At 62.7% G+C, this 55,866-nt stretch carries 52 protein-coding genes and 1 pseudogene (1 of these 53 running past the window's edge); 26 read left to right on the top strand and 27 right to left on the bottom strand.

Annotated features, from left to right (window positions below):
- Positions 1 to 86 precede the first annotated feature (86 nt).
- Positions 87 to 917, top strand: a complete 831-nt coding sequence (locus tag ACZYHG_RS20415; RefSeq protein ID WP_464610106.1) for a helix-turn-helix domain-containing protein — start codon at positions 87 to 89, stop codon at positions 915 to 917.
- A gap of 72 nt (positions 918 to 989) precedes the next feature.
- Positions 990 to 1,406 (top strand): VOC family protein, encoded by a 417-nt coding sequence (locus ACZYHG_RS20410; RefSeq protein ID WP_464610105.1) that lies wholly within the window; start codon positions 990 to 992, stop codon positions 1,404 to 1,406.
- Positions 1,407 to 1,562: 156 nt separating this feature from the next.
- On the opposite strand, the gene ACZYHG_RS20405 is transcribed toward ACZYHG_RS20410, so the two are convergent.
- Together ACZYHG_RS20405 and ACZYHG_RS20400 are read right to left on the bottom strand one after the other, a co-directional pair.
- Positions 1,563 to 3,038 (bottom strand): cobyric acid synthase, encoded by a 1,476-nt coding sequence (locus tag ACZYHG_RS20405; RefSeq protein ID WP_464610104.1) that lies wholly within the window; start codon positions 3,036 to 3,038, stop codon positions 1,563 to 1,565.
- A 3-nt stretch (positions 3,039 to 3,041) separates the two neighbouring features.
- Complete coding sequence (locus tag ACZYHG_RS20400; protein WP_464610103.1) at positions 3,042 to 3,656, bottom strand: dimethylsulfonioproprionate lyase family protein; 615 nt, start codon at positions 3,654 to 3,656, stop codon at positions 3,042 to 3,044.
- Positions 3,657 to 3,806: 150 nt separating this feature from the next.
- Between ACZYHG_RS20400 and ACZYHG_RS20395 the strand changes: the two genes are divergently transcribed.
- Together ACZYHG_RS20395 and mmsB are read left to right on the top strand one after the other, a co-directional pair.
- Positions 3,807 to 4,973: an isobutyryl-CoA dehydrogenase gene (locus tag ACZYHG_RS20395; RefSeq protein ID WP_464610102.1), complete on the top strand. Its 1,167-nt coding sequence runs from the start codon at positions 3,807 to 3,809 to the stop codon at positions 4,971 to 4,973.
- Positions 4,974 to 4,999: 26 nt separating this feature from the next.
- Positions 5,000 to 5,884 (top strand): 3-hydroxyisobutyrate dehydrogenase, encoded by an 885-nt coding sequence (gene mmsB / locus ACZYHG_RS20390; RefSeq protein WP_464610101.1) that lies wholly within the window; start codon positions 5,000 to 5,002, stop codon positions 5,882 to 5,884.
- Positions 5,885 to 6,176: 292 nt separating this feature from the next.
- Here the strand turns inward: mmsB and ACZYHG_RS20385 are convergent, their stop codons facing one another.
- The 8 genes and pseudogenes from ACZYHG_RS20385 to ACZYHG_RS20350 all read right to left on the bottom strand — a co-directional run bounded on the left by ACZYHG_RS20385 (position 6,177) and on the right by ACZYHG_RS20350 (position 17,151).
- Entirely contained in the window at positions 6,177 to 7,499 is a 1,323-nt protein-coding gene (locus tag ACZYHG_RS20385; protein WP_464610100.1) for a glycine cleavage T C-terminal barrel domain-containing protein, read from the bottom strand.
- A gap of 104 nt (positions 7,500 to 7,603) precedes the next feature.
- Positions 7,604 to 8,611, bottom strand: a pseudogene (locus ACZYHG_RS20380) (NAD(P)/FAD-dependent oxidoreductase); the annotation flags it as partial.
- Positions 8,612 to 8,796: 185 nt separating this feature from the next.
- Complete coding sequence (locus tag ACZYHG_RS20375; protein WP_464610099.1) at positions 8,797 to 9,441, bottom strand: cytochrome c oxidase assembly factor Coa1 family protein; 645 nt, start codon at positions 9,439 to 9,441, stop codon at positions 8,797 to 8,799.
- Positions 9,442 to 9,556: 115 nt separating this feature from the next.
- Positions 9,557 to 9,922: a hypothetical protein gene (locus ACZYHG_RS20370; protein ID WP_464610098.1), complete on the bottom strand. Its 366-nt coding sequence runs from the start codon at positions 9,920 to 9,922 to the stop codon at positions 9,557 to 9,559.
- A gap of 136 nt (positions 9,923 to 10,058) precedes the next feature.
- Entirely contained in the window at positions 10,059 to 11,438 is a 1,380-nt protein-coding gene (locus tag ACZYHG_RS20365; protein ID WP_464610097.1) for an aspartate aminotransferase family protein, read from the bottom strand.
- A gap of 244 nt (positions 11,439 to 11,682) precedes the next feature.
- Entirely contained in the window at positions 11,683 to 13,746 is a 2,064-nt protein-coding gene (locus tag ACZYHG_RS20360; protein WP_464610096.1) for a prolyl oligopeptidase family serine peptidase, read from the bottom strand.
- 117 nt (positions 13,747 to 13,863) lie between these two features.
- On the bottom strand, positions 13,864 to 15,045 hold the full coding sequence (locus tag ACZYHG_RS20355) for an MFS transporter (RefSeq protein ID WP_464610095.1): 1,182 nt from the start codon (positions 15,043 to 15,045) through the stop codon (positions 13,864 to 13,866).
- 174 nt (positions 15,046 to 15,219) lie between these two features.
- A complete protein-coding gene (locus tag ACZYHG_RS20350) occupies positions 15,220 to 17,151 on the bottom strand; it encodes a phospholipase D-like domain-containing protein (RefSeq protein ID WP_464610094.1) in 1,932 nt (643 codons plus the stop codon).
- Positions 17,152 to 17,413: 262 nt separating this feature from the next.
- Between ACZYHG_RS20350 and ACZYHG_RS20345 the strand changes: the two genes are divergently transcribed.
- The 3 genes from ACZYHG_RS20345 (at position 17,414) to ACZYHG_RS20335 (ending at position 22,988) form a co-directional block, all read left to right on the top strand.
- Positions 17,414 to 18,991, top strand: a complete 1,578-nt coding sequence (locus ACZYHG_RS20345) for a trimethylamine methyltransferase family protein (protein WP_464610093.1) — start codon at positions 17,414 to 17,416, stop codon at positions 18,989 to 18,991.
- 70 nt (positions 18,992 to 19,061) lie between these two features.
- A complete protein-coding gene (locus ACZYHG_RS20340) occupies positions 19,062 to 21,632 on the top strand; it encodes a GcvT family protein (RefSeq protein WP_464610092.1) in 2,571 nt (856 codons plus the stop codon).
- 48 nt (positions 21,633 to 21,680) lie between these two features.
- The gene (locus ACZYHG_RS20335; RefSeq protein ID WP_464614748.1) at positions 21,681 to 22,988 is read left to right on the top strand and encodes a M24 family metallopeptidase; all 1,308 of its coding nucleotides are present in this window, start codon (positions 21,681 to 21,683) and stop codon (positions 22,986 to 22,988) included.
- Here ACZYHG_RS20335 and ACZYHG_RS20330 read toward each other — a convergent pair.
- Positions 22,953 to 23,780, bottom strand: coding sequence for a phosphate/phosphite/phosphonate ABC transporter substrate-binding protein (locus tag ACZYHG_RS20330; protein WP_464610091.1), 828 nt, complete (start codon positions 23,778 to 23,780; stop codon positions 22,953 to 22,955). The genes ACZYHG_RS20335 and ACZYHG_RS20330 overlap by 36 nt on opposite strands.
- Before the next feature lie 87 nt (positions 23,781 to 23,867).
- Positions 23,868 to 24,878, bottom strand: a complete 1,011-nt coding sequence (locus ACZYHG_RS20325) for a fatty acid desaturase (protein WP_464610090.1) — start codon at positions 24,876 to 24,878, stop codon at positions 23,868 to 23,870.
- Positions 24,879 to 25,109: 231 nt separating this feature from the next.
- Between ACZYHG_RS20325 and ACZYHG_RS20320 the strand changes: the two genes are divergently transcribed.
- The 3 genes from ACZYHG_RS20320 to bmt all read left to right on the top strand — a co-directional run bounded on the left by ACZYHG_RS20320 (position 25,110) and on the right by bmt (position 27,762).
- Positions 25,110 to 25,967: a helix-turn-helix domain-containing protein gene (locus ACZYHG_RS20320; RefSeq protein ID WP_027029454.1), complete on the top strand. Its 858-nt coding sequence runs from the start codon at positions 25,110 to 25,112 to the stop codon at positions 25,965 to 25,967.
- A 76-nt stretch (positions 25,968 to 26,043) separates the two neighbouring features.
- Entirely contained in the window at positions 26,044 to 26,646 is a 603-nt protein-coding gene (locus ACZYHG_RS20315) for a DUF1989 domain-containing protein (protein ID WP_464610089.1), read from the top strand.
- A 96-nt stretch (positions 26,647 to 26,742) separates the two neighbouring features.
- Entirely contained in the window at positions 26,743 to 27,762 is a 1,020-nt protein-coding gene (gene bmt, locus ACZYHG_RS20310) for a betaine--homocysteine S-methyltransferase (protein WP_464610088.1), read from the top strand.
- A gap of 10 nt (positions 27,763 to 27,772) precedes the next feature.
- Here the strand turns inward: bmt and ACZYHG_RS20305 are convergent, their stop codons facing one another.
- The 3 genes from ACZYHG_RS20305 to ACZYHG_RS20295 form a co-directional block, all read right to left on the bottom strand.
- Positions 27,773 to 27,919: a hypothetical protein gene (locus tag ACZYHG_RS20305; protein WP_464610087.1), complete on the bottom strand. Its 147-nt coding sequence runs from the start codon at positions 27,917 to 27,919 to the stop codon at positions 27,773 to 27,775.
- A 578-nt stretch (positions 27,920 to 28,497) separates the two neighbouring features.
- Positions 28,498 to 30,612: a vWA domain-containing protein gene (locus tag ACZYHG_RS20300; RefSeq protein WP_464610086.1), complete on the bottom strand. Its 2,115-nt coding sequence runs from the start codon at positions 30,610 to 30,612 to the stop codon at positions 28,498 to 28,500.
- A 2-nt stretch (positions 30,613 to 30,614) separates the two neighbouring features.
- Positions 30,615 to 31,175, bottom strand: a complete 561-nt coding sequence (locus ACZYHG_RS20295; protein WP_464610085.1) for an RNA polymerase sigma factor — start codon at positions 31,173 to 31,175, stop codon at positions 30,615 to 30,617.
- A gap of 43 nt (positions 31,176 to 31,218) precedes the next feature.
- On the opposite strand from ACZYHG_RS20295, the gene ACZYHG_RS20290 reads away from it, so the two are divergent.
- Entirely contained in the window at positions 31,219 to 31,962 is a 744-nt protein-coding gene (locus tag ACZYHG_RS20290) for a chromate transporter (RefSeq protein ID WP_464610084.1), read from the top strand.
- Positions 31,959 to 32,510 (top strand): chromate transporter, encoded by a 552-nt coding sequence (locus tag ACZYHG_RS20285; RefSeq protein WP_464610083.1) that lies wholly within the window; start codon positions 31,959 to 31,961, stop codon positions 32,508 to 32,510. The genes ACZYHG_RS20290 and ACZYHG_RS20285 overlap by 4 nt, the downstream gene beginning before the upstream one ends.
- Before the next feature lie 19 nt (positions 32,511 to 32,529).
- Here the strand turns inward: ACZYHG_RS20285 and ACZYHG_RS20280 are convergent, their stop codons facing one another.
- The 6 genes from ACZYHG_RS20280 to ACZYHG_RS20255 all read right to left on the bottom strand — a co-directional run bounded on the left by ACZYHG_RS20280 (position 32,530) and on the right by ACZYHG_RS20255 (position 39,093).
- Complete coding sequence (locus ACZYHG_RS20280) at positions 32,530 to 33,708, bottom strand: BaiN/RdsA family NAD(P)/FAD-dependent oxidoreductase (RefSeq protein ID WP_464614747.1); 1,179 nt, start codon at positions 33,706 to 33,708, stop codon at positions 32,530 to 32,532.
- A 105-nt stretch (positions 33,709 to 33,813) separates the two neighbouring features.
- A complete protein-coding gene (locus ACZYHG_RS20275) occupies positions 33,814 to 34,551 on the bottom strand; it encodes a dienelactone hydrolase family protein (RefSeq protein WP_464610082.1) in 738 nt (245 codons plus the stop codon).
- 105 nt (positions 34,552 to 34,656) lie between these two features.
- Entirely contained in the window at positions 34,657 to 35,958 is a 1,302-nt protein-coding gene (locus ACZYHG_RS20270; protein ID WP_464610081.1) for a CynX/NimT family MFS transporter, read from the bottom strand.
- On the bottom strand, positions 35,955 to 36,632 hold the full coding sequence (locus ACZYHG_RS20265) for a FadR/GntR family transcriptional regulator (RefSeq protein WP_464610080.1): 678 nt from the start codon (positions 36,630 to 36,632) through the stop codon (positions 35,955 to 35,957). Before ACZYHG_RS20265 ends, ACZYHG_RS20270 begins: the two co-directional genes overlap by 4 nt.
- Positions 36,633 to 36,733: 101 nt before the next feature.
- Positions 36,734 to 37,429 carry a hypothetical protein gene (locus tag ACZYHG_RS20260; protein WP_464610079.1) on the bottom strand — a complete coding sequence of 232 codons (696 nt, stop codon included), beginning with the start codon at positions 37,427 to 37,429 and terminating at the stop codon, positions 36,734 to 36,736.
- Between the two features lie 89 nt (positions 37,430 to 37,518).
- Entirely contained in the window at positions 37,519 to 39,093 is a 1,575-nt protein-coding gene (locus ACZYHG_RS20255; RefSeq protein WP_464610078.1) for a trimethylamine methyltransferase family protein, read from the bottom strand.
- Between the two features lie 289 nt (positions 39,094 to 39,382).
- On the opposite strand from ACZYHG_RS20255, the gene ACZYHG_RS20250 reads away from it, so the two are divergent.
- Together ACZYHG_RS20250 and ACZYHG_RS20245 are read left to right on the top strand one after the other, a co-directional pair.
- Positions 39,383 to 40,081 carry a corrinoid protein gene (locus tag ACZYHG_RS20250; RefSeq protein ID WP_027029468.1) on the top strand — a complete coding sequence of 233 codons (699 nt, stop codon included), beginning with the start codon at positions 39,383 to 39,385 and terminating at the stop codon, positions 40,079 to 40,081.
- A gap of 110 nt (positions 40,082 to 40,191) precedes the next feature.
- Positions 40,192 to 40,821 carry a DUF1638 domain-containing protein gene (locus ACZYHG_RS20245; RefSeq protein ID WP_464610077.1) on the top strand — a complete coding sequence of 210 codons (630 nt, stop codon included), beginning with the start codon at positions 40,192 to 40,194 and terminating at the stop codon, positions 40,819 to 40,821.
- Positions 40,822 to 40,833: 12 nt separating this feature from the next.
- On the opposite strand, the gene ACZYHG_RS20240 is transcribed toward ACZYHG_RS20245, so the two are convergent.
- Positions 40,834 to 41,757 carry an NAD-dependent epimerase/dehydratase family protein gene (locus ACZYHG_RS20240; RefSeq protein ID WP_464610076.1) on the bottom strand — a complete coding sequence of 308 codons (924 nt, stop codon included), beginning with the start codon at positions 41,755 to 41,757 and terminating at the stop codon, positions 40,834 to 40,836.
- A 136-nt stretch (positions 41,758 to 41,893) separates the two neighbouring features.
- On the opposite strand from ACZYHG_RS20240, the gene ACZYHG_RS20235 reads away from it, so the two are divergent.
- From ACZYHG_RS20235 to ACZYHG_RS20210, 6 genes are all read left to right on the top strand, one after another.
- Entirely contained in the window at positions 41,894 to 42,469 is a 576-nt protein-coding gene (locus ACZYHG_RS20235) for a DUF4893 domain-containing protein (RefSeq protein ID WP_464610075.1), read from the top strand.
- 95 nt (positions 42,470 to 42,564) lie between these two features.
- Positions 42,565 to 43,338: a formyl transferase gene (locus ACZYHG_RS20230; protein ID WP_464610074.1), complete on the top strand. Its 774-nt coding sequence runs from the start codon at positions 42,565 to 42,567 to the stop codon at positions 43,336 to 43,338.
- 204 nt (positions 43,339 to 43,542) lie between these two features.
- On the top strand, positions 43,543 to 43,845 hold the full coding sequence (locus ACZYHG_RS20225) for a virulence factor (protein WP_127258521.1): 303 nt from the start codon (positions 43,543 to 43,545) through the stop codon (positions 43,843 to 43,845).
- A complete protein-coding gene (locus ACZYHG_RS20220) occupies positions 43,838 to 44,434 on the top strand; it encodes a methylenetetrahydrofolate reductase C-terminal domain-containing protein (RefSeq protein WP_464610073.1) in 597 nt (198 codons plus the stop codon). Before ACZYHG_RS20225 ends, ACZYHG_RS20220 begins: the two co-directional genes overlap by 8 nt.
- Positions 44,431 to 45,522, top strand: coding sequence for a methylenetetrahydrofolate reductase (locus tag ACZYHG_RS20215; RefSeq protein ID WP_027029476.1), 1,092 nt, complete (start codon positions 44,431 to 44,433; stop codon positions 45,520 to 45,522). The genes ACZYHG_RS20220 and ACZYHG_RS20215 overlap by 4 nt, the downstream gene beginning before the upstream one ends.
- A 79-nt stretch (positions 45,523 to 45,601) precedes the next feature.
- Positions 45,602 to 46,573 carry a methyltetrahydrofolate cobalamin methyltransferase gene (locus ACZYHG_RS20210; RefSeq protein WP_027029477.1) on the top strand — a complete coding sequence of 324 codons (972 nt, stop codon included), beginning with the start codon at positions 45,602 to 45,604 and terminating at the stop codon, positions 46,571 to 46,573.
- A 79-nt stretch (positions 46,574 to 46,652) separates the two neighbouring features.
- Here ACZYHG_RS20210 and ACZYHG_RS20205 read toward each other — a convergent pair whose 3' ends face one another.
- Positions 46,653 to 46,895 carry a hypothetical protein gene (locus ACZYHG_RS20205; RefSeq protein ID WP_464610072.1) on the bottom strand — a complete coding sequence of 81 codons (243 nt, stop codon included), beginning with the start codon at positions 46,893 to 46,895 and terminating at the stop codon, positions 46,653 to 46,655.
- Between the two features lie 89 nt (positions 46,896 to 46,984).
- Between ACZYHG_RS20205 and ACZYHG_RS20200 the strand changes: the two genes are divergently transcribed.
- From ACZYHG_RS20200 to ACZYHG_RS20190, 3 genes are all read left to right on the top strand, one after another.
- A complete protein-coding gene (locus ACZYHG_RS20200; RefSeq protein WP_464610071.1) occupies positions 46,985 to 49,075 on the top strand; it encodes an ASKHA domain-containing protein in 2,091 nt (696 codons plus the stop codon).
- A 188-nt stretch (positions 49,076 to 49,263) separates the two neighbouring features.
- Complete coding sequence (locus ACZYHG_RS20195) at positions 49,264 to 49,449, top strand: hypothetical protein (RefSeq protein WP_464610070.1); 186 nt, start codon at positions 49,264 to 49,266, stop codon at positions 49,447 to 49,449.
- 231 nt (positions 49,450 to 49,680) lie between these two features.
- Positions 49,681 to 50,634, top strand: a complete 954-nt coding sequence (locus ACZYHG_RS20190) for an alpha/beta hydrolase (protein ID WP_464610069.1) — start codon at positions 49,681 to 49,683, stop codon at positions 50,632 to 50,634.
- A 10-nt stretch (positions 50,635 to 50,644) separates the two neighbouring features.
- Here the strand turns inward: ACZYHG_RS20190 and ACZYHG_RS20185 are convergent, their stop codons facing one another.
- Complete coding sequence (locus ACZYHG_RS20185) at positions 50,645 to 51,544, bottom strand: LysR substrate-binding domain-containing protein (protein WP_464610068.1); 900 nt, start codon at positions 51,542 to 51,544, stop codon at positions 50,645 to 50,647.
- 212 nt (positions 51,545 to 51,756) lie between these two features.
- Between ACZYHG_RS20185 and ACZYHG_RS20180 the strand changes: the two genes are divergently transcribed.
- From ACZYHG_RS20180 to ACZYHG_RS20170, 3 genes are all read left to right on the top strand, one after another.
- Positions 51,757 to 51,942, top strand: a complete 186-nt coding sequence (locus ACZYHG_RS20180; RefSeq protein ID WP_027029483.1) for a hypothetical protein — start codon at positions 51,757 to 51,759, stop codon at positions 51,940 to 51,942.
- Between the two features lie 364 nt (positions 51,943 to 52,306).
- Positions 52,307 to 52,441 carry a hypothetical protein gene (locus ACZYHG_RS20175; protein WP_013894968.1) on the top strand — a complete coding sequence of 45 codons (135 nt, stop codon included), beginning with the start codon at positions 52,307 to 52,309 and terminating at the stop codon, positions 52,439 to 52,441.
- 341 nt (positions 52,442 to 52,782) lie between these two features.
- On the top strand, positions 52,783 to 53,721 hold the full coding sequence (locus ACZYHG_RS20170) for a GlxA family transcriptional regulator (protein WP_348626915.1): 939 nt from the start codon (positions 52,783 to 52,785) through the stop codon (positions 53,719 to 53,721).
- Positions 53,722 to 53,747: 26 nt separating this feature from the next.
- Here ACZYHG_RS20170 and ACZYHG_RS20165 read toward each other — a convergent pair whose 3' ends face one another.
- The 3 genes from ACZYHG_RS20165 to ACZYHG_RS20155 form a co-directional block, all read right to left on the bottom strand.
- Positions 53,748 to 54,545: an ABC transporter ATP-binding protein gene (locus ACZYHG_RS20165; protein WP_464610067.1), complete on the bottom strand. Its 798-nt coding sequence runs from the start codon at positions 54,543 to 54,545 to the stop codon at positions 53,748 to 53,750.
- Positions 54,542 to 55,315 (bottom strand): ABC transporter permease, encoded by a 774-nt coding sequence (locus ACZYHG_RS20160; protein WP_464610066.1) that lies wholly within the window; start codon positions 55,313 to 55,315, stop codon positions 54,542 to 54,544. Before ACZYHG_RS20160 ends, ACZYHG_RS20165 begins: the two co-directional genes overlap by 4 nt.
- Before the next feature lie 67 nt (positions 55,316 to 55,382).
- Positions 55,383 to 55,866, bottom strand: the 3' portion of a protein-coding gene (locus tag ACZYHG_RS20155) for an ABC transporter substrate-binding protein (RefSeq protein ID WP_464610065.1). Its footprint extends 467 nt past the window's final position; 484 of the gene's 951 nt are visible here — the last part of the coding sequence; its start codon lies beyond the right edge, outside the window; it ends in the stop codon at positions 55,383 to 55,385.

Here is a 55,866-nt window from a genome sequence, read left to right as displayed (position 1 = left end):
GGGGACGGAGAGCGCCCGGCCAAAAGCCGGGCGCTTTTGATTCTGGTCAGCGGTCTGCTAGATTTATCTCGGCGGAAGGATGATCAATGCCGATCGAGATGCAGCGCCGGAAGGAACAGGACCGCTCGATAGCAGGGCGGTTCGAGATGCGCCGGCGCCTTCCTGATCCTGGACTTGAGGGCATCGTGTCAGACATTTGCGGCTATCGCGAAACGGCACCTGGCCATTTCCGTAATGTCGAATACGCATCGCTGACCGTGCCGCTGGTGATCAGCTTCGCCGAACCCTTCGCCATCGGCCTCGGCAAGGCGCCCGGCGACAATGACCGCTTCGCCAGTTTCGCCGCCGGCCTCTTTGCCGGGCCGGTGATGATAGAATCCTTCGGCGCCGCCTGCTGCGTGCAGATCAACTTCACGCCGCTTGGCGCGCGCCGCTTCTTCCGCTTGCCGATGAGCGAATTGACCGACAGCATGGTCGTGCTCGATGACGTGCTGGGCACTGAAGGCGTGGCGCTGCGCGAACAGCTTGGCAACGCGCCGGACTGGACGGCGCGTTTCGACCTTGCCGAAGCTTTCGTCGCTGCCCGTCTTGCGAGCGCCGTCGAAACGCCGCTGGAAATCGCCTGGGCCTATGACCGCATCATTACCTCAGGTGGCCGCACCCGCATTGCATCGATCGCCGAGAGGCTGGGCTGGAGCCGCAAACATCTCGCCGAAAAATTCACTGACGCGACCGGCATCGGCCCCAAGACGCTGTCGCGCATCGTCCGCTTCAACCGGGCGCTCGGTCTGTCGCGGCAGCCGACGGTCGACTGGGCCGATATCGCCGCCGATTGCGGTTATGCCGACCAAGCGCATCTGGTGCGCGACTTCCGCGACTTGGCCGGAGAGACGCCAACGGCACTTGTCAGCAGGTAACATTTCTTCAAGACGCCGGCATGGCCTTCGAACAGATTGGGTTATCGACCAACCCAGATGAAGGAGTTTCTTATGCCCACCACTGAAGCCCCCCGCCTCTACCCTGCTTTGCGTTACAAGAACGCGGCGAAAATGATCGACTGGCTCTGCGAAGCTTTCGGCTTCAGCGTTCGTGCTCGCTATGGCGAAGTCGATGTCGTGCACCATGCCGAACTGGTCTTCGGCTCCTCGATGATCATGCTGGGCACGGTGCGCGATGACGATTATGGCAAGATGGTTGGTGAGCCCGGCACAGGCGGCGGCAAATCGATCTATATCGCCGTCGAAGATGCCGATGCGGCGTATGCCAAGGCCAGGCAAGCCGGCGCCACGATCATCCAGGAACTGACCAACCGCGACTATGGCAGCCGCGAATTCATCTGCCGCGATCCGGAAGGCGGTGTCTGGTCGTTCGGGACGTATTGGCCGAAGGCGGGCGAAAGCGCATGACACCGGCCTGAGGCGTGTTGAGATTCAGGTCAGGCCGAGCCGAAAACGGTGGTTTCCGAGAACCAAAGCGGAGCGTACTTTCCGTACGTGAGCACCGGAAGCGCAGGAAGCCGCCGTTTGCAGGCCGGCCTCACCTCACCTGAATATCAGCGCGCCTCAACGCGCCAGCCCAAAAATCGCGTTACAGTCGAGGTGGCTCTCCAGCTCGTCGGCGATCTCGTCGAGCGCCCGCTCGACCTCGGCGCGATAGTCGATGCCGCCGCCTTTGATGCCGAGGCTTTCGAGGAATTTCCCGCGAAAGGCGTCGGCGCCGAACAGGCCGTGCATATAGGTGCCGATCACCTTGCCATCGGCCGAGATCGCGCCGTCATCGATGCCATTGATGACGGCGGATGGCCGCAGCGTATCCGGTCCGGTGGTGCGGCCGAGATGGATTTCGTAGCCCACGAGCGGCAGGTCGAACGGCACCGAGCGCGCGCTGACATTGCGCACCGTCTTCTCCGGCTCCATCACCGTTTCGATATCGAGCAGCCCGAGGCCCTCAGCCTCGGTGACACTGCCTTCGATCCCGTCGGGATCGCGCACGCTACGGCCAAGCATCTGAAAACCGCCGCAAATGCCGACGACATGGCCGCCCCGCTTGCGATGCGCGGCAAGGTCCCGGTCCCAGCCATTCTCGCGGAATTTCAGGAGATCGCCGATCGTCGACTTGGAGCCGGGGATAACCACCAGCCCGGCATCCAATGGCAGCGGCTTGCCGGGCGGCACGAACACCACTTCAACCTGCGGTTCGGCCTTGAGCGGGTCGAGATCATCGAAATTGGCGATGCGGCCAAGCATCGGCACCGCCACCTTCAGTGCGCGCGCCTCGCCGGATGCCAGCCGTTCCAGCACCACCGAATCCTCCGAAGGCAGCCGCGCCGCCGCCTTCAGCCACGGAACGACACCGAAACAGCGCCATCCCGTGAATCTCTCGATCGCCTTCAGGCCGTCATCGAACAGCGAGACATCGCCCCGGAACTTGTTGATGAGATAGCCGACGATCATGCGCCGGTCCTCTTCCGGCAGGATCAGATGCGTGCCGGCGACAGAGGCGATGACGCCACCTCGATCGATGTCGCCGACCAGCACCACCGGCACATTGGCGCGCGTGGCAAAACCCATATTGGCGATGTCACGGCTTCTGAGGTTGATTTCAGCCGGCGAACCGGCGCCTTCGACAATGACGAGATCCGCGCCCTCCCCAACCTTAGCCCAGGAGTCCAGCACGGCATCCATCAGCCGGCCCTTCAGCGCCTGGTAATCGCGTGCTCGCGCCTCGCCGAACACTTTGCCCTGGACGATGACCTGCGCACCGACATCGGTCTGAGGCTTGAGCAACACCGGGTTCATGTGGACCGACGGCGCAACGCCACAAGCGATGGCCTGCAGCCACTGCGCGCGGCCGATCTCGCCGCCGCCATGATGGTTGTCACCGGGAATATCGGCGACGGCGGCGTTGTTCGACATGTTCTGCGGCTTGAACGGCCGCACCTTCAGTCCACGGTTCCTGGCCGCCCTGCACAGCCCCGCGACCAGCACCGTCTTGCCGACATCCGAACCCGTGCCTTGCAGCATGATCGCCCTGGCCATGGCTCAGCCCCTGCCCTGCGTCGCGCTTCCGGTGATGGTGGATTTCGCCGCCAGCGGGCCGCCGCGCCAGATGTAAAGTGCCAAAAGCGGTTCCTTGCCTGTGCGCATGGCATGGTTGACGTTGGAAGCGTGGTGGACGACCTCGCCGGCCTCCCGCTTGCGAAAATCGCCCTCGCCCATCCGCCATTCCGTGCCGCCGGTCAGCGGAATATAGATCTCCTCGGCGACATGGTGGTGATCGGGATAGACGATCTCGGGTCCAAGGATCAGCAAGCCGGCTGCCACTTCGTCATTGGCAAAGTGGCCGCGCGACCCAAACACTTCCAGCCAGCCGTAATTGTCGATGAATGCCTTGCCGAAATCCGCCTCGGTGTAGGTCTGCCCCCAGCGCAATCCATTGCGATTCTCCGCCAGCCATTGCACCACTGGTTTCGCATCCGCTGGCGCCAGCTCGGCTGCACGATCAAGATGGCGCAGGCAGCCTAGCGGATACGGCCCCAGTGCACGGGCAGTCATCTCCCAGCCGATCCGCGCCACGGCGTCGCGCACCAGGGCGTTGTCCACGCAAGCGAGATAGGCGTGGAACAGTCCCAGTAGTTCATTGAATTTTGTCGTCACGTCTCGCTCCGGACATACATTGATGCACAGCCGCTCTGCGGAGGGTCGGGTTGCGCAGCGGCATCATTGGTCTAGATTGGTGCGCGCGCAAAGCCAAAAACAACAGGCCAGCAAGCCAACCCCCAGCCGGGGAAACACAGGGAGCACGCCATGGACGCCGCGGTCGATGCGAGCACCAACCAGTTCGAACTCAATGAGGAACAGCGCGCCATCCAGGAGATGGCGCAGGCCTTCGCCGCCGACCGTGTCGCGCCAAATGCGCTCGACTGGGACCGCAGAAAGCATTTCCCCGCCGACGTGATCCGCGAAACCGGCCCGCTCGGTCTCGGCGGCATCTATATCAGGGACGATGTCGGCGGCTCAGCGCTTGGGCGCCTTGATGCCGTGCTGATCTTCGAGGCCCTGTCGCATGCCGATCCGGCCTTTTCGTCCTTCATCTCGATCCACAACATGGTGGCGTCGATGATCGACCGTTTCGGCAATGACGAGCAGCGCCAACGCTTCCTGCCGAAGCTCACCTCGATGGAATGGCTGGCGAGTTATTGCCTGACCGAGCCGGGCTCCGGCTCCGATGCGGCGGCCCTGAAAACCCGCGCGGTTAAGAGCGGTGGCGACTATGTCCTCAACGGCGCCAAGCAATTCATCTCCGGCGCCGGCGACAGCGATGTCTATGCCGTCATGGTGCGCACCGGTGCCGACGGGCCAAAAGGCATTTCCACCATCGTCGTGCCGAAAGATGCTCCCGGCCTCTCGTTTGGCGCCAACGAGCACAAGATGGGCTGGCACATGCAGTCGACCCGCCAGGTCATCTTCGAGGACTGCAAGGTGCCGGCGGAAAATCTCTTGTCCGGCGAAGGCGCCGGCTTCGGCATCGCCATGGCCGGGCTCGATGGCGGCCGGCTGAACATTGCCGCCTGTTCGCTGGGCGGCGCCCAGTCGGCGCTCGACAAGGCATTGTCCTACACCGCCGAGCGCAAGGCCTTCGGCTCGAAGATCAATCAGTTCCAGGCGCTGCAGTTCAGGCTGGCCGACATGGAGACCGAGCTGCAGGCGGCGCGCATCTTCCTCTATGCCGCCGCATCCAAGCTCGACCGCAAGGCACCGGACGCCGGCAAATGGTCGGCGATGGCCAAGCGCTTCGTCACCGACACCGGCTTCACCGTCGCCAACGATGCGCTGCAGCTGCTTGGCGGCTACGGCTATCTGCACGATTACGGCATCGAGAAACTGGTGCGCGACCTCAGGGTGCATCAGATCCTCGAAGGCACCAACGAGATCATGCGCGTCATCATTGCGCGTGCGTTGATCGGCCGCTGAAGCCAGCAAACTTCGGGAGAGAGACAGTGACAACGATCGCCTTCATCGGCCTCGGCAATATGGGCAATCCGATGGCTGCCAATCTGGTTAAAGCCGGGCATCAAGTGCACGGTTTCGATCTAATTCCAGAGAATTTGACGATCGCTCGCGAGCATGGCGTCGTCATCATGGCCAATGCGCCTGCTGCGGTGAAGGACGCTGATGTCGTCATCACCATGTTGCCGGCAGGTAAGCATGTCGTGTCGGTCTATGAAGATATCGCGCCCAAGGCAAAGACAGGGGCACTGTTCATCGATTCCTCGACGATCGACGTGGAGTCCGCGCGCAAGGCGCATGCGACAGCAGCCAAACATGGCCTCAAGTCGGTCGATGCGCCGGTTTCGGGCGGTACCGGTGGCGCCACCGCCGGCACGCTGACCTTCATGGCGGGCGGTTCCGACGATGCTTTCGCGGCCGCCGAGCCGATCCTGAAGCCGATGGCAGGGCGCATTGTCCATTGCGGCGGCGACGGCGCCGGCCAGGCGGCCAAGATCTGCAACAACATGATCCTTGGCATTTCCATGATCGGCGTCGCCGAGGCCTTCGTGCTGGCGGAAAAGCTTGGCCTGTCGCATCAGGCGCTGTTCGACGTCGCCTCGACCTCGTCGGGCCAATGCTGGTCGCTGACCACCTATTGCCCGGTGCCCGGCCCGGTGCCGACTTCGCCCGCCAACCGCGACTACAAGCCCGGCTTTGCCGCCGCGCTGATGCTGAAGGATTTGAAACTGGCGCAGGAAGCAGCCCAGGGTTCTGGCGCGGTAACACCGCTGGGCGCCGAGGCGGCTCAACTCTATGCCTTGTTCAACGCGCAGGGCCATGCCGGGGCCGATTTTTCCGGGATCATCAATTTTCTGCGCGGCGCCAATCCATAAGTTGCTAATATAATTGGATTTTTTGCGCCTATCTTGCGAGAAAATCGCCAAATTTAGATTTGCTTAAGCTCTCGATAACCCGGCGGTAACGATGTCCCTATAAAACGGACTGCGAGGCGGACATATCGCATCCGCCCGGCGCTCCGGATCAGGTCTCGCGTACCGGAGCCCGTTAGTTTCGCAAAGTGTTCGAGTAGCGAAGCGCCTGCGTATCTGGCAAAGCCGCGTTCCCGATGGAGCGCGGTTTTTGCATTTTCGCCCCGCCGCACGTTTAACCCGCTCCGGGATGTTCTTACATGCGCCCGCGCGCACCTTCCGGATCATAGGGCGAGTCGGCGATCACCTTTGCCGCACGGCGCTCGCCGAGGATCGAAACCTCGAGCTCGGTGCCTGGCGATACAAGGTCAAGCGGCAGCAGCGCGAGTGCGATGTCGTGACCAAAAGTATAGGAGTAGCCCGCCGACGCGATGTGGCCGACGAGCTTGCCTTGGCGGTAGACGCCCTCGAAGGCGAACGCGCTCGCACCATCCGTATCGATCGACAGCGTGGCGATCCGGCGTGCCCCTTGCTTCTGTTTCGCGACCAGTGCCGGCCGGCCGATGAAGTCGCCCTTGTCCAGGCTGATGAAGCGGTCGAGACCGCTTTCCCAGGCTGATATCTCGATATTCATGTCGCGATACATCGCCCGGTAGGATTTATCGAGACGCAGCGATTCCAGCGCTTGAAGTCCGACCAGCCTCAGCCCGTGCGCTTCTCCCGATGCCAGCAGTGCGTCCAGCAGATGCCGCTGATAGCAGAGCGGGTGATAGAGTTCCCATCCGAGTTCGCCGGAGTAGTTGACGCGCAGCAACCGGACGTCGCTGGCCATGCCGACGGTGCCGGTCTGCACGCTGAACCATGGGAACGCTTCGTTGGAGAGGTCGATCTCCGTCAGCGGCTGCAATATGTCGCGCGCTTTCGGCCCAACGATTGTGAAGCTGCCGCGATCCTCCGTGACATTACGCAGTTGCACACTGCCGTCCTTCGGCAGCAGCCGGCTCAGATCGTCAAGATTCCAGCGCTCGGCGCGCGGCGTCGATATGAGATAGAGCAGGTCGTTCTGCAGCCGTGCCACCACATACTCTGCCTGCACGCCGCCGGTCGGCGTCAAATGATGGGCAAGGGCGACGCGACCGGGACGCGGCAGTTTGTTAGCCAGGATCCCGTCGAGCCAATCCCCGGCGCCCGGCCCGCTGACCTCGAACTTGGTCATTGGCGTCATCTCGACCAGCCCAGCGGCATGGCGGACAGCCTGGACCTCCTCGCCGACGTAATTCCCTTTGGCAGTCCAGCGCCAGCTATAGACGTTGCGCGCCTCGACACCTTTGGGCGCGAACCAGCTCGGCATCTCCCAGCCGTTCAACACGTCCCACACCGCGCCGAGCTGGCTCAGGCGGTCATAGGACGGAGCCGTCTTCTGCGGTCGCGCCGCCGGCATGTCCTGGCCTGGATAGTGCTGTGCGGCATGAGTGCCCCAGGCTTCCCTGACCTTTGCCCGGGTCCAGTTCTTGTTGGCATACTCACCGAACCGGCGGGGATCGAGCTCCGCCGTGTCGATGCTGTTGCCGCCCTCCACAATCCTCTCGGAGAGGTAATAGCCAATCGCTCCGCCCCAAAGGATGCCCCCGGCACCCCTTCGGCGAGCCAGACATTCTCCACGCCCCAGGCCTGCCCCATCAACGGCAGCTCGTCGGCCGTCATCTGGAAAGGTCCCCGCACATTACGCTTGATGCCGGCGCGCCCGAGTGCCGGGACCAGTTCGGTCGCACGCTCCCAATTCCAGGACACGGCATCGAAATCTTCCTCGAGCAGATCGGCGCCGAACCATTCCGGGACGCCGTTTTCGGCGAACAGCTTCAGCTGTTCGGTCCGCTCATAGGGACCGAACATCAGCCCGTCGCCTTCTTCGCGCAGATAGCCCTCGTAACCCTCGTCCCGGAGGATCGGCATCTCCGGAAGACCAAGCCGCTTGCGTGCCACAACCTCCGGAACCGCCTCGGTGATCCAGTACTGATGCAGGATCGGGATCGCCGGAATGTCCAGACCCAGCATGGCGCCTGTCTGGCGTGCGTAGTTGCCGGTTGCAAGGATGACGTGCTCGCAGACGAAGTCGCCGCGGGTGGTCTTGACCTTCCACTCGCCGCTAGCCATCCGCTCGAAACCCACGACTTCAGTGCCAAGATGGACCTTCGCGCCGAGGTCGCGCGCGCCCTTGGCCATGGCCTGGGTAACGTCCGCCGGTGCAATGTGGCCGTCATCGGGATGATAGAGGGCGCCCAGCATGCTGTTGTTGTCGAGCAGCGGCCAGATCTGGCGCGCCTCAGCGGGCGATACGATCCGGGCGCGCACACCCTGGGCCTCGGCGACGTCCATATAGCTTCGGTACTCGTCGAGCCGGTCGCGCGTGTTGGCAATGCGCAATTGGCCGCATTTGTGCCAGCCGACCTTCTGGCCCGTCTCGGCTTCCAGGCCCTCGTAGATTTCGATCGACCGGGCGATCATGCGGCCGACATTGCGGCTGCGCGCGTAAGAGGGAATGAGCCCCGCGGCATGCCATGTCGAGCCGGCCGTAAGCTGCGTCCGCTCCAGCAACGCCACATCGGTCCAGCCACGCTTTGCCAGGCCGTAGAGAATGCCGGCACCCACGCAACCGCCACCGACCACGACCGCACGGACGGAACTCACCATATGCGCATGCCCTCGTTTGAAATGTCCCGGATTCAACTGGACGCGTGTGTATAGTGCCAGACAGCGCCTGGCTTTTCAGCACATTTCCTTGGCTGGAGCGCGGCAGCGGTCATTTGGTCGTTGGGCCACCCGGCTCGCCAGGCAGCAACGCTCACCCGGCCTGTCGGCCCACGCGTCTTGCCCTGCTATATCCCGATCGCCGCATTCGGGATCGGAACGTGATCCTCGTTGAGCAAAACAATCGGTGCGTCGACCCCATCCACCTTGACGACAAGCATGCGCAGGCTCCACGTCCCCGCCGTCCTGATCGCGGTCGAGTACGCGGTGCCCTTGGCCTTGGCACCGTGAACCGGGATGCTGAACTGCGCGCTACCCGCTCCATTGGCATTGACGTTGAGACTGCCACCGACCCAGAAACCGTCGGTTACGTCATCGCCGAGAGCAGCCTTGATACGATCGTCGGCGCGCAGCTTGTCCATCGTCATGTGGTAGGCATCGCTGCCTTTCAGGACATAAGGTATGCTGCCGACTGTCGCCGCACAGCCGCCGATCCCGACCACCCAGACGACCAGCCCGGCGATCGCCCAATTGCGTTGCGTCTTGCGAAAATGTTCCGCATCGCGCCAGGCACGGTTCTGCCAGGCCCAGCGGCTGCCGCGCGCGCCCAGCACGAAGATCATGATGAGGTTGACGACGGGGATCAGCGCCAGCAACGCGATGAAGGTGCTGTTGCCGATGCCCCAGATCCAGTTGAGGAAAAAGGCGCCCCAGTTCCAGCGGTCGAGTTCGGCTGGAATTTCAGCCGGTTGGTTGAGCGGTTGTCCGGCCATGATGTCCCCCATCGGTGCGCATACCGATCGGTTCTAGCGTATGAATTCGACAATACGCAAAATCAAAATTCCGCCGCGTTCCTGCATCGGCACAATGCAGTGCCTGCAAACCTCATCAGGCCTTGTTTGAAAGCCGGCGAAAATTCGCCTTCACCGCGCGGCTGGCAGGCTTCAGCGCGGCGCTGACCGACCGTTCCGCCGCAACGCCGTTGAACAGCGACGGTGTGCGGCCGGAGAGAACCTCCGGCCAGAAGCGCGACGCCGATTGCAGCAGCGACATCTGCGCCGCAAATGCCCCTTCCGCCATGGCCGCGGTCTTCTCGTTGACCGCGCGCGCCGTCTCCGTCCCCCAAGGCTCTCCGCTGCCGGCATCCATCGCCATCAACGGCAGGCGCATCATCGCCACCAGCGGCGCCAGCATCAAATCCGCGCCGATGCTGGCCGCGTCTTGCACGCGTCGGCTCTTGACGATCTTTTTCATGGAAACAAACCCCTTGTGGCGGCCGACGCGGCCGCTGCCTGACACACTACGCGCCGTGAGTGGAATTCGTTCCCCATAAGGACAGCATCTTTCCCAAGCTGGGCGTTTCCGCAGAGGAAACGCCCAGCCGAGGTTCTTACCGCTTGCGCAGATCGGCCTGTGCCAGATCCAGCGCTTTGCCGATGCGCTCGCAGGCCATGTCGATCGTGTCGCGGGTCCAGATCAGCGGCGGCGACAGGATCATCGTGTCACCGGTGGCGCGCAGCATCATGCCATTGGCGATCGCATGGTCGCGCACAACAACCGCCGCACTTCCCGACGGCAGGAACCGCTCCTTGGTCGCCTTGTCCTTGACGATCTCGATCGCGCCCATCAAGCCGATCGAACGCACCTCGCCAACCAGATCATGCCCGGCGATGCGCTCCTGCAGGGCCTTGGCGAAATAAGGCCCGGTGTCATTCCTGACGCGGTCGACCAGACCCTCCTGCTCGATGATCTCCAGGTTCTTCAACGCCACGGCGCAGGCGACCGGATGGCCGGAATAGGTGTAGCCATGGTTGAACTCGCCGCCCTTCTCGACCAGCGTCGAGGCGATACGGTCGCCGACCAGCAAGGCAGACAGGGGCTGATAACCCGAGGTCAGCGCCTTGGCCGTGGTGATCGTGTCCGGCTCGATGCCGAGCGTCTGCGCGGCGAACCACTCGCCGGTTCGGCCATAGCCGGTGATGACCTCGTCGAGCATCAGAAGCACATCATATTTGCGGCAGATGCGCTGTACCTCCGGCCAATAGCTGGCCGGCGGTATCTTCACCCCGCCCGCCCCCATCACCGGTTCGCCGATGAAGGCCGCAACCTTGTCGGCACCGGCTTCGAGGATGGCATCCTCGACAGCCTTGGCCGCGCGCAGGCCGAAATCGTGATCGCTTTCGCCGGGCAGCGCCAGCTCATAGGCATAGGGCATCATCACATGGACGATGTTGGGCACCGCGCCGTTGAGCTGCTTGTGCATGCCATCCATGCCGCCGAGCGATGTGCCGGCGATGGTCGAGCCGTGATAGGCCATCTTCCGCGAGATGATGCGGTTCTTCTCCGGCTTGCCTTCCAGCACCCAGTAATGCCGTACCAGGCGCAGCGCCGTGTCGTTGGCTTCCGAACCGGAGGAGCCATAGAACACCTGGTTGACGTGCTTCGGCGCGATCTCGGCCAGCTTCTTGGACAGCAGCACAGGCGTCGGCGTCGAGCATTTGAAGAAGGAATTGTAGTAAGGCAGTTCCTTCATCTGGGCGTAAGCGGCCTCGGCCAGTTCGTCGCGGCCATAGCCGATGTTGACGCACCACAGCCCGGCCATGCCGTCTAGGATTTCAGCCCCTTCGGAATCGTAGATGAACGGGCCGTTGGCGTGGGTGATGATGCGCGAACCGGCCTCGCGCAGTTCCTTGTGGTCGGTGAAAGGATGGAGATGGTGCGCGGCGTCGATCTGCTGAAGCTGCTTCAGCGAATAATTCTGATAGGTCATTTCTCTGATCTTTCCTCTGAAATCATTCCGGCGATGCCGGGGCGAATTCGTCAGAGGCAGGCAGGTGGCGAATAGCCAATGCGGGCGCACAGCCGCAAAAGCTCCGCGCGCAGCGTACGCGGTGACGGTGTCACCGCGACCCCGAACGTGCAGACAAAGGTCATAGCAGGAGCCATGGCCGGCACCTTAGAGCAAAGGCTGGCCAAGGTGAACCACCCTTTGCTTGGCACATGACGGAATAGGTCTATGCCTTGGCGGCCAGCGCCCGCTGCAGGAACACATACTTCATCGCCGTCTGCGCCGCTTGCGGGCGGCGGTCGCCGCGGCCGCCATGTCCGCCTTCCGTCTCCTCGAAGAACAGCGTCTTTTCATGCCCTGCCTCCTGCAGGCGTGCCGCCATCTTGCGCGCGTGGCCGGGATGAACCCGGTCATCGGCGGTCGACGTTGTCAGCAGCACCGATGGATAGGCGACATCGGCCTCGACATGCTGATAGGGCGAATAAGCGGAAAGCCATTTGGCGTCTTCCGGCTTTGAAGGGTCGCCATATTCGGCCATCCAGGAGGCGCCGGGCGGCAATTGCGTGTAGCGCAGCATGTCGAGCAGCGGCACCTCGATGATGGCGGCGCCGAAAAGCTCCGGATGCTGCGTCAGCGAAACGCCGGTCAGCAACCCGCCATTCGAGCCGCCCTGGATGCCGAGCGATTGAGCCGTTGCAATGCCGCGCCTGACGACGTCCTCAGCCACCGCGGCAAAATCGTCAAAACCGTTCTGGCGATTATCCTTCAACGCCGCCTGATGCCAAGCCGGGCCGAACTCGCCGCCGCCGCGGATACAGGCCTGCACATAGGCATTGCCCTTCTCCAGCCACAGCCTGCCGCGCACGCCGGCATAGCCGGGCAGCAGCGGCACTTCGAAGCCGCCATAGCCATAAAGCAGCGTCGGCACCGGCCCTTTCTGGTCGCGCCGCCTGACAACGAAATAAGGGATCATCGTGCCGTCCTTCGAGCGTGCCTCGAACTGCTCGGAGATCAGCGGCGCGGCATCGAAACGCGCCGGCTGCGACTTCACGGTGGCGAGTGTCTCGCCATCATCATCCGACCAGATGATCGAGCTCGGCGTCAGGAAATCTGTGAAGGAGAACGACACGCTGGAACCAAAGTGCTCGGCATGGCTGATGCCGACAGTGCCGTTTTCAGGCAACGCTACCGGTTTCATCGACCAGGCGCCGTCCTTGCGCTCGCAGACAATGACCTTGCCGCGCACATTGTCCATCAGGCTGATGAACAGCCGGTCCTGCGTACGGGCCAGTCCTGCGATCGAGACGCGATACGCCGGCGCGAACAGGGTTTCGACGGTACCGAAACTGCCTGTTTCGATCCAGTGCGCGAAATCGAGCGAATAGAGCCCGTCCGGCTGGCACGCCGTACCGTCCGGCGCTGTCCAGGGCGTGCGCACCCCGAACACCAGCTGGTCCTTGAAAAGCGCCGTATCGGTGACGTCGTCTGGCAAGGGAATGCGCCTGTTTTCACCCGACGCGAGATGCAGGAAACTATGCGATGCGAAGAAATTGAGCGTTCGCGCCAGGAACAGATGGCGTTTGTCGCCGTCGAACTCGACGCCCGCTCCGACAGCGAGATCCTGCTTTTCGGCCTCGAAGATCGGCGTCGCCTCTTCCAGCTTCGTGCCACGCTTCCACAGCTTGATCACGCGAGGATAACCGGACTCGGTCTTGTCAGCGTCCTCGAAGGCCGCCGAGACGATGACGGTGTCCTTGTCCAGCCAGCTAAAACCCGACTTCGAGGCCGGTGCACGGAACCCGCCCTCGATAAATGATTTGGTTTCGATGTCGAATTCCCGCATTTCGCTGGCATCGCCGCCATCGGGCGACATCGACAGCAGGCAGCGGCTGAAATCCGGATAGAGCCGGCTGGCGCCGCTGAACACCCATTTTATCCCCTCCTTCGCCGCTAACTGGTCGAAGTCGATGATCGTTTCCCACACCGGCTTCTCGGTCTTGTAGGAAGCGACCGTCGTGCGGCGCCACAGGCCGAGCGCATTGGTCTTGTCCTGCCAGAAATTATAGACGTGTCCGCCAATGGCATTCCCGACGGCGATGTTGTCCTCGGCCGTCATCAAATCGAGCGCGGTCTGGAACGACGCCTGATAGGACGGATCGCCCTGCAATTGCCCAACCGTGATTTCGTTCTGACCATGCACCCAGTCGAGCGACTGTTTGCTGGTCCGGTCTTCCAGCCACAGGAACGGGTCTTCAGAGCTGGATTCTGGCTTGGCGATGGGCTTGGTCATGGAATCTCCGATAGGCAACACTTCGGCATGCAACATCGACATGCCGCGTCCGATATTCAATAGGGAGGAACTCAGGCCAGGGATTCAGGGCTTCCCCAACAACCGAACCGGCCACAGTCATGCCTTGCTGCTCCGGCGGACCGACGAGCGATAGAGCGCGAAGATCACCAGCAAGGCGTCGAGGCCGATGATCACGATCGGCAGGCCCAGTGGACCAATCCCCTGCATGAGCAGGCCGGCACCCGGTGGGCCGACAATGCCGCCAACACCCCAAAGCAAGGCGAACGCCGCATTGCCGGTGACGAGCAGCGTGCCCTTGAACCGGCTGCCGAGTTCGACCAGCGCCATCGTATAGACGCCGTAGCCGACCGCGCCCATCACCAGCAGCACGCCCCAGATCAGCGGTGTCATGATCAGCAACGGCAGCAGAACAGCGCAGACGGCCGTCGCTCTCGCGCAGGCCAGCATCATGGGGCGGGCACCGAACCGCTCCGCCAGCAGGCCGAGCGGGATCTGCAGCAGGATGTTGCCCAGGGAAAGCGACATCACCAGCGCTGCGAGGATCGCTTCCGGCAAGCCATAGCCGGCGCCGAAGACCGGAACCAGCGCATAGGTGCTCAGCTGGACGGCGCCCGAGACCAGCACGGCCAGCAGCAGCGCCGGCGCCAGCCTGGCAAAACCGACAAAGCTGCCGGCTGGCTGGCCGTCATCCTCGAAACCGGTGAGTTTTGAAGAAACAAGATGCAAAATAACCGCACATAGCAAGAAACCGCCGACACCGACGCTGAACGGAGCCCAGCCCGACGTGCCGACCAGCGTCAGGGTAAAGGGGCCGGCCGAATAGCCGGCACCCATCAGCGTGTTGAAAACGCCCATCACCCGGCCGCGCCGCGAGGGTGACGCCAGCGACAGTGCCCAGACCTCGCCAAGGATGTAGAGCGGGTTGATGACGACGCCGACGATGAAGCGGATGAGGTACCAGGCCACCCAGTTCTGCAAATAGCCAATGCCCAGGAAGCACAGTGCACCGATCAGCGAACAACCGATAGCCAGGTTGCGCGCGCCGACCAGCCGCACCGCCGCCGGCACGAAGGATGCCGACAGGATCAGCCCGAGCGGCATCATCGCCGCCGACAGGCCGATCAGCCCGGGCGATATGCCTTGCTTCTGCATCAGAAGCGTGAACAGCGGGGAGCTCAGCCCTTGCGCGGCGCCGAACATGGCAAGGGCAGCAGTGACGCCGGCAAGCGCCGCCCACTGCGTTCCCGCTTCGCCTTCGCTCGAGCCGGTCGCGACCATGCTGTCATCCATGTGAGGTGCTGGCCATCAGGCCAGCAGGCCGCCTAGCTACTGGCTCGCTTGCGGGAATGGAAGGGCTGGTGGGGAAATCCGCTTGCACCAACAACCCTACCGATCGGCTGATGCCGACCGGTCCGGGGTTGGATGAAGGTTTGGCGCGGTGACCGCTTGCGCTTAAGGAAAATACCGGGCGATCGCGCCTTTCTTGCCATCCGCGTAGGGCTTCAGCCACTTGTCGTCGATGGAAATCCCGTCGTCGTCCGATGGTCCCTTGCCGATCGTTCGGCGCCAGGCGCGGAATTTGTAGTGGTCGTAGACGTCGAGCATGTGCACGGCGTAGGCTGCGGCAAACGTCTTGTCGCCTTCCACGATCACCAGATTCTCGTCGTTTTCGTAGGACGCCTTGTAACCGAGATTGTGGCTGCCGGTGATGACGGTGGCGTTGTCCTCCATCGGATCGATGATGACGATCTTGTCGTGCACGATCGCGTGGCCGACGGTCAGCACCTCGGCCTGGAAGTCGCGCGCGATGGTGGCGCCGGTCAGGTTCGCTGCCCGCACAATGGAGACGTTCGGCGCCTCCCAGACCTTTTCCGGATAGACGAAGGGCGACTTGCCGTCCTTGTTCGACTTGTGGGTGACCGGATCCTTGGTCGGCGCGACATAGTTGGGCATAGCGGTCTCGTCGCTGATGGCGCCCTGCACGATCAGATTTGGATCGGCCTTTGCGGCGGCGACGGCCTGATCGACGATCGAGTTGTCGCCGAGCAATGAAGGGTTGAACACGAGGAACAGAACGGCGCGCTTGGCCGCCTTGATGCGCGCGAAGACATCCTCGAGGTCCACCGGTCGCACAGAAATGTCTTTCTTGCTGCGGTTCGGGTCGTTCGGGGAGAACCAGACCGTCATACCGTCCAGCACCGAGGTCGCGCCGTTCAGCGGATTGGGCAAATGGTTGTCCCTGCGGAACGGCACACCTTGCGTCTGTGCGACGTGCCCGGCAGCGGTTTCGCTCACTGGTGGCGGAAACACGTCTGCCTTCATGCGTTGCCAATAGTCATTGAAGACCTCGGCCATCGCGGGATCGTCACGGACAAAGGCATTGTTGGACTGTCCGCAAATGCCCGTCGAGGTCCAGTTGGTGCTGCCGGTCATCACCGCCAGCGGCTTGCCCTGGGGATCGCGGTAGACAGCGAATTTGTTGTGGCCAATATGGTTGTTGTTGAACAGCCGGTCCGTCACCACCACGCCCGCATCGCGCAGGCGCTGCCTGTAGCGAACGTTGCCGGCATCCCAAACCTCGGTCTTGTCGTCTTCGGCCGCGTCTGCAAGCTTGCCCTTGCCAGAATTGGAAAGGATGACCTCGACGACATCCTTCGCGGCGATGATAGCGTCGCACAATTCGTCATCACCAAGCTCATAGAGCGCAAGCCTGACCGTGCCGCCCTCGGTCTTGGCCCGTTTCAGGAGACTGGTCAGCACATCGGGCACATCGCCATGCAGATAGGCGCGTATCTTGCTGGTCGGGTTCTGCAGGATCGCAGCAATCTTCTCGCGCTGCCCAACCTTGATGCCGGCCTCCTGCAACGCGTGCGACATCCATTGCGTCGACAGCACGCCATTGGTGAAGGCGACGCGCGCCTTGCCGAACATCTGTCCTAGGAAGATCGGCGGGCTGACGGCACCCTGGCCGAGATAGCCGAGCGGCCGCGCCGGCCCGGTATAGGCGGGCTTGCCGTCGACGACCTGGTCGGGGCGTACCGGCACGGGATCGAGGCCTGGCTTCATGTCGCCGACCGGACGCACCCGGTAGGCGATCATCTCGCCGTCCGGCCTGACGTCGATGCTGTCGCGCCGGCGCCGCACGGTCAGATCGCGCCAGAATGTCTTCTGCACTGGCCACACGCCGGTGTCCTGGGGAATCCACCTCGGATTGCGCTGCCCCTTGAACGGCACCCAGGACGCCAGGCAGCGTTCCTCGCCAGTAGCGGGATAGAGGCGAACGATCTCGAAACCGAGGCAGTCAGGGATCATCCCGTCAATATCCCAGGCAAGGAAGGCGACTTCGTTATTTGTCGCGGCACGCACTTTGATGACATCAGGCATGGCTGTCCCTCCAGAAAAGTTCAATGAGCAAGTATGTCAGAAGTAAAAGACAGTACTATAACGCACTTCAAATTGGCATCCAACTGACCGGCTGCACTCCGGCCCCTGCCGATGCACCGGTGCGGCCAGGACGAATGTCGCGGCCACACAGCTGCCGTGCCGGCATGTCGCTTCCCTCGCCCTAGTGGTCGCCGCCTCCGCAATGGCCGGCGGGCCGCCGGTCCATTATGCCGGCCGCTATCGCCATCGTACGAGGACCATCATGACCGCCGCCCTACAACCCCTAGAACCGGCCCAGGCACCTGACCGTGCCCGCCGTGGCGGTCGCGCCGGAAAGCGCGCCGGAGGCTCGGCCGCGTTCGAGCAGCCGGCTTACCGTCAGCTGAGAAATCCGCTCACGCCGACCAAGCTGGTCTCCGATGACGAGCTCGAATCGATCCACCTCGCCTCCTTGCGCGTGCTCAGGGAAATCGGCGTCGACGTTCTGCACGACGAAGCCCGCCGCATCATGAAGGCGCATGGCGCCGACGTTCGCGAAGGCTCGGAGCGGGTGCGCTTCGACAGCGACATGATCCTCGACCTGGTTTCGAACTGCCCGTCCGAATTCACCATCCATTCCCGCAATCCGGCGCACAATGTGCGCTTCGGCGGCGACAATCTGATCATCTCGATGATGGCCTCGGCGCCCAATTGCTCCGACATCGATCGCGGCCGCCGGCCGGGCAACCAGGCCGACTACCGCAACTTCCTGCGTCTGGCACAGATGCACAACATCCTGAACTGCACCGGCGGCTACCCGGTCGAGCCGACCGACATCCATCCGTCGATCCGCCACCTCGAATGCGTCCGCGACCTCGCCACGCTGACCGACAAGGTGTTCCACATCTATTCGCTCGGCAAGGAGCGCAATGTCGACGGCATCGAGATCACCCGCATCGCCCGCGGCATCAGCCACGAGCAGTTGCTGGAAGAGCCGTCCGTCTTCACCATCATCAACACCAATTCGCCGCTCAAGCTCGACGTGCCGATGATGGAAGGCATCATCCAGATGTCGAGCAAGGGTCAGGTCGTCATCGTCACCCCGTTCACTTTGTCGGGCGCCATGGCGCCGGTGACCATCGCAGGCGCGCTGGTGCAGCAGAATGCCGAGGCGCTGTCCGGCATCGCCTTTGCCCAGATGGTGCGCAAGGGCGCGCCGGTCGGCTATGGTGGCTTCACCTCCAATGTCGACATGAAGTCCGGTTCACCGGCCTTCGGAACGCCGGAATACATGAAGGCGCAGCTTGTCGGCGGCCAGCTTGCCCGCCGCTACAAGATCCCCTACCGCACCTCCAACACCTGCGCCGCCAACACGGTCGACGCGCAGGCGGCTTACGAGAGTGTGTTCTCGCTGTGGGGCGCCGTGCAAGGCGGCGGCAATCTGATGATGCATGCCGCCGGCTGGCTCGAGGGGGGCCTGCGCTGCTCCTATGAGAAGACCATTCTGGACATCGACCTGCTGCAGATGGTGGCCGAATTCCTCACCCCACTCGACATGTCCGACGAGGCGCTCGGCTTCGACGCCATCCAGTCGGTCGGCCCCGGCGGCCATTTCTTCGGCACCCAGCACACTCAGGACCGCTACAAGAACGCCTTCTATTCACCGATCCTGTCCGACTGGCGCAATTTCGAGACCTGGGCGGAAGCCGGCTCGCCGACGGCGATGGAAAAGGCCAACCGGGTGTGGAAGGAACGGCTGGCGTCCTACGAAGAACCCTACATGGACCCGGCCATCCGCGAGGAACTCAACGCCTTCGTCGAAAAGCGCATAGCCGAAGGCGGCGCTCCGACCGATTTCTGAGCGGCAAGCCCCGTCGCCACGCCCGCTCACCAAAACCTGATTCAATTTACGCAAAAACGGACCTATCTTCATGAAATCCCACGTTAAAGCGGTTGTCATTGGCGGCGGCGTCGTCGGCTGCTCGGTTCTCTACCATCTGGCCAAGGCCGGCTGGACCGACATCATGCTGATCGAGCGCTCGGAACTGACCTCCGGCTCGTCCTGGCACGCGGCCGGCGGCTTCCACACACTCAACGGCGATCCCAACGTCGCCAAGCTGCAGGCCTATACGGTGCAGCTCTACAAGGAGATCGAGGAAATCTCCGGCCAGTCCTGCTCGCTGCATCTGACCGGCGGCGTGATGATGGCCGATACGCCCGAACGCATGGACTTTCTGCGGCTGGCCCACGCCAAGGGCCGCTATCTCGGCATGGACACCGAGCTGATCACGCCTTCGGAAGCCAAGGCGATGTTCCCGCTGATGGATGAGACCAATTTCGTCGGCGCCATGTGGGACCCGGTCGAAGGCCATCTCGATCCCTCCGGCACCACCATCGCCTACTCCAAGGCGGCCAAGAAACTCGGCGCCGAGATCGTGCTGCGCAACCGCGTCGTCGACCTGACGCAGCAGCCGGACGGCACCTGGAACGTCGTCACCGAACAAGGCACGGTCCACGCCGAGCATGTCGTCAATTGCGGTGGCCTGTGGGCGCGCGAGATTGGTCGCATGGTCGGCGTCGAGCTGCCGGTGCTGGCCATGGAACACATGTACCTGCTCACCGAGCCGATGCCGGAGGTCGAGGAGTTCAACAAGTCGACCGGCCGCGAGATGATCGGTGTGCTCGACTTCAAGGGCGAGATCTACACCCGCCAGGAGCGCAACGGCATCCTGCTGGGCACTTATGAAAAGGCCTGCAAGCCGTGGTCACCGGTCAACACCCCTTGGGATTTCGGCCACGAATTGCTGCCGCCCGATCTCGACCGCATCGCGCCGTCGCTGGAAATCGGCTTCAAGCATTTCCCCGGCATCGAGAAGGCCGGCATCAAGCAGATCATCAACGGCCCGTTCACCTTCGCGCTCGACGGCAACCCGCTGGTCGGCCCGGTGCAGGGCCTGACCAATTTCTGGTGCGCCTGCGCCGTCATGGCCGGCTTCAGCCAGGGCGGTGGCGTCGGCCTCGCTTTGTCGAACTGGATGGTGCATGGCGATCCGGGCTTCGACGTCTGGGGCATGGATGTCGCCCGCTTCGGCGAATGGGCCGGTCTGCGCTACACCAACGCCAAGGTGCGCGAAAACTATTCGCGCCGCTTCTCCATCCGCTTCCCCAATGAAGAACTGCCGGCGGCACGCCCGGCGCAGACGACGCCGCTCTACGACACCATGCTCGCCAACAATGCCGTCATGGGCGACAGCTGGGGTCTGGAAACCCCGCTGTGGTTCGCGCCAAAGGGCAAAGAACCCAAGGACATCGTCTCCTTCCACCGCTCCAACGATTTCGGCCCGATCGGCGAGGAAGTGCGCGCCACGCGCGAGCGTGTCGGCGTCACCGAGATCGCCAACTTCGCCAAATACGAAGTGTCAGGCCCCGGCGCGGAAGAGTTCCTCAACCGGCTGATGACCAACCGCATGCCGAAGACCGGCCGCATCGTGCTGACGCCGATGATCAACGAATTCGGCAAGCTGATCGGCGACTTTACCATCGCCAAGGCCGGCGAAGACCGCTTCATGATCTGGGGTTCTTCCGCCGCGCAGAAATACCATATGCGCTGGTTCGAAAAGCATCTGCCGAAGGATGGATCGGTGCGCATCCACCGCTTCGACCAGACGCTTGTTGGCCTGTCGATCGCCGGGCCGAAATCGCGTGACCTCTTGCAGAAGCTCGTCGACGTCGACATCTCGACGAAAGCCTTCCGCTTCATGGACTTCCGCGAGATGGCGGTCGGTGGAGCGCCCTGTCTGGTCAACCGCATCACCTACACCGGCGATCTCGGCTATGAGATCTGGATGGCGCCGGCCTATGAGCGGCTGGTGTACAAGGCGATCAAGGACGCCGGCGAGGAGTTCGGCCTGGTCGATTTCGGCATGCGCGCTTTGCTGTCGATGCGCCTGGAAAAAAACTTCCCGACCTGGTTCCGCGAGCTCAGGCCGATCTATGGACCGTTCGAAGGTTCGATGGACCGCTTCATCAAGCTCGAGAAGAACGACTTTATTGGCCGCGAGGCGGCTGCCAAGGAACAGGCGGAAGGCCCGAAACTGCGCCGCGTCTCCTTCATCGTCGACGCTGCCGATGCCGATGTGATGGGCGACGAGCCGATCTGGGCCAAGGTCAGCAAGGATTACGGCACGGTGGAAAAGCCGCATGGCTACGGCGCGCCGCGTTTCGATACATCCGGCAAGGAAATCCGCGGTTCCAAGGCTGCTGAAGGCGCGTCCGCCGTGCGCGGAATCGTCGATGGCGACTGGCGCGTGGTCGGCTGGGTCACATCGGGCGGTTATGCCCACTACGTCCAGAAGTCGATGGCGCAAGGCTATGTGCCGGCGGCACTCGCCGAGGACGAAAGTGCTGGCCTGTTCGAGATCGAAATTCTCGGACACCGGCGCCCGGCGCGCATCAATGTCGAGGCGCCGTTCGACCCGAGCGGCGAGAAGATGCGGACCTGAGGTTACGGTGTGAGCCAGACATCGGGCTTTGGCCGCCATCGCAAGATCATGCCGTTTGTATCAGGCTCGATCGAGGCTTTGCGCGACGCCTCCCGCCAGAAGGCGGCGTCGCTCAACCAGCATGTGCTGGGCTATGGCGTTCAGGCTGAGACAGAATGGGCAGCGGCGGGCATTGCCGCTCCCGATCTGCCAGCGATGCGCAAATACCGGCTTGAGCGCATCCGCGCCGAGCTGAAGCGCCGCGGCTATGCCGGCGCCCTGCTCTACGACCCCGTCAACATCCGCTATGCCACCGACAGCACCAACATGCAGTTATGGGTGGCGCACAACCCGACGCGGCATTGTTTCGTCGCCACCGAAGGTCCGGTGGTCCTGTTCGACTATTTCTCCTGCGAGCACCTATCCGACCATTCCGGCGTCGTCGACGAGGTCCGGCCGGCCGTGTCATGGATGTATCTCTATGGCGGCGAGTTGACCGAGCAGAAGGTCCGCCGCTGGGCCGCCGGTATTGCCGATCTGGTCAGGGAACATGGCGCCGGCAACAGCCGCATCGCCGTCGACCATCTCAATCCGGAAGGTGTCGAGGAACTCGCCCGCCTCGGCATCTCGATCGGCAACGGCGAAGCGGTGATGGAAAATGCACGGCTGATCAAATCGCCTGACGAAATCCTCGCAATGCGCCGCGCCATCGTCGCCTGCGAGGCGGCAATGGGCGAGATGGAACAGGCGCTGAAGCCGGGCATCTCCGAAAACGAACTGTGGGCGGAGCTACACCGCGGCAACATCGCGCGCGGCGGTGAGTGGATCGAGACGCGACTGCTGGCCTCAGGGCCGCGCACCAATCCATGGTTCCAGGAATGCTCCTCGCGCATCATCGAGGCAGGCGACCTTGTCGCCTTCGACACCGACCTGATCGGTCCCTATGGCTTCTGCGCCGACCTCTCGCGCACCTGGCTGTGCGGTGACACAAAGCCGACCAACGAGCAGCGCGACCTGTTCCGCATCGCCGCCGACCAGATCGTGCACAACACTGAAATGATGCAGCCCGGCATCTCGTTCCGCGACCTTGTCGAGCGCTCGGTGGTGCCACCTGGAGACTGCTTCCCGACCCGCTACGGCGTGCTCTATCATGGCGTCGGCCTGGCCGACGAATACCCGACCTTGCCACATGCCAGCGACTGGACGTCAGATACGCCGGACGGCGTGCTCGAACCCGGCATGGTGCTGTGCGTGGAAAGCTATATCGGCAGGCTTGGCGGCCGCGAGGGCGTCAAGATCGAGGAGCAGATCCTGATCACAGGGACCGGCAACGAGCAGCTTTCAACCTACCCGCTGGATGCGAGGCTGCTCGGATAACCCGGCAAGGGCCTCGCGCATGGCCCGGACTGTCTTTTCCGGCGTCGTTGCGGCGGTGATGAAGGGCAGGCCCTTGCGCCGTGCCGTCCAGCCGACAACAGCCACTTTCCGCGCCGCCGGCTCGAAACGCTGGGCCAGCGCCCAGCTTTCGCAGTCGATCGCCGCAACATCCGCCCTGCCTTCGGCAACGGCGACGATCGAGGCGCGATGGCCACCGCTTGCGCTGCGCGAGGAAAAGATGTCGAGGCTTTCGCCGGCCGCCTGCAAATCGCGCGTCAGCCCGATGATGCCCGACATCGAATCGGTGCCATTGAAAGTGAAGCGTTTGCCGCGGATGAGATCGAACGGCAGCAACACCTTGCCGTCGGCGGGTGAGCGGAGCTCCGGCCCCTCGCCCGTCCGCATGACCAGCGCGCTGGAATAGAGTTCGCCCCGCCCGCCTTCATAGGCGTCGTAGCTCGGTTGGCCAACCACTTGCACATGGCTCGACAAACCAAGTTCCATAGGCCCCCAGCAGGTCTGTGCAAACAACAGCGCCGGGTGCAGCCAAAGCTTGTGATAATCGATTTCGTCCGGGGGCAATGTGGCCGGATCGGGTGCGATCAGCTTGCCCTCGGCATCGCTGACACCGCCCGGCACCGGCGGCAGATCGCCATTGCGGCGCACGATTGCCTGCGGCGCATCAATCCCTTTTTGCCGGAACGCGTCGCGCAACAGTGCCCATTGGGCGTCGACCTCGCCGCGCACTTCAGGCCAATCATACATCGGCAGTGCCGCAATCAATTCGCTCATGCCGATATCAAATCATCATGTCCGGAGAAGTGATCGCAAAAACGCGGCGCCGAAGCAGAATTCGACGACACGGGTTCGGGCTTGGCGTTATTCCTTTGGCGGCTCGGCAGGAACCGGTGCACTGCCAAGCCCATTGATGCTGCGCGCCCGGATGCGTGGCTTGAACGCCCGGCCATGCTCAGCCGCACGCCGCAGCACCGGATGCACGATCGGCTCCTTCGCCTTGAAGGCATAGGCTTTGATCAGTGCGAAATAGTTCGGATAGGCATAGCCATTGTTCATCCGCAGCCACTCGTCGCGGCGGTCGCGAAACAGCTTGGGCAGCTTGTACCAGGCCACAGTAGGCGTCTTGTGGTGCACGAAGTGCAGATTGTTGTTGAGGAACAGGAACGACAGCGGCGAGCGCTCGATGATCACCGTGCGGCCTTCCGGATGCTCCGACCATTGATGCTCGGCAAAGGTGCGGATCGCAATCAGCGACTGGCCGAGCCAGACCGGCGCCAGAATGTAGAGCCACAGCGGAATGCCGAAGCCGAACTGCACGATCGGGGCCACGACGGCGAGGCCGATCGCATGCAGCAGCCAGGCTTTGCGGATCGCCTTGTCGCCGGCCATGATCTGCTTGGCGTCGTCGATGAAGAAGCCGATGCAGGACAGCCAGGGGCCGAGGAAGAAACGACCGGCCATGGTGTTGTTGATCTTGAGCAGGAATTTCATCGTCGGCGGCAGATCGTCGTGATGCCACAGCGCCTTGTAATAGCTCTCGGGATCGTCGAGGGGATCGGTCAGCCGCTCATCGGCATGGTGGCGCAAGTGCAGCGTCTTGAAGCGGCGGAACGGCCAGACGAGGCCGATCGGCAGGAAGACGAAGGCTTCGTTGATCAACGCGCTGCGCGTCGGATGGCCATGCAGCACTTCGTGCATGATCGACGACTGCAGTGCCAGTACAAAGCCGAGAATGAGGAGAGCCAGGATCGGGTAGGACGGCCAGAGCAGGAAACCGGCGGCGAGCCACGTTCCGTAACAGAAGACTGCGAGGACCACGGTCGGCCACTCGATGGCCGCTGCGCTGCGTCGCTTGATGCTCTTGCCTGCCATGCTATCGACCACTGTCCCTCAGTCGCCGGAACCCCAATTGGTTCCTGACAGCATAGTGTCAGGAGAAATGATTCCACTCAACGCGACAAAGTGCACAAAATGTTGCCATTGCGCATTTTTGGCTGCATATGTTGCACATTGTAAACAACCTTAGGGATTCATTTACGCCTGGGGAGCCTGATCGGCGGACCTCGGCGCAAATTTTTCCTAAGAGCAGGTGGAGAACGAACGGTGGACAAACGAGACCTGTCAGCAATCTTTAGGGAGCGTCTGAAGCTTCTCCTGACACGATCCGATCTCAACCAGTCGGCATTCGCGTCGGCAGTGGGCATAGATCGGTCGGCGCTGTCGCAGCTGATGTCCGGTGCCTCGACGCGCCTGCCACGCGCCGAAACGCTGCTCAACATCGCCGCTGAATTCAAGGTGTCGCTGGACTGGCTGCTTGGCCTCAGCCAGGACGAAGGCGTCACCGGTGAAATCCGCGAAAGCCTGGAGATCGAGGAAGCACGCGACGGTTTCGACCGCACGCTGCTCGCCAAATGGTTCGCCGAAGCGGCGGGCACCAAGATCCGCTATGTACCGGCCGGCATCCCCGATCTTCTGCGAACGCACGCGCTCGTCGACTACGAAGCCAACATCACCAACCGGAGCCGTCTGACGCAAGCTAACGAAACCCAATACCGCATCGAATACAACCGGCGTCCGGAGACCGACATGGAGGTCTGCATGCCGCGCCACACGCTGGAGATTTTTGCGCGCGGCCTCGGCGTCTGGGACCGCTTTCCGGAGGCTGATCGCCGGCAGCAGCTCGCCCATATGGCAACGCTGCTTGATGATCTCTACCCGACCTTCCGCCTGTTTCTCTATGACGGCCGCATGCGCTATTCGATCCCGCTTACCATCTTCGGACCCTACCGGGCCGCCATCTATGTCGGAGACATGTATGTGGTGCTGAACGCCACGCAGCCGGTCCAGGCGCTGACCCAGCATTTCGACAATCTGATCCGCGTTGCCGACATCAACCCGCACGAGGCCGCAGCTTTCGCGCGCAATCTGGCCGGCATGTCGTTCCCATCAGGCTCTGTCTGATCGACCGCAATGGTGGTTATTGGAGTCCCCGCCCCCTACATGGTCGGGGCCAGAAACCATTGCCGAATGACAATCCATGCCAGAGCCGCGCCGTATCGTCGTCCCTCCCCAGTCGGGTCGCTCCATCCGTGTCAAACGGGGCGATCTCGTGCGCATCATCGACCCGCAGGGTCAGCAGGTCGCCGATCTCTGGGCGTTTGCAACCGGGGATCAGCTCGACTGGCTGAGCACGTCGCAGACCCGCGACATCACCGAGCGCCTTTTCCCCGGCATCGGCGACCATTTCTACAGTGCCGCCGCCAAGCCGATGCTGACACTGGTCGAGAACGCATCGCCCGGCCCGCATGACATGCTCTACCCCGCCTGCAACTCGGCCCTCTACGAACGCGCCGGCTTTCCCAACCACCCCAATTGCCGGGACAATCTGATGCAGGCGTTGGCCACCGAGGGCATATTGCTGCCCTTTGCCCCCGATCCCGTCGACCTCTTCCAGAATTCCTTGCCGCAGCCGGACGGACGGCTGGTGGTCGAGGCCTCGATCAATCCGCCTGGCGGCAATGTGACGTTGCGCGCCGAACAGGATTTGCTGCTGGTGGTTACCGCCTGTTCGGTCGATTATTACCCGACCAATGGCGGGGTCTGCACCGAAATCGCCGTCGAGATCACATCCGGATCGTGAGCAACGGCTTCAGCCGGAAGGTTGCGACAAAACATTGACTAGACATAAAGACTTCTTTATATCCTTATTCGAATTCGAAACACGAAAGCCAATCCGATGACGACGACCAACCCGATCGATGCTCTGCTGGCTGAAAAGGGTGTGCTGCTGGCCGATGGCGCCACCGGCACCAATCTGTTCGCCATGGGCCTGGAGGCCGGCGAGGCGCCGGAGCTGCTCAACGAAACCGCGCCCGACACCATCACCAGCCTGCATCAGAATTTCGTCGATGCCGGCGCCGACATTATCTTGACCAACTCCTTCGGCGGCACCAGTCACCGGCTGAAGCTCCACCATGCGCAAGACCGTGTGCATGCGCTGAACAAGCGCGCCGCCGAGATTGCGCGCGCCGTTGCCGACAAGGCCGGCCGCAAGGTGATCGTTGCCGGCTCGGTCGGCCCGACCGGCGAATTGCTGGTGCCGCTCGGCGCCATGACCTATGACGAGGCGGTCGACGCCTTTGCCGAACAGATCGAGGGGCTCAAGGAAGGCGGTGCCGAAGTCGCCTGGATCGAGACAATGTCGGCTCCGGATGAAATCCGCGCCGCCGCCGAAGCCGCGATCCGTGTCGGCCTGCCCTACACCTATACCGGGTCGTTCGACACGGCTGGCCGCACCATGATGGGCCTATTGCCGAAAGATATTCACGGTGTTGTCGATGGGCTGTCGCAAGCGCCGCTGGGCGTTGGCGCCAATTGCGGCGTCGGCGCCTCGGACATCCTGGCCTCGCTGCTCGACATGACCGAGGCGAAGCCGGAGGCGACCGTGATCGTCAAGGGCAATTGCGGCATTCCCGAATTCCGCGGCACCGAGATCCACTATTCCGGCACGCCCGAGTTGATGGCCGACTATGTCCGCCTTGCGGTCGATAGCGGCGCGAAAATCATCGGCGGCTGCTGCGGCACCTCGTTCCAGCATCTTGCTGCCATGCGCACGGCGCTCGACGGCCACACCAAGGCGGATCGTCCGACTGTTGCGGCAATTGTCGAGCGCATTGGCCCGATGCGCAACAAGGTGGCGACGGAAAACACCGCCGAGACCAGCGAAGCCCGCCGCGAACGGCGCCGCCGGGCCTGAAGCTTTTTTATTATTCGCTGTTGTCGGCGTAGCTCGACTGCGCCGACTTGAAATCGACGACGTTGTCGCCGCGCATCGTCACCAGCGCGCCCGAGGCGCCTGGATCGGTGATCTGTTCCAGCATGGCGCGGAAGCGGTCGTTGGTTAGCGCCGACATGGCGGTGTGGCGCGCCTGCGCGACGTCGTCGCTGATACGCCTGGATTCTAATGATTGGGCTGGTGAAACCGCCGAAGCGTCCCGTGCCGGTGGTATCGAGCTGGCTATAGTCCTGATCTGCAATTCCGGCTCCCTCAAGCCCCGTAGACATGTCCGGTGTAACAAGAGGACATTGCGATCCGGTACCGGAAATGCCGCGCAATTTAACGATCATGCGGGTAATCGCTGCCCTGAGGATCCGTTGAGATTCAGGTAAGGCCGGTCTGAAAACGGCAGGTTCCGAGAACCGGCCTTCGCAGGCCGCAGCCTTCATAGAGCGGAGGCATTTCTGAGGGCTTCGGCCGGCGAAGGCCGGAGCGGAGCGTACTTTTCGTATGTGAGCTCAGTTCTATTGCGACGCAGTAGAACGGGGAAGCACAGGAAGCCGTCGTTTGCAGGCCGGCCTCACCTGAATATCAACGGATCCGAAAAAAAGGCCGGCAAGGGAATGAACCCCTCGCCGGCCTGCCTCACCCGCCCGTAGGCCGGTTTCCCGTATCAGAACGATCCCATCTGAAAGAAACCGGCCGTCATCGCCACTACCGGTTACCGCCCAGCGCCGAGGCAAGGCGCACGAGTGAGAGGAACTCTGACCTGTACCCAAACGGGTCGGCTCCTCGGGCGGCAGTGGCAATCTCCATGATCTTGTCGTAACCGAATTTGGCGGTCGCATCCTCGTCGCGCAGCTTCTGGCCGAAGGCGGCAACCGCGACGGAGAAACGCTGGTCGGTGCTGGCCTGGTCGAAGGACGCCACCTCGTTGGCTGATGTCACCGGCGTGGTGATCAGCTTCGAGATGTCCTCATTCGGCAGCTTGTAGCGGATCTTGACGAAGGCATATTCGTCCGCATTGGCAACGCCGCCATTGTTCACCGTCGCCTGGCCATAGCGCAGCGGATCGATCTGCTCGCCACCGCTGCCTTTCGGCGTGATCTCGTAGATCGCGGTGACGGAATGGCCCGAGCCGATATCGCCGGCATCGACACGGTCATTGTTGAAATCCTCGCGGTTCAGCGCCCGGGTCTCGTAGCCGATCAGCCGGTATTCGGAGACCTTGTTCGGGTTGAACTCGACCTGGATCTTCACGTCCTTGGCGATCGGGAACAGCGTCGAGGAGGCATCCTCGACCAGCACCTTCTCCGCCTCGGCCAGCGTGTCGATATAGGCCGCAGTGCCGTTGCCGTTCTGGGCGATGGTCTGCATCATCTGGTCGTTCAGATTGTCGTGGCCGAAGCCGAACACCGACAGGAAGACGCCGGACTTGCGCTCCTGTTCGATCAGGCGCTTCAGATCATCATCGTCGCTCTGGCCGACATTGAAGTCGCCATCGGTGGCCAGCATCACCCGGTTGACACCGTCCTTGATGAAGGATTGCTGGGCAAGCTTGTAGGCTTCCTTGATGCCGGCCTCACCGGCCGTCGAACCGCCGGGCGTCAGATTGTCGATGGCATTGAGAATCTTGTCCTTTTCGGCAGCCTTGGTCGGCATCAGCACGGTGCCGGCCTCTCCGGCATAGGTGACGATGGAGATCGTGTCGTCAGCCTTCAGCTTGCTGACCAGCAGGCGGAATGCCGATTTGAGCAGCGGCAGCTTGTCCGGCTCGTCCATCGAACCCGAGACATCGATCAGGAACACCAGATTGGCCTTCGGCTGCTCGGTCGGCTTGATGTCGAAGCCCTTGATGGCGACATGCATCAGCTTGGTGTGCTCGTTCCACGGCGTCGGCATGACGCTGACGGTCGAGTTGAACGGCGTTGACGCCGAGTCCGGCCCCTTCCAGTCATAGGGGAAGTAATTGATCATCTCCTCGACACGCACCGTGTCGGCCTGCGGCACGGACCCTTCCTTCAGCGAACGGCGCACGAAGGAATAGGACGCGGTGTCGACATCGATCGAGAAGGTCGAGACCGGGTCTGCGAGTGCGGCATGCACCGGATTGGTCTTGAAGTCCTCGACGCGGTTGCGATTTTCCTCTTGCGGCGCGATCTGGTCCGCGGGTGCGGTAGGCTGCGGCGCCATCAGTTTGGATTCAGCAGCCGGCATGCGGGCAACCCGCGACGTGCTGGGCGCGCTTGCTGCTCCATCCAATGCGAATTCACCAGTCGGCGCCGGCGGTGCCGGCTCGGCAACTATGCCACGCTCCGCGGCAGTCTGCTGAGCGGTGCCACCGGCCTGGGGCGCTTCCGGTTTTGCCGGGTCTGACGGCGCAACCAGAACCTCGCGGACATCGCGGCTTTCCACATCCGCGTCGGCCTTCTTGTCCTTCGCCAGTTCCGTCGGAGCCTGCTTCGGCTCGGCGGCGATCGGCTTCAAGGTCGCCGGCTTGTCGGCCAGCGTCTCGGTGATCTTCTGGTCGCCGCCGAATTTGGGCGGCTGCTCCCTCAGCAGATGGAAGGTGGCGTATCCGGCGATCGGCAGGGCGACAAGCCCGGCAAGCGCCGGCGTGGCAATGAGTTTCTTTTGCATGATCTCGCTCCAGAGCTTTTGTGCTCGCTCTGTGAGACGAAGGCCGCCGACCGATCCTTGGGTGACGGCGGAAATATTTTCCTGATCATATGCGCGCAGGGCGGCTTCGAAGGCGCGCGCCTTCGCGCTCTCGCCCGGTGCCGGTACGGCTGCGTCGCGCAGCCTGTTGAGTTCGTTGTCGTCGACCATGGTCACACTTCCCCGGCCGAGCGCATCAGCGTCTTCAGCCGTTTCTTCGCTTCATGGATGTGCCAGGAAACCGTCGTCTCCGAGATCGCCATCGCCTCGGCGGCAGCCGCGTGGCTCCAGCCTTCGCCATAGACCAGCAGCACCGCGTCGCGCTGCTTGTCCGGCAATTGCCGCACCGCCGCCCATAGTGCCTCGACCGGATCCTCGCTCTCGGCCGGCGTCTCTCCTGAAATCAGGGCGTGGACGCCGTAAGCCTCGGTCTTGACCGTCTCGCGCGCGGTCTTGCGCATCATGTCGCGCGCGGCGTTCATCGTCACGGAATAGAGCCATGTCGTGAACGCGCCGCCGCCGCGATAGTCGCGGATAGCCTTGCCAAGCCGGACGCAGACTTCCTGGGCGATGTCTTCGGCATCGGCCTTCTTGCCGCACCAGCGATAGGCGGCGCGATAGACGAAGTCGTAGTGACGCTCCAGCAATTTGCCGAAGGCCCCTCTGTCTCCGCCCTTCGCCCGCCCGATCAGTTCGGCGTCGGAGGCTTCGCTCTCATCCAGCATCATCGCCATCATTTGTCAGTTGGACGAAGGCTAATGGCCAATCCTTGGGGTTATGGAAAGATTTTTTTCTGGCCAGTGCCTTGACGCGAGATCGCCCGTTGGGGCGGCTTCACATCAGGCGCAAGAAAGCGTGACCTGTCGTCATCGGCCATGGCGCTGGCAATTCCATCTCGACTCGGGTCTCTGGTTCTCTTGCTCATGCTCCAACAAAGAGATGGCTGCCGCCAGAACGTTGAACATGTCGAACCCAGAAACACCATCCAGCCCCAGTTGCTCGCAGCTGTTCTGGATTTTCACCCGCATCGCCTTGACGAGTTTCGGCGGTGGACTGAGCGGCTGGCTGCTGCGGGAGTTTGTTCAAAACCGCAAGTGGATGACGCAGGAAGAATTTCTCAACGGCCTGTCGATTTCCCAGGCGCTGCCGGGCGTGAACGTGAAGAACATGGCGGTCTGGATCGGCTACCGGCTGCTTGGCTGGCGCGGCGCAATCATTGGTTTTGTCGGCATCATCGTCCCGCCTGCCATCGTCATCGTCCTGTTGGGAACGCTGTTCTCCTCGCTGTCGCGCTATCCGCTGACGCATGTGGCGTTGACGGGAGCCGCGGCGGCCGCTGTCGGTCTTTCGCTGTCGATGGGCATCACAGCCGCGCGCGCGGTGCCTCGAAACGCGTTTCCCATTGCGATCATGGCCGCCACATTCGTTGCCGTCGCACTTCTGCACTGGCCGCTTTTCTGGGTTGTCCTCGCCGCCGGTTTCGTCAGCGTGGCCTATGCCTACACCAGGGCAGGTCGATGAGCGACAACCCACACACTTCGTTGTTGCTTAGCCTGCTGGCGGTATTTGCTCCGCTTTCCGTGGTTACGATCGGCGGCGGACAGAGCGCCATTGCCGACATCAATCGGCAGGTCGTTGATGTCCATCAATGGATGACCCAGGCCCAGTTCGTCGACGCCTTCGCCATCTCGCGCATGGCCCCGGGGCCGGGGTCCCTGCTGGTGACGCTGATTGGCTGGCAAGTCGCGGGGTTCTGGGGTGCTGTCGTTTCAACGGTGGCGATTTTCGGCCCGACCACCTTTCTTATCTACGCGGTCGCTCATATGTGGTCTCGCAACAGCGGCGCGCGCTGGAAGCGAGCGCTGGAGACGGGGCTCCGGCCCGTCGCCGCGGGCATGATCCTTGCCGCGACCTATGTGTTGCTGCAAGCCATCGATGGCGGCTGGTTCGCACGCGCCGTGGCATTTGCATCGACGGGCACCCTGCTTTGGACCAGGGTCAATCCGCTTCTCCTGATCGGCGCCGGCGTGGCTATCTTCATCGCACTTCATACGATGAGCCTGGTCTAGGCAAGCTGTGGCACATAGCCTATGCAGCCTGCCCCGCCGCCCAGCCCGATGACCATGCCCATTGGAAATTGTAACCGCCAAGCCAGCCGGTGACATCGACGACTTCGCCGATGAAGAACAGTCCAGGCACCGATTTCGCCTGCATCGTCTTCTGGTCGAGCGCGCTGGTGTCGACCCCGCCCAGCGTCACTTCGGCGGTACGGTACCCCTCCGAACCCGCCGGCTTGATGCGCCAGTCATTGACCGCAGCGGTAACGGTTTTGATCTGCGCGTCCGACAGGTCGGCGAGGTTGCCATCGATGCCGGTCCGCTCGGCGATCGATTGCGCCAGCCGCTTCGGCAGATGATTTGCCAGCACTGTCTGTACCGCTTGCCGCCCATTGCCGCGTCTGGCGGTGCGAATGATTTCTCCCACATCCATGCCCGGCAGCATGGCGATGCGGATTTCGTCGCCCTCACGCCAATAGGACGAAATCTGCAGGATGGATGGTCCACTGACACCGCGATGCGTGAACAGCATCGCTTCTGAAAACCGCACCTTGCCGCAGGCAACTTCCGCGTCGACGGCGTTGCCCGCCAACGGCGCCAGCCGCTCAAGCGTCTTTGCGTCGAAGGTCAGCGGCACCAGCGCCGGCCGTGTTTCGACAATGGCAAGGCCAAACCGTTCGGCAAGCTCATAGCCGAAACCCGTCGCGCCCATTTTGGGGATCGACTTGCCCCCGCAGGCAACAACAACGGACTGACAGGTGACCGTGCCGGTGGAGAGGGTGAGCCCGAACCCTTCCAAGGTTTTACGGACATCCTTGACCTCGGCAGAGAGTGCCAGCTCGACGCCCCTGCCCTGCATTTCGCCGACCAGCATGTCGATGATCTGGCGCGCGGAACCATCACAAAAGAGCTGCCCCAGCGTCTTCTCGTGATAGGCAATCTTGTGCCGCTCGACGAGCGCGATGAAGTCGCGCTGCGTGTAGCGGCTGAGCGCCGAGATACAGAAATGCGGATTGCCCGAGAGAAAGTTCTTCGGGCTGGCGTGGATGTTGGTGAAATTGCACCGGCCCCCGCCGGAGATGCGGATCTTCTCGCCAGGCATCGCCGCGTGGTCGAGGATCAGCACCGAACGGCCACGCTTGGCCGCCTCCATGGCGCACATCATTCCGGCGGCACCGGCGCCAATGATCACGACATCGTAGGATTGCATCAGGCGAACCGTTCCCGCTCGGCCCCCGCTCATTCAGGGAGCCGCCGCTGCCTGATACCGCGAACGGTTCGGGCAGCCAACAGGCAAGAACAGCCGCGCGAAAACTCAGATCAGCGTTTCGGCGAACAGCGACGTCAATCGCTTCCAATGGCGCTCAGCGCCAGCTTCGTCATAGACGCTGTGATCCGGCACGCACCAGCCATGCGCCATGCCGACATAATTCTCCAGCAGATGATCGACTTCCGCATCCCTGAACGCCTCGGCGAGGCGCGTCGACTGCTCCGGCGGGAAACTCCTGTCGACGCCCGCCATGCCGACATAGACGCGCGCCTTGATGGCGGCGGCCTTGCGGTGCGGGCTGTCCGCCGCATCGCTGGCGAGATTGCCGCCGTGAAAACTGGCGGCGGCCTTGATCCTCTCTGGGTAGGTCGCGGCGGCGTTCAGCGCCCGCGCGCCGCCCATGCAATATCCGACGGTGCCGATCGGCCCGGTGACGCCCTCGGCGGCGAGCGCATCCAGGAACGCAGCGCTGTCGCTGATGGTCATCGCCTGCGACGTGCCGGTGACCAGCGCCATCAGCGCTGCCTTGGTCTTTTCCTCAGTGAAGGCTGTCTTGGCATCGAACGGCCCGTAAGGGGCGTTGCGATGGAACAGATCGGGCACCAGCACCGCATAGCCTTCATGGGCCAGTCGCTCTGCCATGCCGTCGAGCGCCGGGCGCGGACCAAAGGCGTCCTGGTAGAGAATGACACCGGCCTTGGCCGAGGAAGCCTTGGCCGAGCGGAACAGGCCCGCCTTCGCCACGCCGTCACGGGTCTTGATCTGAAGGTCCTGCTTCGTCATTGACTGCTCCGATTGTCAGTTGTGCGATACATATCCGCACATGCGACAACGGCAAGACATTGCCTGAACGCGGAGGTCAACATTTCGTGCAGGCTGGCGTGCGGATCAACCTTGACCGTCGACACGCACGGTTCTTGCACCGACATGCAGTGCACGTCCGGCACCGAGCCCCATAATGGCAGCCCCGAACCCGAGTGCGACGAACAGGAAAGCCGATTCCGAAAAACTGCCGGTCCAGCCGCGGATCAGGCCCACCAGCAGCGGGCCGGTTGCAGCAAGCACGTAGCCGACGCCTTGGGCCATGCCCGAAAGATGCGCCGCGACATGCGAATCCGGCGAGCGCAGCACAATCAGGGTCATGGCGGCGGCGATCAGGCCACCTTGCCCGATGCCTTGCAGGATCGCCCAGAACAGCACGGTCGAGGTCGGTGCAAACAGGATGCCGAGCAGCGCAACCACCGCGATGCCGACGAGCACCACGTTGATGCCGCGCTGGTCCTTGAGCCGCACCGCGACGGATGGCACGGCAAGGCAGGTGATGACCTGCGCCATCACAGACACCGAAGCGATGGCGCCGGCGGTTGGTCCGTCGAAACCGCGCTCACGCAGGATCGGTGCCAGCCAGCCGAAGATGCAATAGGCAAGTGCTGACTGCAGCCCCATGAACAAAGTCACCTGCCAGGCCAGGCGGTCGCGCCACAGGCCGACGACGCGAAAGCCGCGATGGCTGACCTGACGCCGGCTGCCCAGCGCCTGCGGGATCCAGATCAGCAGCATGAGCAATGTCGGCACCGCCCAGGCCCCGAGAGCGCCGGACCATGAACCCGTGACAAGATGCTCGATCGGCAGGGTGAGGCCGGCGGCGGCGGCCGAACCGGCGCACAGCGCCATGGTGTAAAGTCCGGTCATGACGGCGGCCTTGTCGGCGAAATCGCGCTTGACCAGCCCCGGCAGCAGCACGTTGCCGATGGCAATTGCGCCACCGGCAAGGAAGGTGGCGACAAACAGCAGCGGCACCGAGCCGAACCAGCGCAGCCCGGTTCCCAGCGCCAGCAGCATCAGCGCGCCGAGCAAGGTGCGCTCCGCCCCGTAGCGCTGTGCAAGTTTTGGCGCAAAGGGTGCGAACAGGCCAAGGCACAAGACCGGCAGCGTGGTCAGCAGGCTGGCGCCGGTCGTCGAAAGACCGGTCGCCTGCATCACTTCGGGCAGCAGCACCGACAGGCTGGAAAACAGCGGCCGCAGGTTGAAGGCGATCAGCACGAGGCTCGCGCCAAGCACGATGCGCGCGGCGCGGCTGCGCAATTCGGGCGGCTGCGGCGGCGGCAGACTGTCGGCTTCGGCGTCGATGAGGTCCAGGCCCTCGACGGCATCGGCCTTCGGGTCGGACTGGCGAAATGTCTGGTTCATTGGGAAAGCAGTCTTTCAAGTTGGGCAAGCACCGGCGCCATGAAAGCGTGGACAGCGGCAACGGCGCGGTCAGGATCGTTCGCGGCGATGGCGTCGACGATTGCCGCATGGGCCTGCTGGTCCGGTTCGGGCAGCTCGCCGTCGATGGTGGCATGGATGGTTTCGGTGATGGCGGCCGTGAAGAAGTCGTAGAGCTCCATCATCGCTCTGTTGCCGGACGCAGCGACAACCGATTTGTGCAAGGCGAGGTCACGCCGGATGAAGGCTTCGCTGCCACCGTCGGCAACAGTGCCGCGCTCGGCAAGCAATTGGCGCATCCGCTCAAGATCAGCCGGCGTATGGCGCAAGGCGGCAAGCCGTGCCGCCTCTAGGTCAAGTGCGGCCCGCGCTTCCCATTGGTCACGCAAGCCGGTGCGCTTGACGCGATCGAGCGCGGCTGAAGAATCGACGGTCGAGCGCACATAGGTGCCCGAACCCTGGCGTGTATCCAGCAATCCTTGCGAGACGAGCACCCTCACCGCCTCACGCACCGTGCCGCGGCTGACCGACAGGAGGTCGGCAAGAGCCGCTTCATTGGGAATACGCGCGCCAACGCCCCAGCGGCCGCCGACGATTTCAGCACGCAGGCTGCCGGTCGCGCTGTCGGTAAGATTGGTTCGGATGGCGGGTTGCATCGGCCTATTCATCAGGTCATCGGATGATTTGATCAATAGGCCGTCTTCTGGCAACCGTCAAGCCAAGATCGAGACAGAAGCTCACCAGGCGGTGGCGTAGATCAGTTGGCGACCCAGGCAAAGCTCGCCATGTGGAAGGCCTGGATATCAGGCGGATAGCGATATTCCGTGCCATAGGGACAGGCATTGCGGTCGAGGCAGCCGCCGCTCCGGCACGGCTCGCCATTCGCTCCCCGCACATGCGCCAGGCAGGCCTGGTAGGCGAAGCCTTCGCTGGAATAGGCATCGACCGGACAGGATTTCAGGCAGGGTTTCTCGACACAGGTGTCGCAGAGGTGGATCGCCTCGCGAGGCTCCGGAAGCGCGACCTCCTCCTCGAACAACAGCGCGCCACGATAGGCATGCCAGAGCCCGTATCGCGGATGCATGAGGATGCCGAGTGGCGACGGTTTCAGCCCCTCGGCCCGCATCGCCCATTGCTGGAACGGCAGATAGGGTTTGTCCGACGGCGAAACGGCTCGCGCGCCGAATGCCTCCGCTACAGCGCCAATCACCTGCCGTGACCAGCTGTCGAGCGGATTGGCGATTGTCTGTGGTTGCCTTTCGCGCCAGCGCAGAAAATGCGGCCAGGGTTCCGCCCCCGCCTGCCCGATCAAAAGCACGGATTTGGTTGAACCGCCCGACAAGCCGGAGAGTGCTTCCTCACCTGCGGCGAACGCGACCCCACCGCGCAGAATGAGGCCATTGGCGGAAAGCGCGGCGGCTATCTCCTCAGCCATGCCTCCGCGCGCAGTCATCCCTTCTTGTCCGGATCGGAGAAGGCGCTCCGCCAGACTTCCTTGTGGATGATGTTGGCGACTTTAGCCCCGCCTGATTCGGGCTCCTTTCAAGTGAAGGCGTCGGGCATCGACCCCTTCTTCTTGGCGATGAAGTCCTTCAGGGCCTCGTCGATGCTCGGGTCGAGATACGGCGCCTCATAGCTTTCCAGCCAGCGGCGGACGAGATCGTTTGCGCGCTGCGGCGCGGTCTTCTCGCCTTCGGCCAGCCATTGCTCGTAGGAATTGTTGTCGGCGATGTTGGAGCGGTAGAAGGCGGTCTGGAAATTCGCCTGTGTGTGGTCGCAGCCGAGATAGTGGCTGCCCGGTCCGACCTGGCGGATGGCGTCCATCGCCTGGCCGTTCTCCGACAGATCGACGCCTTCGGAGAATTTCTGCGTCATGCCGAGCTGGTCGATGTCCATCATGAATTTTTCGTAGCAGGACGCCAGCCCGCCTTCGAGCCAGCCGGCCGAGTGGAGGACAAAGTTGGTGCCGGCCAGAATGGTCGAGTTCAGCGTGTTGGCGCTTTCATAGGCGGCCTGCGCATCTGGAACCTTGGACGCGCAGAGCGAACCGCCGGTGCGGAACGGCAGGCCGAGGCGGCGTGCGAGCTGTGCGGCGCCATAGGACACAAGCGACGGCTCCGGCGTGCCGAAGGTCGGCGCTCCCGACTGCATCGAGATCGACGAGGCGAAGGTGCCGAACAGCACCGGCGCGCCGGGACGGATCAGCTGCGTGAACGAAGCACCGGCCAGCACCTCGGCCAGAACCTGCGTCAGCGTGCCGGCGACCGTCACCGGGCTCATCGCGCCGGCCAGGATGAACGGCGTGACGATGCAAGCCTGGTTGTGGCGCGAATAAACCTTCAGCGCGCCAAGCATGGTCTCGTCGAACACCATCGGCGAGTTGGCATTGATCAGGCTGGTCAGCACCGTGTTGTTCTCGACGAAATCGTCACCGAAAACGAGCTTGGCCATGGCAACAGTGTCTTCGGCGCGCTCCGGCGCGGTCACTGAGCCCATGAACGGCTTGTCGGAATATTTGATGTGGCTGTAGATCATGTCGAGGTGGCGCTTGTTGACCGGCACGTCGACCGGCTCGCACACCGTGCCGCCCGAATGGTGGATCGACGGCGCCATATAGGCGAGCTTCACGAAATTCTGGAAATCCTCGATCGTCGCATAGCGCCTGACACCATCGAGGTCGCGCACGAAGGGCGGACCATAGACCGGCGCGAAGACGGTGGCGTTGCCGCCGATCTGCACCGAGCGCTCGGCATTGCGCGCATGCTGGGTGTAGATGGACGGTGCGGTCTTGAGCAGCGAACGGCACAGCCCCTTCGGGAAATGCACGCGCTCGCCCTTGACGTCGGCGCCGGCCTCTTTCCACAGCTGCAGCGCTTCCGCGTCATCGCGAAAAATGATGCCGATCTCTTCGAGCACCGTATCGGTGTTCTTCTCGATCAGCGCCAGCCCTTCCTCGTTCAGCACCTCATAAACATTGATCTTGCGCTTGATATAGGTGAGCTGCGTGCCGGGCCCGCCGCCCGAACGTGCCGCGCGCCTTGCCGCCGCGCCACCGCTGGCAGCGCGTCCACGCCGCGCGTTTGACGCTTCCTGGTCGACTGCCGCGTGTTCGCTCATGATCGCTCTTCCCTGAATATGGCCTGGCCTGACGATGGCTGGTCCGTAACCGTTGTGGCCGCATGGCGCGGCTTTGCCCGGATCGTAGCCATGCACCCTATTCGAAACGGCCCGTCCGCGCCAACGCCTGTCGCAAAATCGACAAGAAAACCAATAGATTTTCCAGTCGCTTTCCTTTTGCGGGAAGTCGCAAATCAGCTATGGATACACGCCCCTAGCGGGTTAGGTATGAACGCGAATATTTTGTGCCTTGCGACGCAGTCGCGATGCCGGCAGGAGCTCGATACATATGTCCGACGACGAGATCATCCTTTCCGAACTTTCCGACGATGAGTTGGTGCAGCAGATGCACGACGATCTCTATGACGGGCTGAAGGAAGAAATCGAGGAGGGCACCAACATCCTGCTGGAGCGCGGCTGGGTACCCTACAAGGTGCTGACCGAAGCGCTGGTCGAAGGCATGCGCATCGTCGGCGAGGATTTCCGCGACGGCATCCTGTTCGTTCCAGAAGTGCTGTTGTCGGCCAATGCCATGAAGGCCGGCATGTTCATCCTGCGTCCGCTTCTCGCCGCCACCGGCGCGCCGAAGCAGGGCAAGATGGTGATCGGCACCGTCAAGGGCGACATCCACGACATCGGCAAGAACCTCGTCGGCATGATGATGGAAGGCGCCGGCTTCGACGTCATCGATCTCGGCATCAACAACGCGGTCGAGAAATATCTCGATGCGATCGAACAGCACCAGCCCGACATCATCGGCATGTCGGCGCTGCTCACCACCACCATGCCCTACATGAAGGTCGTCATCGACACGATGAAGGAAAAGGGCATCCGCGACGACTATGTCGTGCTGGTGGGCGGCGCGCCGCTCAACGAGGAATTCGGCAAGGCGGTCGGCGCCGACGCCTATTGCCGCGATGCCGCAGTGGCGGTCGAGACCGCCAAGGACTTCATGAAGCGCAAGCACAACGTGCGCGCTTCGGCCTGATCTGTTCAGCAAGGCGACTGGCCAACCATCAAAGCCGCGCCTTGCAGCGCGGCTTTTTCGTTACCAGATGAAAGGGGACTGCGGCAAAGAAAGCCGGTTCAGCTGAAATCATGGCCAAGGTTCAACAAACGCAATCGAATCAGGCAGACAGGCTTCTGGTGATTGCCTGCGGCATGATTGCGCGTGAAGTTCTGGCCGTGAAGGAGCAGCTCAAGCTCGACCATCTGGAACTGACCTGTCTTCCCGCGGAATTCCATTTTCATCCCGACCGCATCGCACCCGCCATGGACAAGGCGATCGAGAAGGCCAGGGCCGAGGGCTACGAGCACATCTTCGTCGGCTATGCCGATTGCGGCACTGGTGGCCTGCTTGATCGCGTCCTGGAGAAGCACCACGTCGAACGCATGGCCGGCCCGCATTGCTTCGCCTTCTATCAGGGCATGGAGGCCTATGCGAAAATCGCCGACGACGACATGATGTCCTTCTACATGACCGACTTCCTGTGCCGCCAGTTCGATGCCTTCTTCATGAAGCCGCTCGGCCTCGACAAGCACCCGGAGCTGATCAAGGACTATTTCGGCAATTACGAGAAGCTGATCTATCTCGCCCAGACCGACGACCCGGAGCTCGACAAGGTCGCTGAAAAGGCAGCAACCTTGCTTGGCCTCGTCTACGAGCGTCGCGCAACCGGCTATGGCGGTCTGACAGCCGAACTCGCGCGGGTCGCAGCTGTCGCCTGAGCGCCATTTGCCCTAGGCTGGCCCATTCTCCGACCGTAGCCCCGCCAGCACATCGACAAAACTCGTCTTGCAGACAAAGCCCAGCCTGTCCCGCGCCCGCGACGCGTCATAGACACGGTCGATGGAGGCAAACATCGTCCAGCCCTTTCGCGCATAGAGGGCCGGAAAGTCCGGAAAATAGCGCGCGACGACAGACGGCGCATCGGCGATAAGCGCCGGGCAATCCTCGGGCCGAAACGGTGTTGGCGCGCAGACGATAAAAGTGTCGAAGCCCAGCTGCGGCGCCCTTTCCAGCGCGGCGATATGCGCTTGCGCCGCATCTTCCACTGTCAGCCTGCGAAACAGCAACTCATTGGCCTTGGTGTTGGCATCAGACTGTTCGATCGCGTGCGCCATGTCATCGGCTTCGGGAAAGAAGCGGGCCGTACGCAGCACGACCACCGGCAGGCCATGCTGAAGGTGATAGAGACGGCAGAGATGTTCGGCAGAAAGCTTGGTGACGCCATAGATGTTGCGCGGCTCGGGCGACATCTCTTCCGTCAGCCAGGCTGCCTTGCGCGCGCCGCCACTGAACCCGTCGCGTATCGCTTGCGAGATCATCAGCGAGGTCGTCGAGGTGAAGACGAAGCGCTGCACGCCGTTCGCCACCGCCGCGTCCAGCAGGTTGAGCGTACCTCGCACGTTGGTGGCGACGAAATCGCTGTTGTCGCGGCTCTCTATGTTGGGCTTGTGCAGCGCGCCGCTGTGAATGATGGCTTCGAGTCGGTTGTCACGAACGGTTCGCATGACAAGCTCACGATCCGCGATCGAGCCGACAATTTGGGTCTCCATCGATGGGACAGGGTTAAGACCGATCACCTCATGGCCAAGGCCGCGCAGCAGCGGCGCCAGCGCGCTGCCCAGCCAACCCGACGACCCCGTGAGTAAGATTCGCATGTGCCACACCATGATTTTTGACGGTGACGCTGTTAAGCATGGATGACAGGCGCGAGCGACCCGATTAACTCAGGCAGCAGCCGGCGGGGCGCCGCTCCAGACATCAACTGCCATTTCCATGATACGGGAGTTCCTGATGATCCTTCGCCCACTGCTTGCCGCCATCGGCCTGTTCTGCTTCGCTCTCCCTGCCCTGGCCGACGGCCAGGTGCAGAAAATCATCACCCCTGCCGACAAGGCGCGGCTCGACAAATATGGTGACACGCGCAAGGCGGCGTTGGCCGAAGCGAAAGCAGGCGACCCCGCCGATGTCCAGCAGCTCGATGCCTTGCTGGCCAAGCCGCTGGTGACCTTCTCCGACAAGGACCTGACCGGCAACTGGCAATGCCGCACCATAAAGGCCGGCGAGACCAGCCCGCTCGTCATCTACGGCTGGTTCAAGTGCAAGGTGACCGACGATGGTTCGGGCTGGCGGCTGGAAAAGATCAGCGGCTCGCAGCGCACCAAAGGGCGCTTCTTCGACGATGGCGAGAAACGCGCGATCTATCTCGGCGTGGGCTACGTCAACAGCGATCCGGCAAAACCCTATGGCAGCGGCCCGCAGACCGACCAGGTCGGCTATGCCTTCCGCACCGGCGCCAAGGAATGGCGCATCGAATTTCCCGCGCCCTACTACGAATTGAAGCTCGACATCATCGAATTCAAGCGTTGAGCCGTATCAACCGCCGATCACCAAGGATTAACCCGGGCGCTCTAGCATAACGGGCGCCGGGATCCGGCATCGGTTGCATCTTTCCGGCGCGCACCATGGAACCCCAGAAGTCGAACATCGTCGTCGTCACCGAAGGTGGCCCGCACATCTGGGCGGTCATCAACGCCATCGTCGACAGTCTGGGTCCTGTCAACGTTATCCTCGAAACGCCTGAATCCAAAAAGCAATTACTGGTCAGGCGTGCCCGGCGGCAGGGCTGGGTCTCGGTCATCGGCCAGTTGGGCACGATGGTGCTGACGCGCTTGGGAAAGCGCTTCTTCGCCAGCCATGCCGATGAGATGATCACTGAGCAGAAAATGCAGACCGAACCGAAACCGGGGCAGTCGATCATCAATGTCCCTTCCGCCAATGCGCCGGAATGCCTGGACGCCATCGCAAGGCTGCAGCCGGGCGTCGTGTTTCTTGCCGGCTGCCGGATGCTGGGCCGCGAGACGCTGTCGAAAATCGCCTGTCCGATCATCAACTACCACGCCGGCATCACGCCCAAATACCGGGGCATGAACGGCGGCTACTGGGCGCTGGTATCAGGCGATACGCAAAATTTCGGCACCACCGTGCTGTTGGTCGATGCCGGCGTCGACACCGGCGGTGCGCTGCGGCAAGCGCGCGGCAAACCCGGACGCGGAGATAGCATTTCAAGCTATGCGCTGCGGCAAGCCTCGTTCTCGCGCGACATCTGCGTGGAGGCGGTGCGCGACGTTCTGGCTGGAAAAGTCGCCACCATCGATCCCGGCCTGCCGTCACGGCAATGGTATCACCCGACGATCTGGTTCTACCTCTGGACGGGCCTCCGAACCGGCATCTGGTAGGGTCTTGTCGGCCCGGAACAGGGCAAGGCGCGACGGCTTTTTTGGCGCGCCGGACCCGCCGCCAGCCCACGTCGCAAACGAATAAACCCACCTTTCATTTTACGACATTGAAATGCGTCGCTTTTGAATGCGCGCGCGTCGTCCCATAACAAGCGGCCCCATTGCGCATGCGGCAATGCTCGATAGTTCGAGGAGCGAGAATTCATGGCCGATCTTATCGTCGTCTACTGGCGCGACATCCCTGCCCAAATCATCGTCAAGAAGGGCCGGCAGAACGCCAAGCGCGAACTGCCTTTACGCTTCACCGAGGCCATCGACATGTGCGCCATGCGCACCGGCGCCGGCGGCACCGACGACTATCTGGCCGAATGGCGCAAGGCTGATCCGATCCCGGTCGGTGACGATCTTGAAGCCGAAGTCGAAAAGGCTTTTCAGGACATCGACACGAAATATGACCGCGAGCGGCTGGTCGCTCTGGTCAAGGCGGGCGGCAAAGAAAATGTCTGACACGAATCCGGCGGTTACCCAGGCCACACAGGTCAAGAAGGCAGCGCCGAAATCCGACTACAAGCCGGCCGATGTATCGCCGCAGCGGCGCGTGCAGCGCTCGTTTGCGATCAGGCTGTGGTCGATCCGCCATTCGCGCTTGCTCGAATGGTTCTATGCGCGTTTTGCCGACACCTTCCTGCTGCTCCATCCCTTGTGGAAGGGCCTTGGTTACGGGCGCGTCGAGGCGCCGATCAAGTTCGTCGAAAAACGCGTCAAGGGCTTCATGTTCGATTGCCGCATGTGCGGCCAGTGCATCCTGTCCTCGACCGGCATGTCGTGCCCGATGAACTGCCCCAAGCAGCTGCGAAACGGTCCCTGTGGCGGTGTACGCGCCAACGGCAATTGCGAGGTCGAGCCCGATATGCCGTGTGTCTGGGTCAAGGCCTGGGAAGGCTCGCAGAACATGGTCAACAACGAGAAGATCCTCACCGTGCAGAAGCCGGTTGACCAGTCGTTGCGCGAAACCTCCGCCTGGCTGCGTGTCACCGCGCAGGCGGCCGCTGCTCGTGAAGCCGCCGCCGCATCCAAGACTGGAGCCGCGGCATGATCGGCCACCAGCGCGACGAGAACCCCGCCGGCATCCACCTGCCGCTCGATCCCCTGCCCGGCCACACCTCGCGTGGCCGGCTGGAGCGTGTGCTGCGGCGCGGCGAGTTCGCTGTCACCACCGAGCTCAATCCGCCTGATAGCGCCGATCCGGAAGACGTCTACAACAGGGCAAAGATCTTCGATGGCTGGGTCGACGCCATCAACGCCGTTGATGCCTCCGGCGCCAACTGCCACATGTCCTCTGTCGGCATTTGCGCACTGCTCACCCGCATGGGCTATGCCCCGATCATGCAGATCGCCTGCCGCGACAAGAACCGCATCGCCATCCAGGGTGACGTGCTGGGCGGGGCGGCGATGGGCGTCGCCAACATGCTGTGCCTCACCGGCGACGGTGTGCAGGCGGGCGACCAGCCCGGCGCCAAGCCGGTGTTCGACCTCGATTCCATGTCGCTGCTCGAGACCTGCCGCATCATGCGCGACAATGGCAAGTTCCTGTCCGGCCGCAAGCTCACCACGCCGCCGCAGCTGTTCCTGGGTGCCGCCGTCAATCCGTTCGCGCCGCCCTTCGACTTCCGCCCGATCCATCTCGGCAAGAAGATCGCCGCCGGCGCGCAGTTCGTGCAGACGCAGTATTGTTTCGACGTGCCGATGTTCAGGACCTTCATGCAGAAGGCGCGCGACCTCGGCCACACCGAGAAGGTGTTCGTGCTCTGCGGCGTCGGCCCCCTCGCCTCGGCCAAGACAGCCAAATGGATCCGCTCCAACGTGCCGGGCATCCACATCCCGGACGCCATCATCAAGCGGCTCGAAGGAGCGCAGGACCAGAAGAAAGAAGGCAAGCAGCTCTGCACCGACATCATCAATGAGGTGAAGGAAATCCCGGGCGTCGCCGGCATCCATGTGATGGCCTACCGCCAGGAGGAATATGTCGCCGAGATCGTCGATGAATCGGGCGTGCTGAAGGGCCGCCAGCCTTGGAAACGCGAGATCCGTCGCGACGACCAGATGGTCGCCGACCGGCTCGACCACATATTGCATGACGACATTACCGAAACGCAGGTGGACATGGTAAAGACCGCGCACTGAAAACGCGGCCGATCACCAGACCCTGGAACGAAACCAGAGACGATATAAAGAGCACTTTATATCAAGGCGGAGAGACTTCATGACCCGGACCATCGTCGCCTCGGCGACACGCGAGATCATCATTGGCTTCGACCAGCCCTTCTGCGTCATTGGCGAGCGCATCAACCCGACCGGCCGCAAGAAGCTTGCCGCCGAGATGATCGCCGGCAATTTCGAAACCGTGATCAGGGACGCGCTGGAACAGGCCGCCTGCGGCGCCACCATGCTCGACGTCAACGCCGGCGTCACCTCGGTCAATCCGAATGAAACCGAACCTGGCCTGCTCGTTCAGACGCTGGAGATCGTGCAGGGCCTCGTCGATCTGCCGCTGTCGATCGACAGCTCGGTCACCGCCGCGATCGAGGCCGCTCTGAAGGTCGCCAAGGGCCGTCCGCTGGTCAACTCCGTCACCGGCGAGGAAGAAAAGCTCGAAGCCATCCTGCCGCTGGTCAAGAAGTACAACGTCCCGGTCGTCGCCATCTCCAATGACGAGACCGGCATTTCGATGGATCCGGACGTGCGCTTCGCCGTCGCCAAGAAGATCGTGCAGCGCTGCGCCGATTTCGGCATTCCCGCGCACGATGTCGTCGTCGACCCGCTCGTCATGCCGATCGGCGCACTGGGCGATGCCGGCCGTCAGGTCTTCGCGCTGCTGCGGCGCCTGCGCGAAGAGCTCAAGGTCAACACCACTTGCGGCCTCTCCAACATCTCGTTCGGCCTGCCCCATCGCCACGGCATCAATGCCGCCTTCATCCCGATGGTGATCGGCGCCGGCATGACCTCGGCGATCATGAACCCGGTGCGGCCGCAGGAAATGGAAGCGGTGCGCGGTGCCAATGTTCTCAACGGCACCGACGAGAACTGCACCAACTGGATCCGCACCTACAAGGACTATAAGCCGGCCGAAGGTGGCCAGGCAGTGGCAGCGCCAACGCAGGTCAATGCGCCGGGTGATGGCGCTGCCGGCGGTCGCCGTCGCGGTGGCCGTGAAGCCCGGATGGGTCGGGGATAAGCGCGCAATCGTGAGCCGAGCTGCAAACCACGCTGGACCGATCGCATCGCTGATGCGGCCGGACAGGTCTGCTTTGCGCTCAGGCCATGCCCAATATGGCATCGAACACTGCCATGCCCGCCCACGATCCGAATATGCCGGTCACGCCGCCTATGATGAAATCATCGTCATAGGCGGGCCAGACTCCTTGCAGCACCAGCACCGCGACGATCGCGCCGAGAATTCCGGTGGCCAGATATTGCGGATTGCGCAGCCATGGGCCCTTCAACAGGCGCACCATGGTAAAAGCAGTGAATATGCTGGACAGCAGGAGCTCGGACATGATTGGCCTCTGGACCATCAGACACTCCGCCCAATACTGAAACGATCCGTTAAACGGTATCGACAATCCCTACCGAGATACGTGTACGCATGAACTCGCCTGCCAACATAACCGATCCACTCGTGCTGTTCATGCCGTCAGGCAAGCGCGGGCGGTTTCCTGTCGGCACGCCGGTGCTCGATGCCGCGCGCCAGCTCGGCGTCTATGTCGAAAGCGTGTGCGGCGGCCGCGCCACCTGCGGACGCTGCCAGATCGAGGTGCAGGAAGGCAATTTCGCCAAGCACAAGATCGTGTCGTCCAACGACCACATCTCGCCCAAGGGCCCGAAGGAAGAGCGCTACGAGCGCGTGCGCGGCCTGCCCGAACGGCGGCGCCTGTCCTGCTCGGCGCAGATCCTCGGCGACCTCGTCATCGACGTGCCGCAGGACACGGTCATCAATGCGCAGACCATCCGCAAGGATGCAGACACCAGGGTGATTGCCCGCGATACCGCGATCCGCATGTGCTATGTCGAGATCGAAGAGCCCGACATGCACAAGCCGCTCGGCGACCTCGACCGGCTCAAGATCGCGCTGATGAAGGACTGGGGCTTTAAAAACCTCGAATTCGACTTCTACCTGCTGCCGCAGGTGCAAGGCATCCTGCGCAAGGGCAACTGGACCGCCACCGCCGCCATCCACAAGGATGCCGACAGCGACATAGCGCGCGTCATCGCTTTGTGGCCGGGCCTCAAGAACGAGGCCTATGGGCTGGCTTGCGATATCGGCTCGACGACCATTGCCATGCATCTGGTGTCGCTGCTGTCGGGCCGCGTCGCTGCGTCCTCCGGCACGTCGAACCCGCAGATCCGCTTCGGCGAGGATCTGATGAGCCGCGTCTCCTATGTGATGATGAACCCGGACGGCCGCGAAGGCATGACGGTGGCCGTGCGCGAGGCGATCTCCAGCCTTGTCGACAAGGTCTGCGCGGAAGGCAATGTCCAGCGCAACGACATCCTGGACTCGGTCTTCGTCGGCAATCCGATCATGCACCATCTCTTCCTCGGCATCGATCCGACAGAGCTTGGCGGCGCCCCCTTCGCGCTGGCGGTATCGGGTGCTGTGCGCATCAAGGCCTCCGACATCGGCCTCAAGCTCAACCAGGGCGCGCGGCTCTATATGCTGCCTTGCATCGCCGGCCATGTTGGCGCTGACGCGGCGGCGGTGACGCTTTCGGAAGGGCCGCATCGCCAGGACGAGATGATGCTGATCGTCGACGTCGGCACCAATGCCGAGATCGTGCTCGGCAACCGGACGCGGGTCGTGGCGGCCTCCTCGCCCACCGGCCCGGCCTTCGAGGGCGCCGAAATCTCCGGCGGCCAGCGAGCGGCGCCCGGCGCCATCGAGCGCGTGCGCATCGACCCTGAGACGCTGGAGCCAAAATACCGTGTCATCGGCTCGGAGCTGTGGTCCGACGAGCCGGGTTTCCTCGACAGCGTGCAGGCGACCGGCGTCACCGGCATTTGCGGCTCCGGCATCATCGAGATCGTCGCCGAGATGTATCTCGCCGGCATCATCTCGGAGGACGGCGTCGTCGACGGCTCGCTGGCCGCGCGTTCGCCGCGCGTCATCGCCAATGGCCGCACCTTCTCCTACGTGCTGAAGGAAGGCTCCGACGCATCGAAGGAAGATGGGCCGAAGATCACCATCACGCAGACCGATGTGCGCGCCATCCAGCTCGCCAAGGCAGCGCTTTATGCCGGCACCAAGCTGCTGATGGAAAAGCAGAACACCGAGCATGTCGACCGCATCCATTTCGCCGGCGCCTTCGGCTCCTTCATCGATCCGAAGTACGCCATGGTGCTGGGCCTGATCCCCGATTGCGACCTCGACAAGGTCTCGGCCGTCGGCAACGCCGCCGGTGCGGGCGCGCGGATGGCGCTCTTGAACCGCGGCTATCGCCGCGAGATCGAGGAGACGGTAAGCCAGATCGAAAAGATCGAGACCGCGCTGGAACCGAAATTCCAGGAGCATTTCGTCTACGCCATGGCGCTGCCCAACAAGGTCGATCCGTTCCCGAAACTGTCGGCGGCGGTGAAACTGCCGCCGCGCAAGACGGTCAGCGAGGACGGCGTCGCCGGCGATGCCGCCCCGCGCCGGCGCTCGCGCGAAGGCCACGCGGCAAGGCGCAGCCGCGAATAAAGGCGGTCTTCGCGGGCCGCTACGAACTCCAAATTCATTTGCATGCAAATGTTTCCGGATCGCCCGATCCGGAAACCAAAACTCTGTTTTCGCGAAATCCACCCGATACATCGCAGGCGCATTTACCCCGCATCGAACGGCGGCCGAAGATAATCCTCGGCCGTGGCCGTTCTTCAAGGGAGATGAAAATGTCGATGTTCGGAAATCTCGGCCGCTTCGGTGCGACCATAAGGCAGACCCATGCCCGGAACAAAGCGATCCGCGCGCTGAACAGCTTGCCGGCGCATGTCCAGAAGGACATCGGCTGGCCGGCATCGCCGCCCAGCGACCCACAGGCCGCGCTCACCTCGCTGCTTCTGGGTACGGCGCGCTGATGACCTTCGCCGAAAAATGCAAACTGCTCGGCATCCGCCGGGGATCTAGCACATCCCCAGCGGCAACCAGCAACCGGCTGCGCGCGGCACTTCTGCCGCGCCGCAGAGCACGACGAGGATCACAGCGCCGTGTGGACACTGCGTAAATCTTGACTTTCTCGGCCAAGGTACGATCTTCGGAATTAGTGGAGGTTTCTCTTAGTCGGCTGCAGCCGAAGTTCGTGTATCCGCATGCCAAGTTTGAAAAGCCATTTCGTGTCGTTCGTGCTCAGGCACAGCCGCAAGCAGGCATTTTCCAGCCCGGAAAACCTGCAGCGCTGGATCGCGGCCGCGCGCAAGACCGAGGACCATCGCCCGCCGGCCTCTTTGCACCAGCGTTTCGACATCGAGACACGCACCGTCGACGGCTTTCCAGTCTACGAGATCGCCCCCCGGGCCGGTGAGCGCAAGCGGATTCTCTACCTGCACGGCGGCGCCTATGTCTTTGAGATCACGCCCTATCACTGGCACCTGATCGCCGACATGGCCGACCGGCTGGGCTACGGCATAACCGTGCCGATCTATCCCATCGCCCCCGAACACGATTTCCACGCCATGTTCGGCATGGTCGGCGATGTCTATCGCGAGATGATCGAGGAGACAGAGGCGGAAGACATCATCTTCATGGGCGATTCCGCCGGCGGCAACATGGCCGTGGTGCTGACCATGATGGCCGCGGAAGAGGCCCTGCCGCTGCCGTCGCGCCATGTGCTGATTTCACCCGGCCTCGACATGTCGCTCTCCAACCCCAAGCTGTTCGAGGCGGAGCGCAATGATCCCTGGCTGGGCATCCCCGGCGGCCTGGAAGCGATCCGCATGTACAGCGCCGGCATCGACCGCAGCGATTGGCACATCAGCCCGCTCTATGGCGACCTCTCAGTGCTGCCGAAAACGCTGCTCCTGACCGGCTCGCACGACTTGCTCAGCCCCGACAATCTGATCTTCGCCGAAAAGGCGCGTGCCGCCGGCGTCGAAATCGATGTCATCTATGAGCAAGGCATGTTCCACGTCTGGCCGCTGATCGACATGCCGGAATCGCGCCGCGCCCGCCAGCACATCGTCGCGTTCCTCAGCGAGAGCCGCGAGCCGATCGGGCAAAACATAAGAACAAGGTACGAGGCGCCGTCCGCGGAGGCTGCGGAGTAGCGCTTCCCGATCAGAACTTGCCGGTTTCCCGGAACACTTCGAACGTGTCGCGGATGTGGTCGGCGACAGCCTTGACCGGCGCGCTGGCGTCGGGCGCCACCACCATGGCCAGATTGTAGGTGCCGATATCGGGCATGCCGTCCTTCGGGCACAGCTCGACCATGTCATTGCCGAGGAAAGATCGCGGCAGCGGCGCGACCGCCAGGTCGGCCATGATCGCGGCGCGCTGGCCGGCTGTATGCGCGCTCATGTAAGCAACGCGATAGTTGCGACCCTCACGACCCAGCGCGTCAAGCGCACCGGCTCGCCAAGCGCAACCCTCTTCCCACAATGACACCGGCAGCGGTTCGCGCAGATGCGCGCAGCCGCCCTTGGCGCCGGCCCACACGATCGGCTCGGTCAAAAGCACCTCGGCGCCAAGCGCGCTGGTCTTGTAGGAGTTGGTCAGAAGCGTGATGTCGAGCGCCCGGTCATCCATGCGGCGGCGCAGGTTGCTGCTCTGGTCGATGGTGACGTCGACGGCGATGGACGGATGCGACTGCGCGAAGCGCTTCAGCACGTGCGGCAGCACGCGCTCGCCATAATCATCCGGCGAGCCTAGTCGAACGACACCGACAATCTCGGGAATGATGAACTTCGACACCACCTCGCGGTTGATCGACAGCAGCCGGCGGGCATAGCCAAGCAGCACCTCCCCATCCGTGGTCAGCGACACCGAGCGCGCGTCACGCGCGAACACCGAGCGGCCGAGAATGTCCTCCAGCTTCTTGATCTGCATGGAGACAGCCGAGGGTGTGCGGAACACCGCATTGGCGGCGGTGGTGAAGCTGCCGGTCTCGGCAATCGCCACAAAAGTGCGCAAAACGTCGAGATCGAGCAGCGGCAGTGGATGATTGAGCGGGGCGTTCATGGGAGCCGACCTTCAATTTTTCTGATACAAAGCATCATTCCATTTCGTTTGATTGAACATCAGTTTGGGACGATAGTCAATCTTGTCGAGACAGGATGCTGCCAGATGCAGCCACGACACAGACCTGTAATCGACATGAAATGAAGCTGAAACAGACCTGACGTAACCAACCGCTGCCCGGCATCCCTGCCCGGCGCACTAGGAGAAATGAAATGTCTATCCTGTCGTCCCTCGGTCGCATCGCGACTGAATTCAGCGCGGCACGCGCCCGCTACCAGACCGAACGCGCCATCCGTTCCCTGCCGATCGAACTGCAGAAGGATATTGGCTGGCCTGAAGCTTCCGACACCAAGACCGGCATGCGCAATGGCATCGGATCGTGGGCTGGAGCGAAGTAAACCGTGTGTAGCAAATGCTGAAGGCCTGCCGCGCTGACCCAGCCCGGCAGGCCTTCTCGATTTTAGCCCGCAGGCCTTCACCATTTTATTTGTATTCAAATGAGTTTTCGAGCCATGTTGCCAGCGCATGGCGCATATGAGCAAGCCGCATAGCGGCGCGGACTTCGAATTAGTGCCTTGTAAATAATCACAAAATTTAAGCGCGATGCCCAAATCCGTCGCATTCGGTGTCGCATTTCATATCAAGCGCTTCGCTTTTGCGATTTAGTTTTCACTTACCCAAGCCTATATCAGCGCCAGCAAACGAGCTGCCCCACTCCATCAAGCGAAGGCGACCCGTCTGAGCAACCGATAGGAGATGATGATGAAGCTTTTTGCCCGCCTCTTTGCCCGCCGCGAAATGAACCTGACCACCGCTCTTGAGCGTCAGCGCCTTGCAAACACCATGCCCGGCCAGACCGGCGCCATGGCTGCGGCACGCCTCGGCTTCGTCGCCTGAGCATTTTTCCAGGCAGCGCCTCCCTGCCGCTGCTTTAAAACTGCAACGCCGCCTGGCTCCAGCCAAGCGGCGTTTTTGTTTGTTTTGCGCACTTTGCCCGCGCCTTGAACAGTTACTGCCGCTTTCCCAGCATCGCTGCACGCCTATTGCCCATTTGCGACCCATGTCGCAAATTTAATCTCGTCCAGACGGCGTAGCCGATTGACAACCAAGGTTTTTCCTGATGTCGCTATGCTATTCGCGACATCCTGTTCGCGTCATGGCCAGATGAGGTTCCCTTGAACGCCGTCAAGCATCCGATCAAGCGGTCGTTTGTGTTCTTCCTTGTTCCCGATTTCACCATGATCGCTTTTGCGACCGCGCTCGACCCGCTGCGCTCCGCCAACCGCATGCTGGGCTACGAGGCCTACCGGTGGCGGCTCGCCAGCATCGACGGCAAGCCGGTGCGTGCCTCCAATGGTGTCGAATGCGCGGTCAACACCTCGCTCGAAGAAGAACGCAAGAAGATGGCAGGCCCCGATCGGCCCAACATGGCCATCGTCTGCAGCGGCATCAATGTCGAACGCTATCAGAACAAGTCGGCCTTCGCCTGGCTGCGCGAGGAGTATAATCGCGGCGTTGCCGTCGGTGGCCTCTGCACCGGCGCCCATATCCTGGCCGCCGCCGGGCTCTTGTCCAACAAGCGCTGCGCCATCCATTGGGAAAACCTGCCCGGCTTTTCCGAGGCGTTCCCGAAGGCCAATGTCTTTGCCGACTTGTTCGAGATCGACCAGAACATCTACACCTGCGCCGGCGGCACCGCGGCGCTCGACATGATGCTGAAGCTGATCGGCGACGATTTCGACGACAACCTCGTCAACCGCGTCTGCGAGCAAGTACTGACCGACCGCGTGCGCAGCCCCACCGACCGCCAGCGCCTGCCGCTGCGCGCCCGGCTCGGCGTGCAGAACTCGAAAGTGCTGACCATCATCGAGCTGATGGAAGGCAATCTGTCCGAGCCGCTGTCGCTGATCGAGATCGCCGACCATGTCGACCTGTCGCGCCGCCAGATCGAGCGACTGTTCCGCACCGAGATGGGCCGCTCACCTGCCCGCTACTATCTGGAAATCCGGCTCGATCGCGCCAGGCACCTGCTGATCCAGTCATCGATGCCGGTGGTCGAGGTGGCGGTCGCCTGCGGCTTCGTCTCGGCCTCGCACTTCTCCAAATGCTACCGCGAGCTCTACGCCCGTTCGCCGCAGCAGGAGCGTGTCGACCGCAAGCAGCTTCTGGCGGCCTGATCCCAGGATCAAGCCTTGATCCGCGATCAAGCCTCGGCCGGCTGCGCCTGTGCCGTGCGCATCGCCTCGACGCGGATGTCCTCTGTCAGCCGCGCTTTAAGCGCGGAGAATTCCGGACTGGTCTTCAGCGTGTAGTGGCGCGGATGCGGCAGGTCGATGGCGACGTCCGACTTGATGCGGCCCGGACGCGCCGTCATCACGATGACGCGCGAGGCCATGAAGATCGCCTCCTCGATATCGTGGGTGACGAACAGCACCGTCTTCTTGCGCCGTTCCCATATGCCGAGCAGCAGCTCCTGCATCAGCCCGCGTGTCTGGTTGTCGAGCGCGCCGAATGGCTCGTCCAGCAACAGGATCTCGGGATCGTTGGCCAGCGCGCGGGCAATCGCCGTACGCTGCTGCATGCCGCCGGACAGCTGCTTTGGCCAATGGTTCTCGAACCCCTTCAGCCCGACGAGGTCGACATAGGAAGCGACGATCCCGTCCCGCTCCTTTTGCGCCATGCCGCGTTCACGCAGGCCGAAGGCGATGTTCTCGGCCACCGTCAGCCACGGGAACAATGTGTAGGACTGGAAGACCATGCCGCGATCCGGTCCCGGCCGCGTCACCGCCTTGCCGTCGAGCAGCACGCGGCCTTCACTCGGCGCCTCGAGGCCGGCGACGATCCTGAGCAGCGTCGACTTTCCGCAGCCTGACGGCCCAAGAATGGTGATGAAATCGTTGGCGGCGACCGCCAGATCGACCGGCATCAGCGCCTTGACCGGCTGTCCGCCGCGCACGCCGGCAAAAGTGCGCGACACGCCTTCTATGAGAAGCTTGCTCATGCCAGGCTCCATGGAAAGAGCCAGCGGTTGAACGCCTTGAAGGCGAAATCGGACAACAGCCCGATCAGCCCGATGACGATGATGCCGAAGATGATCTGTCCGGTCGCCAGCCGTGACTGGCTGTTGATGATCATGTAGCCGATGCCGGAGGACGAGCCGATCAGCTCGGCGACGATGACATAGGTCCAGGCCCAGCCGAGCACGAGGCGCAGCGTCTCGGCGATCTCCGGCGCATTGGCCGGCATGATCACACGGCGAACGATGCCGTTGTTGGTGGAGCCCAGCGTGTAGGCCGCCTCGACCAGATCGCGTCGCGTGGAGCCAACCGTGACGGCGACGATCAGGATGATCTGGAACACCGAGCCGACGAAGATGACCAGCAGCTTTTCCAGCTCGCCGATGCCGGCCCACAGGATGAGCAGCGGAATGAATGCCGAGGCCGGCAGATAGCGGGCGAAGGAGACAAAGGGCTCCAGGAACGCCTCCACCGGCTTCCAGGCGCCCATCGCAATGCCGATCGGCACGGCGACGACCGAGGCAAGCACAAAGCCGCCGAAGACGCGCCAGATGGTGATCAATATGTCGAGCCAGAAACGGTCCTCGACCAGCAGCCGCCAGCCGTCCTTGAGCATCGACAGCGGATCGGCGAGGAAGATGCGGTTGACGTGGCCGCCAAGCGTGATCCAGGCCCAGAAGGCAATGAACAACACGAAGAAGGAAATGCCGAGCACGGTTCGCAGACCCGGCGAGACTGGATGCAAGGGGCGCATCTTTATCCTTTGTCAGCGGGAAGCGGCGGCGCCAGGCGGCGCCGCTTGATGGGCAAAGGTGAGGCTATCAGTTCGCCACCGCGCTGGTGTCGGCCAGCGTGGTGACATCTGGTGCTTCCTTGATCAGCCCCATCTGCAGCAGCAGATCGCCGGCGGTCTTGGAGAAATCCTGGAATTCCTTGGTGAAGAACTGCTTGTTGTCGGCCTTATCAGCCCATTTCAGGTACTTGGCAGAATCCTCGAATTCCTTGGCCGACTGTTTCACGTCGGCGCCCATGATCTCGTAGGATTTCTGCGGATCCTTCTTGATCAGGTCGAGCGCTTCGAAATAGCTGTCGGCCAGCGCCTTGGCGGCGTCGGGATTGGCCTTGAGGAATTCGGGCGTGCAGCCGACCGTGTCGAGCACCATCGGGTAGTCGAGCGTGGTGGCCAGGATGTGCCCCTGATCGGACTTGTCGCGCACCGCCGAAATGAATGGCTCATAGGTGACCGCTGCATCGTTCTGCCCGGCAAGGAAGGCCTGCGCCGCCGCGTCCGGCTCAAGGTTGACG

This window comes from Mesorhizobium subarcticum (assembly GCF_055456085.1).
This window is presented reverse-complemented; position numbering and strand designations above follow the sequence as displayed.

Excerpts from the sequence above, each read along its gene's own strand:
- ACZYHG_RS20415 (WP_464610106.1), top strand. The coding sequence starts at position 87 with ATGCCGATCGAGATGCAGCGCCGGAAGGAACAGGACCGCTCGATAGCA.
- ACZYHG_RS20410 (WP_464610105.1), top strand. The coding sequence starts at position 990 with ATGCCCACCACTGAAGCCCCCCGCCTCTACCCTGCTTTGCGTTACAAG.
- ACZYHG_RS20405 (WP_464610104.1), bottom strand. The coding sequence starts at position 3,038 with ATGGCCAGGGCGATCATGCTGCAAGGCACGGGTTCGGATGTCGGCAAG.
- ACZYHG_RS20395 (WP_464610102.1), top strand. The coding sequence starts at position 3,807 with ATGGACGCCGCGGTCGATGCGAGCACCAACCAGTTCGAACTCAATGAG.
- ACZYHG_RS20375 (WP_464610099.1), bottom strand. The coding sequence starts at position 9,441 with ATGGCCGGACAACCGCTCAACCAACCGGCTGAAATTCCAGCCGAACTC.
- ACZYHG_RS20370 (WP_464610098.1), bottom strand. The coding sequence starts at position 9,922 with ATGAAAAAGATCGTCAAGAGCCGACGCGTGCAAGACGCGGCCAGCATC.
- ACZYHG_RS20365 (WP_464610097.1), bottom strand. The coding sequence starts at position 11,438 with ATGACCTATCAGAATTATTCGCTGAAGCAGCTTCAGCAGATCGACGCC.
- ACZYHG_RS20360 (WP_464610096.1), bottom strand. The coding sequence starts at position 13,746 with ATGACCAAGCCCATCGCCAAGCCAGAATCCAGCTCTGAAGACCCGTTC.
- ACZYHG_RS20355 (WP_464610095.1), bottom strand. The coding sequence starts at position 15,045 with ATGGTCGCGACCGGCTCGAGCGAAGGCGAAGCGGGAACGCAGTGGGCG.
- ACZYHG_RS20350 (WP_464610094.1), bottom strand. The coding sequence starts at position 17,151 with ATGCCTGATGTCATCAAAGTGCGTGCCGCGACAAATAACGAAGTCGCC.
- ACZYHG_RS20345 (WP_464610093.1), top strand. The coding sequence starts at position 17,414 with ATGACCGCCGCCCTACAACCCCTAGAACCGGCCCAGGCACCTGACCGT.
- ACZYHG_RS20340 (WP_464610092.1), top strand. The coding sequence starts at position 19,062 with ATGAAATCCCACGTTAAAGCGGTTGTCATTGGCGGCGGCGTCGTCGGC.
- ACZYHG_RS20335 (WP_464614748.1), top strand. The coding sequence starts at position 21,681 with ATGCCGTTTGTATCAGGCTCGATCGAGGCTTTGCGCGACGCCTCCCGC.
- ACZYHG_RS20330 (WP_464610091.1), bottom strand. The coding sequence starts at position 23,780 with ATGAGCGAATTGATTGCGGCACTGCCGATGTATGATTGGCCTGAAGTG.
- ACZYHG_RS20325 (WP_464610090.1), bottom strand. The coding sequence starts at position 24,878 with ATGGCAGGCAAGAGCATCAAGCGACGCAGCGCAGCGGCCATCGAGTGG.
- ACZYHG_RS20315 (WP_464610089.1), top strand. The coding sequence starts at position 26,044 with ATGCCAGAGCCGCGCCGTATCGTCGTCCCTCCCCAGTCGGGTCGCTCC.
- bmt (WP_464610088.1), top strand. The coding sequence starts at position 26,743 with ATGACGACGACCAACCCGATCGATGCTCTGCTGGCTGAAAAGGGTGTG.
- ACZYHG_RS20305 (WP_464610087.1), bottom strand. The coding sequence starts at position 27,919 with ATGTCGGCGCTAACCAACGACCGCTTCCGCGCCATGCTGGAACAGATC.
- ACZYHG_RS20300 (WP_464610086.1), bottom strand. The coding sequence starts at position 30,612 with ATGGTCGACGACAACGAACTCAACAGGCTGCGCGACGCAGCCGTACCG.
- ACZYHG_RS20295 (WP_464610085.1), bottom strand. The coding sequence starts at position 31,175 with ATGGCGATGATGCTGGATGAGAGCGAAGCCTCCGACGCCGAACTGATC.
- ACZYHG_RS20290 (WP_464610084.1), top strand. The coding sequence starts at position 31,219 with ATGGAAAGATTTTTTTCTGGCCAGTGCCTTGACGCGAGATCGCCCGTT.
- ACZYHG_RS20285 (WP_464610083.1), top strand. The coding sequence starts at position 31,959 with ATGAGCGACAACCCACACACTTCGTTGTTGCTTAGCCTGCTGGCGGTA.
- ACZYHG_RS20280 (WP_464614747.1), bottom strand. The coding sequence starts at position 33,708 with ATGCAATCCTACGATGTCGTGATCATTGGCGCCGGTGCCGCCGGAATG.
- ACZYHG_RS20275 (WP_464610082.1), bottom strand. The coding sequence starts at position 34,551 with ATGACGAAGCAGGACCTTCAGATCAAGACCCGTGACGGCGTGGCGAAG.
- ACZYHG_RS20270 (WP_464610081.1), bottom strand. The coding sequence starts at position 35,958 with ATGAACCAGACATTTCGCCAGTCCGACCCGAAGGCCGATGCCGTCGAG.
- ACZYHG_RS20265 (WP_464610080.1), bottom strand. The coding sequence starts at position 36,632 with ATGCAACCCGCCATCCGAACCAATCTTACCGACAGCGCGACCGGCAGC.
- ACZYHG_RS20260 (WP_464610079.1), bottom strand. The coding sequence starts at position 37,429 with ATGACTGCGCGCGGAGGCATGGCTGAGGAGATAGCCGCCGCGCTTTCC.
- ACZYHG_RS20255 (WP_464610078.1), bottom strand. The coding sequence starts at position 39,093 with ATGAGCGAACACGCGGCAGTCGACCAGGAAGCGTCAAACGCGCGGCGT.
- ACZYHG_RS20250 (WP_027029468.1), top strand. The coding sequence starts at position 39,383 with ATGTCCGACGACGAGATCATCCTTTCCGAACTTTCCGACGATGAGTTG.
- ACZYHG_RS20245 (WP_464610077.1), top strand. The coding sequence starts at position 40,192 with ATGGCCAAGGTTCAACAAACGCAATCGAATCAGGCAGACAGGCTTCTG.
- ACZYHG_RS20240 (WP_464610076.1), bottom strand. The coding sequence starts at position 41,757 with ATGCGAATCTTACTCACGGGGTCGTCGGGTTGGCTGGGCAGCGCGCTG.
- ACZYHG_RS20235 (WP_464610075.1), top strand. The coding sequence starts at position 41,894 with ATGATCCTTCGCCCACTGCTTGCCGCCATCGGCCTGTTCTGCTTCGCT.
- ACZYHG_RS20230 (WP_464610074.1), top strand. The coding sequence starts at position 42,565 with ATGGAACCCCAGAAGTCGAACATCGTCGTCGTCACCGAAGGTGGCCCG.
- ACZYHG_RS20225 (WP_127258521.1), top strand. The coding sequence starts at position 43,543 with ATGGCCGATCTTATCGTCGTCTACTGGCGCGACATCCCTGCCCAAATC.
- ACZYHG_RS20220 (WP_464610073.1), top strand. The coding sequence starts at position 43,838 with ATGTCTGACACGAATCCGGCGGTTACCCAGGCCACACAGGTCAAGAAG.
- ACZYHG_RS20215 (WP_027029476.1), top strand. The coding sequence starts at position 44,431 with ATGATCGGCCACCAGCGCGACGAGAACCCCGCCGGCATCCACCTGCCG.
- ACZYHG_RS20210 (WP_027029477.1), top strand. The coding sequence starts at position 45,602 with ATGACCCGGACCATCGTCGCCTCGGCGACACGCGAGATCATCATTGGC.
- ACZYHG_RS20205 (WP_464610072.1), bottom strand. The coding sequence starts at position 46,895 with ATGTCCGAGCTCCTGCTGTCCAGCATATTCACTGCTTTTACCATGGTG.
- ACZYHG_RS20200 (WP_464610071.1), top strand. The coding sequence starts at position 46,985 with ATGAACTCGCCTGCCAACATAACCGATCCACTCGTGCTGTTCATGCCG.
- ACZYHG_RS20195 (WP_464610070.1), top strand. The coding sequence starts at position 49,264 with ATGTCGATGTTCGGAAATCTCGGCCGCTTCGGTGCGACCATAAGGCAG.
- ACZYHG_RS20190 (WP_464610069.1), top strand. The coding sequence starts at position 49,681 with ATGCCAAGTTTGAAAAGCCATTTCGTGTCGTTCGTGCTCAGGCACAGC.
- ACZYHG_RS20185 (WP_464610068.1), bottom strand. The coding sequence starts at position 51,544 with ATGAACGCCCCGCTCAATCATCCACTGCCGCTGCTCGATCTCGACGTT.
- ACZYHG_RS20180 (WP_027029483.1), top strand. The coding sequence starts at position 51,757 with ATGTCTATCCTGTCGTCCCTCGGTCGCATCGCGACTGAATTCAGCGCG.
- ACZYHG_RS20175 (WP_013894968.1), top strand. The coding sequence starts at position 52,307 with ATGAAGCTTTTTGCCCGCCTCTTTGCCCGCCGCGAAATGAACCTGACC.
- ACZYHG_RS20170 (WP_348626915.1), top strand. The coding sequence starts at position 52,783 with ATGATCGCTTTTGCGACCGCGCTCGACCCGCTGCGCTCCGCCAACCGC.
- ACZYHG_RS20165 (WP_464610067.1), bottom strand. The coding sequence starts at position 54,545 with ATGAGCAAGCTTCTCATAGAAGGCGTGTCGCGCACTTTTGCCGGCGTG.
- ACZYHG_RS20160 (WP_464610066.1), bottom strand. The coding sequence starts at position 55,315 with ATGCGCCCCTTGCATCCAGTCTCGCCGGGTCTGCGAACCGTGCTCGGC.